The sequence below is a fragment of the Holdemania sp. 1001095H_141210_F2 genome (assembly GCF_015558105.1).
GTDB lineage: Bacteria > Bacillota_I > Bacilli_A > Erysipelotrichales > Erysipelotrichaceae > Holdemania.
In genome coordinates, this window is sequence record NZ_JADNPO010000020.1 from 1 (window position 1) to 48,972 (window position 48,972).

Here is a 48,972-nt window from a genome sequence, read left to right on the forward strand (position 1 = left end):
ACAAAAGGCCCTTATAGGGCCAGAGGATACCACCCGTTTTACGGGTGGTTTTGATGGAGAAACACCGCTGCTAAAATCCGCTTTGCCAAACTGTCGGACATCGGAGAAAGAAGGAAGGCTGTACGCAAGGCGGATAGGATATACTGAGAATAGAAAATTCATTTCCTTCCGGAAAGCGGAATCGACGAATGAATTGAGGAGAATTGTGAATGAAGGATATCGGTGGGATCGATCCCCAGCTGAAAAGCATCGCGAAGAAGATTCCGTATAACCGGCTTATGATCAAGCTGGCGAAGCCATATCAAACGCTCGCGCTGAAAGGCACGAAGCTTTTGGAAGGCGTTGCTTGCCGCCGGATTTCGCTGAAGGAAAACGGTCGGAATTTACCGGTGGATATTTATGAGCCGGCTGCGGCGACAGAGCAGCTCCCATGTCTGTTGATGATCCACGGCGGCGCGTTCAGTTATAAGGCATCGGCTTATCATAAAAAGCTGGCCTGCCTTTATGCGGCGGAGGTTCGCTGCCGGGAAACATCGTTATTGTCTGGTGATGGAGAAAACGGGCAGCTCTGTTGCAATCGAAGGTTTCTATCGGATTATGGAAGACTAGGAACATGCGTTAACGACATTCCGACAAAGCTTCTGCATAAGCATAATGACAAAATGAAGGATAAATGAGTATCATTGATTTTAAAATGAGGAATAAACAGAGAAGCGGCGGTCATGAAGCATTGGACCGCCGTTTTGATATAGACCGGAATTAGCGGGGGAAAGAATGAAAACGCTGAACCGATAGTCAGACTGCCGGTCATCAGTGGCAATGATCAGAACCCGGAAAATCTGTCGACGATCCGTGTAATGATTGAACCGCAAACCATCCATACTAACCCTGAAATGGGGTGATCGCGATGCCGAGCGCGCATAAGGGAGCGATATCGTTTGGTCTGGTGCATATTCCGATCCAGCTGCAGGTAGCGGTGCGGGAGCATGATCTGAGCTTTAATCAGCTGTGTAAGAAAACCGGCGAACGAATTCGCTATAAAAAGTTTTGTCCCTCCTGCAATAAGGAAATCAAACAGGATGAAATTGTCAAAGGCTATGAATATGAAAAAGATAAATATGTCATCATCAGCGGCGAGGATTTGGAAAAAATCCAGACAGAGAAGGATAAGACGATCCAGATTTTAAAATTTGTCAAAGAGGCGGAAGTGGATCCGATTTACTTTGAGAAAAACTATTATGCCCAGCCGGATAAGCAAGGGCAGAAGGCGTTTGATCTGTTGCGGGAAGCGATGCTGGCAAGTAAAAAAGCGGCGGTGGCCCGCACGGTATTGGGAACCAAGGAAGCGCTGCTGCTGATCCGGGCGGTCGAGGATGGGATGCGGGTGACCTCGCTGTATTTTGAGGATGAAATCGTCACGGCCCCGGCCAAAACCGCAAGCAAGCTGACCAAGGCTGAGGTCACGATGGCGAAGCAGCTGATCGATCAGCTCAGCGGCCCGTTTGACATTGGGGATTATCACGACGAGTATCAGGAACGACTGCGCAATTTGATCGAACGGAAAATCCATGGTCAGGAAATTGTGAAGGTGAAGGAAAAACAGAGTGTTCAGGCTGTGGATCTGATGGAAGCTCTGAGCCAGAGCCTGAAGCAGACCACCAAGGCCAGGACGGCGCGGAAACGGACCGGGAAAAGCTTATCATGAGCGATCTGTTTGATCAGCATGGCTATGCTCCGATGTTGATCGGCCGCAGCGAGGAAGCGTTTGACAGCGAGGACTATCTCTACGAAATCAAGTGGGACGGCACCCGCTGTCTGGCGTATTGCTCGGATCATACGGAATTGATCAACAAGCGCGATAAACTGCTCAACGATCAATTCCCCGAACTGCTGAATCTGCATCGCTGTCTGCCAAAAACTGCGGTCCTGGATGGGGAGATCGTCGTCTTCCATGACGGCAAGCCGGACTTCTACGCGCTGCAGCGCAGGGAAATGCTGCGCAGCGCCTTCCGCATTCGATTGGCGCAGGAAAGCGATCTGGCGACGTTTATCGTGTTTGATATTCTCGAATATAACGGAAAAGACCTGACCGGACTGCCGTTAGTCAAACGCAGGGAGAAACTGAAAAGTTTTAAGGAAAGTGAAACAGCCGTTTGTTCGCGGGTCTATCTGTATGAAGGGGAAAAGCTGTACGCCTGGACGCAGCGGCAGAATCTGGAAGGGATCGTCGCCAAAGAAAAAACCAGTTTGTATCAATGCGGCAAGCGGACAAGCTCCTGGATCAAGATTAAAAATCTGAAGGATGAGGATTTCGCAGTCTGCGGCTACATCCGAAAAGAGCGCAATGTGCTGAGTCTGGTGCTGGGGCAATATCAGGGAAAAACGCTCGTATATAAAGGGCATGTCACGCTGGGGGTAAGTGAAGCCCTGCTGGAAAAGAAACTGCCGGTAACGCCGGACTGTCCGTTTCCGGAAACGCCGAAAAATCATGAACACGCCGTCTGGCTGAAACCGAAGCTGGTCTGTACCGTCAAATATATGGATAAAACGTCGGCCGGCTCGCTGCGCCAGCCGGTGCTGAAAGGCTTCCGGGAGGATAAAACGGCGAAAGAATGCAAAACTGACGAAGCAAAGTAGAATTTCCTTTCTTTAAATAAGAAAAAGAAGTACAATAAGATCAGGAAGGAGGCGGATAAGTATGAACGTCTTTCAGGTATTTGATTCCGCAAATCTTGACCGCTGCCGCTTTTATATCGGCATGTCAGCATTTCTGATCTTTTTCTTCTTTGTAGTCACGCTGGTTTCACAAAATAATGATTGGTTGATTTTAGCGGGGATTTCAATTCTGGGCTGGCTGATCGCGATGGCTTTCTGGGCCGGGCAGCGCCGTAAGATCCGGGAGTTCCTGCGAGCCCATCCGCTTCATGAACCCTATCGCTGCATCGACACGACGTTTTTCAGCGAACAGGAAATTCTGTCGGCCAGTCTGGACAAGCTGACGTATTGCCGCTATGACGAGGTGCTTCAAGCCTATCACAACGATAATCCATGGGAAAAGACGCGGCCTGGCTACAAAGGAATACATACCGTAAGTGTTTCGACAAAGCAGGGAGCGATTCTGATTCGCGTCAGCGATGGACAGCGGGCGGAACTGCTGGTCCGTTGGATCAACGGGAAGAAAGCGGGCAATGGGACAGTGCAGCTGGAGGAGCTGGATAACTGGTCGATCAAAACGCGCTTTTAACGGCTTCTGTCATTCCGTGAATTCAAGAATGGAAAAGAAATCGGGAATTGGAAAAAATGAAAACAGAGATCTGAAAGCACAGGGTGAATCGCCTGTGCTTTTTTAAGCTTCAGCAGCGAAGAGAGCAGGGCTGAGGGAGATTTGCCTGCGTTTTACAGCCGGTAAAGACAGATTTCCTCCCACTTCCGGCGGGAATTTGCCGGTTTTCTCAGAAGATCAAAATTCAATAACCAGCGGTGTGAAATTTGCGAAGCAATGGAATCAAGCTGGTGCGACGGAGCAGTAAAAAAGCCGAAGTCTGACTTCGGCCTCAATTCAAAGTTTGCGGTCGGAAAGCAGCTCGGCCCGCTCGATCATCTTGCTGAATTTATTAAAATTGCTCTTCATGATATTCAGATACAGCGCGTCGATCAGATACAGCTGGGAACAGCGCATCGTCGTGACGTTCAGCCGGGTTTCCGTTTCAAAAGAAACCGTCTTTAAGATCAGATCCGCGTAGCTGTGCAGCGTATTCTTCGCCATCCGCGTCATCGCGATGATCGGCATGTCATGTTCCTTGGCGATCGAAGCGGCCTTGATGACCTCGCGCGTTTCGCCGGATTCCGAGATCAGAAACAGCACGGTATCCTTTTTCGACTGATCAATCAGTGAGTAGATTGTGTGCGGCGTCTGACTTGTCACGCATAACAATCCCATCTTGACCAGCTGGTTGGCGAGATATTCGCAGAACAAATTGGAACTGCCGATACCGAACAGAATAATTTTTTTCGCACTCGTCAGCATTTCGCAGGCTTGCTGGATCGTTTCTTCTTTGTTGTTCTCAAACGTCACTTCGACGATATCGTGATACTGCGCGATAATTTTGCGGTTGGTATCGGTCATTGATTCGTTGACCTGAATTTCCTCGCGGACCAGATCCTGCCGCGGGATCGCTGACAGATCTGCCAGAAGCTCCCGGAAGCTGTTGTAGCCAAGCTTCTGGGAGAAACGGATGATCGTGGACTGACCGATGTGCGTATTGACGGCTAGCTGATGTGAAGTAATCGTCCGGATTTCATCAATATGTTCAAGAATGTAATCGGCGACGAGTTTTTCGGATTGCGTTAAATCCTGATACACAGCTTTTAATTTTGCTTTGAACATGGGCGGTTCCCCCTCTTGTCTTATTGACTTAATTATACAGAATTAAAACAATAACTACAAATAAGTTAATCAAAAAACAACTGGGAACGCTTGACAGATTCCGCGGAATGCAGTAATCTATGGGTAAATAATCCAAACTAAAAGGCGAAATGTTTGGATAAAATACCCAAGGAGGAAGAAAAATGGAGAACAAGGTTTACGATGTCGTCGAGGGTCTTATTCAGAAACTGAAAGCCACGCAGGAAGAAAATGTGGAAAAAACAGCCCGGCTGTTTGCGGATGCGCTGAAAAACGGCGGCATGCTGCAGGCATTCGGTTCCGGACATTCTCAAGCGGGGGCCAGCGAGCTGTGCTTCCGCGCCGGCGGATTCATCCCGACCAAGCAGATTAAAGAACCAGCCAGCGGCGCATATGAAGGAATCGAAGGTGTCGGCACGGCCTTTATGAAGAAGGTGGACGTTCGTCCGAATGACGTTGTCGTTCTGATCTCCAACTCCGGCCGCAATCCGCTGCCGGTGGAAATCGCGCTGGCCGCGCATGAAAAGGGCGCGAAGGTCGTTGCGATCACTTCGCTGGAAGCCTCGAAAAATCTGACGCCGAAGCATTCCTGCGGCAAGAACCTGTGGCAGCTGGCAGATGTTGTAATCGACAACTGCGTCATGGATGGCGATGCTTCGATTGACGTCGAAGGTCTGGATACCCGGATCTGCGGTATGTCCGCGATCACCACGGCGATCCTTGTGCAGGCCTGCGTTTACCGCACGGCGCAGATGCTTTTGGAAGAAGGCATCGTTCCGCCGGTTTTCAAATCGCAGAATATCGACGGCGGGGCGGAATACAACGACAAGCTGCTGGCGCAGTATTTCGACCGGATGTATCACATTTAATTTCATAGTAAACCGAACAAACTAAAAGGGAATTCATGTGCAGAATTCCCTTTTTCATATTATAATAAAAATATGGATGTTCCCTGCCGTTGAAGGCGGGAAGTTAGAAAGGGAAACAAATGAAAAATAAGAGATTTTCACTAAGCCGTCTGATGCTTGCGCTGCTGGCTGTTTTCAGCTTATTGCTCAGCGGCTGCGGAGCACCGTCGGCGCCGTCTGCGTCACCGACACCGTTGGCCGAAGCGGTATCCGTCGAGCATCAGCCGCATCCGTTTGGCGACATGGAGTATGTCCGGCCGGATCTGGACAGTCTGGATCAGAAGATTGCCGACTGTCAGGCGATGGCGGCGGAAGCGGACAAGGAAAGTGAACTGCTGGCCTTGTATGATGAGATTCTGGAGGATATCCGGCATCTGGATACGATGGATTCCCTGGCTACGATTCACTACAACCTTGATACGACCGATGCCTTCTATGAAGAAGAAATGACGACGTTGGATAACTATTACACGCGCTTAGACAACAAAATGAACGAGCTGACCGGCACGATTCTGGAATCCAGCTATCAGGATGCCGCAAAAGCAGCCTGGGGCGAGGAATTTATCGAGCGATATGAGATCAATTCCAAGCTGAATTCGCCGGAAATTGAAGAACTGAGCGAACAGGAAAATGATCTGGTTACGCAGTACACGAAGCTGCTGGCCTCCGAATACACGACCGAACTGAACGGACAGACAGTCACAGTGAACGATCTGGATTTGACCACCGACGAGGGAATTCAGGCGTACAATGAGATTTATGAAAAGAAGAATGCGGAGCTGGGCGGCATTTATCTGCAGCTGCGCGATCTGCGTATTCAGATTGCTGAAAAGCTGGGTTACGACAATTATACGGAGTATGCCTACGATGTCTTAGGCCGCGATTATACACCGGAAGACGCGCACAATTTCAGTGAGAAAATCAGAACGGAAATGCTGCCGGCATTCGGTCAGATGATCAGCAAGCATTATGACGAGCTGGTCAATGCGATCGAGGGCATGCAGGCGGGCGAGGGCGATCTGGAAGCGGCGCTGCCGATCCTGAAAACGGCGCTGCAGAAGGAATTCCCGGGCAAGATGAGCGAAGCTCTGGATTATATGCAGAATAACAAATTGTATGATTTCAGCGCGGAACCGAATAAAATGCACGCAGGCTATACGACGATTCTTAACGAATATTCTGCGCCGTTTATGTTTATCAATTCTTCTGACTACCGTCAGCCGGACACGGTTATCCATGAATTTGGACATTACTACAACTTCTATCTGATGCCGGAATTGAAGTGGAATGATAACAACAATCTGGATGCTGCGGAAATTCATTCGCAGGCGCTGGAGCTGTTAATGCAGCCGTATTATGACCAGTTCTTCGGCGCCGATCAGGCGGAAGGGCAGAAGGTTTTTTCAATTTACAACATGATCAGCTCGATTCTGCAGGGATGCGCAGAAGATGAATTCCAGCAGGCGGTTTTTGCCAATCCGGATCTGACGCTGGAGGAAGTCAACGAGCTGCATTCTGAGATTTTCTATCAGTTTACCGGCAGCGAGCTGTATTATGAATGGGTTGAAATTCATCACCACTTTGAAACACCGTTCTATTATATCAGCTATGCAACCTCGGCGATTTCCGCCTTGGAAATCTGGGCGCAGAGTCTGGATGATCGGAATCAGGCGTTGTCCACCTACAACCAGATCACCCAGTTCACGACGAATTTCAAATACCGCGATGCTCTGACCAGCAGCGGCTTGAAGGATCCGTTCACGTCGGATTGTGTCAGCGAGATTGCCGCAAAGGTCAAAGGTTTGTAAAATAAGAACAGGCGAAGCAGGGGAAACTCTGCTTCATTTTTAGGTCAGGAAGCAGTGAAGGTTTAAAATAGGACTGGAAAAGCGAAAGGGACTCCGCTATAATAAGACATGCATTAACGTGAACGATTTGAAGTCGTTTAACGTTGCAGGCCATGTCCTGTTTCCGTAGCTCAGCTGGATAGAGCACCGCCCTCCTAAGGCGGGTGTCGGGCGTTCGAATCGCCTCGGGAACACCAATCAAGAACGACCGGAAGTCTTGTCAGGATTTCCGGTTTTTTATATGCAATATATTCTAAAGTTGCCTGAAGCTTATTGAAAACAGCCCTCGTCAGGTGAAGCTGAAAAGCGCTGGGGCGCAGAAGAGACAACAAAAAAGAACTCAAAAAAAACCGACGGCAATCGTCTTGACACCAATGGAATTCTTCATGAGGTCTCACCCGGGAACGTCGTTTTTATCTTTCAATAATCCAATTTGTAATTCCAAGCCGCGGGGAAGCGTTGCCGCCCTGAAATGGGTAGCGTCGTTTGGTACCCATTTTTCAAGCTGTGAATGCTAAGATAAAGCCAACAAAAGGAGGCTCAAGCAGCGAATGAAAAAGGAATTTCCAAACGGTTTTTTATGGGGCGGCGCAACGTCCGCAGCCCAGCTGGAGGGCGGTTTTGACGAAGGCGGCAGAGGCCCGTCCCATCTTGATTATCTCAAGCATATTCCATTAGCGGAAAGAAACGGACGCAGTCTGATGCAAATCACGGAAGAAGAATATCTGGAAAATAAAGCACAGGCTTGCCAGAGGAATCTGGCCTTCCGCCGCGGCAACGATTTTTATCATCATTTCAAGGAAGATATCCGTTTGTTCGGTGAGATGGGGTTTAAGACATTCCGGATGTCGATAGCCTGGTCGCGCCTGTTTCCAACGGGAACGGAAAAAGAACCGTTGAAGGAAGGCGTTGAATTCTACCATCAGGTTTTCAGAGAATGCCATAAATATCACATTGAACCGCTGGTCACGATGATCCATTACGACATGCCAGCCACGCTGACTGAAACGGTCAACGGCTGGGAAGATCCGGTTGTGATCGACTATTTTTTAACCTATACAAAGTTTTTGATTGACGAATATAAGCAGGAAGTCAAATACTGGCTGACGTTCAACGAGATCAATATGATCTGCTGGAGTCCGTATTTGGGCGGCGGCATGTTTGTTGAGAAAAGTAAGCGGGATCGGTTATCCTGTATTCATCAGGCGCTGCATCATCAGTTCATCGCCAGCGCTTTAACCGTGAAATACGCGCATGACACAGCGCCGGGCATTTTGATCGGCAACATGACGCAGCGCTCGCAAACCTATCCGCTGACCTGCAAGCCGGAAGACGTATTCTTAACTCAGAAAAGCGACCAGTTCAATCTGTTTTTTAACGACGTGATGGTTTTTGGCGAGTATCCGTATTTCATAAAAAAATATTATGAAGAACAAAATATTAAAATTGATCCTGTCGATAATTATGAAGCCATCTTGAAAGAAGGCACTGTCGATTTCATCTCGTTCAGTTATTATTTCACCAATGTTGTGACCAGTGAACCGGGCAAGACGGAACCGTTCGAGAATTTTGTCAAGCAGCAGAAAAATCCATATTTGCAGGCATCGGACTGGGGATGGACAATCGACCCGATGGGCCTGAGGATTGCTTTAAATGAATTGTATGACCGGTATCATTTGCCATGCTTTGTTACGGAGAATGGTCTGGGCGCGTTTGATCAGCTGAAGGAGGACGGCGCAGTCCATGACGACTACCGGATCAATTATCTGCGCGAACATATCGAAGCGATGAAGGCGGCAATCGACGATGGCGTCGAGCTGATGGGCTATACGACCTGGGGCTGCATCGACCTTGTCAGCATGAGCGACATTCAGATGTCAAAGCGATATGGATTCATCTATGTCGATGCGGACGATTTTGGTCAGGGTACTTATCAGCGTTATAAGAAAGATTCCTTTGCCTGGTATAAAAAGGTAATCGCGACCAACGGCCGCGATTTAGCATAAGCTATAATTTCCATTCGTCAAACAGCCGTCATGCGATCAGACGGCTGTTTGACGAATTTATTCCGCAACGATTCCATAGTTACGATAATAAACGCTGTAAAGACTATCGAAGAAATAACTGACGCCATACTTGGCATACGCCGTTTTGATGTGATGGCAATCCATAGAGCTGATCAGGATGACTTGATCATAAGGCGTCTGGATTTCCGGCTGATGCGAGGCGGTGATTAAAATTTTTTTGCTGGACAGCGGCTGGATAAAATCATGATAAGCTTCAGCGAATTTTCCCATTGCGGAAACGACGAGTATGAGATCATCAGCCGAGGCTTTTTTCAATCGGTCATGATCGTCCGGCGAAGCGACGACGCGGACCAGCTTGCCGCATAGAATCATCGGACGCTGAAAATCCTTCAGCGCGGAAATGGAAGAATAGGAAGCCAGAAGATAGACGGTGCGGGCGTCGTGAATCTGCGATGCCAGACGGCTTAACAACGGTTCGCTGATCCTGCCCTTCATATCGCGCACCATCTGAATCATCTCTTCGCACAGATGATCGCGGAAATCACTTTTTTCAGAAAGGGCGGTGAAATACTGATAGGAATCTTGTTCATGGCGGCAGGAAAGCTTGAGTTCGCTGAAATTCGCGTAACCCAGCTTGCCGCAGAAACGATGGATACTGCTGCGGGGAACATGGCAATCTTCAGCGAACTGATAAATATTCAATGTCCCCAGCGTATTATAATGCTTTAAAAGATATTCGGCCAGCACAACCTCGACCGAGGCGGACGGACTGTCGTTAACGATCGAACACAAGCGGCTGGCTAAACGTAAGCCAAACGAATTGGCTTTTTTCTGCGTGGTCATTTCACCTGTTCGGGATCTTTGTTTTCTTCAATTAAAAGCCGTTCGCTGATGTAGGAAACCAGGATCTCGATAAAGATATGAAAGATGGCCTGTTCATCCAGAAAGACACCCTTGACCTTGATGTTGGGCAGCAGGATGAAATGGGTCGCGTATTTTTTATAGATCGTGTTGGGATTCATCGTGACCACCACGACCGTTTTCTTTGTGTCATGACAGGTCTGGATATACGTGTTCAGCGGAGTGGAGCTGACGCCTCGGACCGTGAAGAAAAAGAAGATTTCATTCTCGGCGGAGGAGGAAGCCAGCGAGTGGAGCATCAGCGTATCGGTGATGACCTCGGATTCGATGTCGATGTTGATCAGCCGGTATTTAAACTGCATTGCCGTAAAACCGGAACGGTTATAGCCGCACAGCCGGATTTTCCTGGCGCTGAGTATTTTTTTTGCCAGGGTGATAAAATCTTTTTCTTTCAGATACTGGCGGATATTTTGAATCGCCAGCGTATAGGAGTCCAGGATGTAATCAAATTTACTTTCATGGACTTCCTCAGGCACGCTGCTGTGACCGACGAGCGAAAAGTCATATTTGAATTCAGAATAGCCGGAATAACCTAATTTCTTGGCGAAACGCAAAATGGCCGATTTGGAGACATGACATTTCTCCGCTAAATCGACGATGGTGGAAGCTTCGCGGATGATAATCCAGTAGTCTTCCTTGATACAGTTGTAAATCAGTTCATCACTTTTAGTGAAATTCGGCTTTGCCGCTTCAATGCGATCAATGATATTCATATTTCATATTATAGCATAAAGGATGAGGAAGAAACTGGGAAAAAAACAGTTTTAAGAAATTTTTCATTTTATTATTGATAAATTTCTCAAATCATGTAAGAATGAAGATGTGGAAAATATTTGCAAATAGATGACACATGAGCTCGGTTCCTGTTATGAAAGGAGGATGTAGATTTACTCTACACATGGTATTATGCAGAAAATAATGGGGATTTTGGAAAAGCCACTGGGTAAATTCTCTGCGTTCATTCAAAACAATAATTTTACATCTGCGATTGTCCGGGGCATTACGATTTCCATTCCGGTCACGATTGTCGGCGGACTGGCGACTTTAATTACGGCAGCTCCGGATCCGGCAATTCTTGGGGAAGGGAATTTCTTCTACGGCGTGCTTGCTTTGTGGCAAAGTCTGGCGCAGGGAAGTTTGGGAACATTTGCGGCACTGGTCAACAATGTGACAATGAATATGCTTTCCGTCTACTGTCTGCTTGCGATCACTTACAATCTGGCCGATTCTTACAAGCTGGATAAAATGACTTCGTGCATGACGTCGGCCGTCTTGTTCTTCATGATCGGCTGCACCTTCGACGGCGGTATTTCAATGGGCTTCTTAGGCGGACGGGGATTGTTCTTCGCGATGTTTGTGTTCTGCCTGTCGGTCTTTATCACGCATGTCCTGTTTGAGAAAAATATCAAAATCACGCTGCCGGATTCGGTACCTCCGAATGTCTCGGCGCCGTTTGAACAGCTGATACCGCTGGTCATCAACGTCATCGTCTTCTATTTGCTTAACGTTTTGTGCCAGAAAGCGACCGGCGTGATCATTCCGGATTTCATCCTGAACGTCTTCAAGCCGTTATTGAGCGCCTCCGACACGCTGCCGGCGATGTTGATCTATGTCTTTTTGCTTAATGCCCTGTGGGTCATCGGCGTTAACGGCGGCAATATCGTCAATTCCGTCATGAGTTCCGTGCTGTTAATGAATCTGGCTGAGAATGCCGAGGCGTATGCGGCCGGCCAGTCGATGACGCATATCTTCTGTTATTCACCGAACAACGCGATCATGAACACCGGCGGCAGCGGCGCTGCCCTGGCCCTGGTGATCGCCGCGCTGATCGTCGCCAAATCCGATCATTTAAAAGCGATTACGCGCTTGGGCGGCGCAGGAACGATTTTCAATATCAGCGAACCGATCGTTTACGGCTATCCGATCGTACTGAACAGCTATCTGTTTATTCCGTTTATCTTTGTTCCGATGATCAACACGACGATTTTCTATTTCTTAATGAGCACGAATATCATCGGGAAGATGTTCATCAACGTACCGTGGGTTCTTCCGTCTCCGATTCAGCTGGCATTGGCGACGCTGGACTGGAAAGCTGCGGTCGTCTGGATCTTACTGATCGTCCTCGACGTGCTTCTGTATCTGCCGTTTGTTAAGCTGTACGACAAGCAGCTGCTGAAGGAACAGGGAACACTGGAAACAAAAAATTAAAGTGCGGAAAAGGCGCGGAATAAAAGCGCCTTTCCAGTTTGGCAGGGACGCCTGAAAATGGGAGGAAAACGATGAAACATATTTTGCTGGTCTGCGCAAGCGGAATGTCTACAAGTCTGATGGTCAAACGCATGAAAACCGCCGCACAGGAACAAGGCTTTGAATGCACGATCGAAGCGGTCGGCAACGCCTATGTGCGGGAAAAACGGGGCAGTATTGATATCTTGATGGTCGGACCGCAGCTGCGATTCAGCTATGATGCCCTGGTTAAAGAGTTCCCGGAAATTCCGGTCGTGCTGATTGATATGCTTGCCTATGGCAAAATCGACGGCAAGAAAGTGCTGGAAGACGCGAAGAAAGCGATGGGGGTCGCATGAATCAGGAACAATTTGAAGAAATCTGCTTTCAGATCATCACGTTTGCCGGGGAAGCCCGCTCTTCCTTTGTCGAAGCCTTGAGGCACGCGAAGGACGCGGATAAGTCGAAAGCGCGGGAGCTGTTGGCGGAAGGCAATCGACATCTGATTCAGGCAGAGAAAGTCCACATGCAGCTGATCCAGCAGGAAGCCGCAGGCGAAACCGTGCAGGTCAAGATGATTTTAACGCATGCCGAGGATCTCATGATGTCCGCCGATACGATTCATGTGCTGTGTGAAGAACTGATCTCGCTGCTTTAGTGAGAAAGGAGAAAACGAAGATGAGTGAAATGCAATTCGGCAAGGATTTCCTGTGGGGCGGCGGATTTGCGGCGAATCAGATGGAGGGGGCGGCGTTTGAGGATGGAAAAGGTCTGTGCGTCGCAGATATTAACGAATATCAAAAAGACATTCCATTGGAGAAACGCAGCAACGCTGAAATCACGACCGCAGTCATTCAGAACGCGGTCCATGCGGAAGGACGGAATTTCCCGAAACGCCGCGGAATCGACTTTTATCATACTTACAAAGAAGACCTGAAACTTCTGGGAAAGGACGGACTGGGACTGACGTCGTTTCGGACGTCGATCAACTGGGCGCGGATTTTTCCGCAGGGCGATGACGCGGAGCCGAATGAAAAAGGGCTGGAGTTTTACGACCGTCTGATTGACGAAATTCTGGCGAATGGGATGGAGCCGATGATCACGATGTCGCATTACGAGATGCCGCTGGCTCTGACGCTGAACTACCGCGGCTGGTATTCAAAAGAGACGATCGGCTTTTTCGAGAAATACGGGAAAGTGCTGCTCGACCGGTATCATGATAAGGTCAAAAAATGGATTCTGGTGAATCAGATCAATCTGATTACGCACGAATCGTTTAATCATCTCGGCATTGCCAGCGATCAGGTGGACAATCTGGCGGAAGCGAAAATGCAGGGCGTCGTCAACGAGATGATCGCCTGTGCGGGGATTACCGAATATGCCCATAAGCATTATCCGGATAACGAAATCGGGATGATGTTGTGCGGTGGTCCGGCCTACCCGGCAACGTGCCGGCCAGAGGATGTGCTGGCGACGGTGCGGCATAACCAGATGGAATACTTCTACGGCGACGTACTGCTGCGCGGAAAAATTCCCGGCTATGCGCTGCGCTATTTTAAAGACAATGGCTGGAAGATTCGTATCTCGCCAGCGGAAGAGGAGAAATTGCGTCATCACTGCGACTTTTTCAGCTTTTCCTATTATTACACCCGGTTGTGCGATCAGGCCCATTTTGAACAGGGCAACGAAGTGTTCCGCAATCCGGAGCTTCCCGCTAACCCATGGGGCTGGTCAGTGGATCCGCTGGGCCTGCGCACGTTTCTGAATTTGTTTTACGACCGCTATCAATGTCCGATTTATATCACGGAAAACGGGATTGGATTGTTCGATCAAATAACGGAGGAAGGCCATATTCATGACGACTATCGGCCTGCGTTTTACCGTGAGCACATCCGGCAGATGAAGGAAGCGCTGGCGGACGGCGTGGATCTGCGGGGGTATTATTTCTGGGCTCCGCTGGACATCGTCAGCTGCTCGTCCAGCGAGATGAGTAAGCGGTATGGTTTTATTTACACGGATATCGACGACGAGGGAAAGGGAAGCGGCCGGCGGATTCCGAAGGATTCCTATACCTGGCTGAAAAAAGTGCTCGCTTCCCGGGGCGAAGATTTAGATTGATTCTTCAATCAAGCCCGGTACAGGAAAGGACACTATGGAAAAAAGAAAAAATTGTTTGTTTTTTATTGCGGACCAGCTGCGGGCGGACAGTCTGAGCTGTCTGGGCAATACCGAGCTGACGACGCCGAATTACGACGCGCTGGCCAAGGAAGGGATTCTGTTCGAAAATGCGTTTTGTCAGTCGCCGATCTGCGTTCCCAGCCGCTGCAGCTTTAATACCGGCTGGTATCCGCACACCAACGGTCATCGGACGATTCATTACTTTCTGGAGAAGGACGACCCGAGTCTTTTAAAATCCTTGAAAAAGAAGGCTTAATAGTGATAAGGAACTAATTTACTTATCAACTGTTGGCTGACGGTTTCCGGGGTGCATACGGACAAATCCCGTCTGATTTCTAACAAGAGTCAGACGGGAGTTTCATTTTATAATGCGAATTATGGAGGATATATCACGAGTACCTTATTATCTTGCACCTACAATATGGACAACTGCTGTGTGGAACTGAAATTCAGCGATGGAAGTATGATTGCGATTGACACGATTACCGTTGAGAACGAAGTTGCAGACAATATGTATGAACGGTCAGAACCGGACTATCTGATCTATAATGACCCGATTGGGTATGCAGACCTTATCTTGAACGGCGATCCGGAAAATTATTTGAAAACTGTAACTGAGTATAAGCCTTTAAATAGTTGATTAACGTACCGTCCGTGGGGAAAATTCTACGGACGGTTTTTATTAAAATTTCTATGCTGATTAAAGGCAGCAGTACATACTATGTAAAAGTGGCTTGGCATAGCTAAAAAGCTGTGTCAGGCCACTTTCCTTTTATAAATTACTTTTTACCGACAATTCCATCAATCAGTGTAGAAATGGAGTCGAGCTGGGCATCGTTCAGCATTTTCAATTTTTGTATCAGGTTGTCCAGCTTTTCAGGATTTGAGGTGTCTGTATCAAAAAAGGCACTTGGTGTAATGTTCAGATACTCACATATATAAAAGAAGGTTCCCATAGATGGGAGCGCTTTGCCGCTCTCTATATTATTGATGTAACCAGCATTTTGACCAAGGGATAGGCTCATATCACGGGCAGACACACCCTTTTTAGCTCTAAGCTGTGCCAGTCTTAGAGGAAAATCAGAATCGTACATAGGATCACCGCCTTTTTGTTATATTGTATCCATTAAGCACGAAATTCTGTTGGAATCAATCCGTGATTTGCGTTGCAATAACGGAACAGTTCAGCTATAATAAAAAGGTATATCGGATTAAAGGCGATATGCGTTAGAAATGTGCTTTTCCTGCTGTGTCTTGCGGCAAATTTGTTTGAAGATTGGGTACAATATGGATGCAGAACAAATTTGATTGTAAATCTCAGGAGGAAACCAAAATGAAAGAAAGAAAAATTACAAATACCCAAATGGAGTCTTATCATCAATATTTGATCCGGGAAGAAAAAAGCACGGCAACCGTGGAGAAGTATCTCCGGGATGCGCGTGCTTTTGTCGTTTATGTTGGTGGTGGAATTGTAACCAAGGAGGTGGTGATGGCTTACAAGAAGGAATTGCAGATCAAAGAATATGCGGTACGTTCCATCAATTCCATGTTGGCAAGTCTGAATAGTTTTCTGGACTTTCTCGGTTGGTCTGACTGCAAGGTGAAAGCCATGAAGCAGCAGAAGCAGGTCTACTGTACCGAGGAAAAGGAACTGTCCAAGGCAGAGTACCTACGCCTGTTGGAAGCGGCGAAGAGTAAGCCCCAACTGCAACTGGTGATGCAGACGATCTGCGGCACCGGTATTCGTGTTTCAGAGCTGAAGTTCTTCACGGTTGAAGATGTGAAACGGGGCGAAGTCATTGTGAATTGCAAGGGCAAGAGCAGAACGATTCTGATTCCCGGCAAGCTGAGAAAGCTGCTGCTGGACTATGCTAAAAAAGAAAAAATCCGTTCCGGCGTGATCTTTCTCACCCGAAACGGAAAACCTTTGAATCGAAGCTGTATCTGGGCGCAGATGAAAGCGTTGTGTGAGGAAGCAGGGGTAAATCCCAGCAAGGTATTTCCACACAATCTGCGTAAGCTCTTTGCCCGCACTTTTTATGGGATTGAAAAGGACATTGCGAAGCTGGCTGACATTTTAGGTCACAGCAGCATTGATACGACCCGCATTTATATTATGACCACTGGCACCGAGCACCGCAGAAAAATTGAGCGGCTTGGACTGGTCATATAGGGAATAAAAAAGCCCTAACATAATTCATATAATGTCAGGCCCTTCTACTAATGAACCCTGACAAAATTCATATAATGTCGTGCTTATTGACTGTTATTCAGTTGTCAAAAATGGCTTTACCTATTTTTGAGCGCACAAAAGCACACCCTCCCAACGGTTTTTTTGAAAAATCGACTATGAGGGTGTTTTTGTGTTGCCCGTCGATAAGGCAGAAAACTATTTTGAGTTTGTTTGAAAGTGAAATGTACTTTTTCCATGTTCTATCTTGATTTTTCAAGCTATGTATGCTATACTTGCGTTGATTGAAAATTGGATAATTATGTTTGCAGATACTGTGGTCCCTGACATAATATGAATTATGTGCGGCAGAGCTAAAGCAGATGGTCTGCGGCAAGCCAGCGCTGCAAGTCATGATCGTGGCCGTGCTTATAGAAAAATTAGGCGGCGGTCAGCAGATCGTCGCTTTTCCTGTTTTCAAGATCAACGAGAGAAGCCCTTCTCTCAGAAAAGAAAGAAGGTCATATATAGAAGTCATGAGTAAAACTGTAAAAAGAATATGGAACTGGTTCACAACTGTCCTTGTGGCAGTCGTTGTGATTCTTGCGCTGCTTCTGGTGGGTGCAAGGCTGATCGGCTTGCAGGTGTTCACCGTCCTTTCGGGAAGCATGGAGCCTACCTATCATGTTGGCTCCCTGATCTATGTAAAGAATGTTGACCCCTTCGAACTGGAAAGCGGCGATGTGATTACCTTTATGCTGGACGAAGATACTGTTGCCACTCACCGCATTGTGGAGGTTGTTCCCGATGAGACTGACTCCACCGTTGTACGCTTTAAGACCAAAGGCGATGCAAATGAAGCGGAAGATGGCTCCCTTGTACATTATAAAAATGTAATTGGCTCTCCGGTGTTCACCATTCCGCAGCTGGGCTATGTAGCCAATTATATCCAGAACCCGCCCGGCACATACATTGCAATTTCTGCCGGGGCAATTCTGCTTCTGCTGGTGTTCCTGCCTGATCTGTTCGGCGGCGAAGACGACAAGGAAAAGAACCCGAAGCGGAAGAAAAAGCAGGGCAAGTTTGAACAGCCCCGCAACTCTTAACGAGGGCAATGCCGAAAGGCTCCCTATATACATTTTAATAAGGAGGAAACCAAGATGAAAAGCAAACACAAGGCATTGCTCCTGTCGATGTGTGCGGTACTTTTAGTAGCCGTATCCATCTTCGGCACGCTTGCCTACCTGACCGACAAAGATACTGTCACGAATACATTCACAGTCGGCTCCGTGGGTCTGTCTTTGGATGAAGCTGACGTGAAAACGGATGGTTCCTATGAAACCACTCACGATTCCCGTGTGCAGGCTAATGAGTATCACCTGCTCCCTGGTCATACCTACTACAAAGATCCTACTGTGACTGTGGATGCCGGCAGTGAAGCTGCGTATGTCCGCATGATTGTAACTGTCGAAAACATCGACCAGTTGAAGCTGGCTCTGCCTAACGATGGTGCAACTGCCCAGTATTACGGTACGGATGGCACTTTCCTGCTCCAGATGCTCTGTGTAGATGAAAACGGCACCTGCACTTGGGATGCAAACACCTGGAAGATGCAGGAATATACACAGTCTACTGACGGTAAGAACGGCGTTTATGAATTCCGCTATAAGGAAATCGTAGCCAAGTCTGAGAACGATACTGTTCTGCCTGATCTGTTCACTCACATTACTGTTCCTGGGGAGATCGACAACACCCATCTTGCATACCTGAAAGATGTCAAGATCATTGTGAACGCTCATGCTATTCAGGCAGATGGCTTCGAAGATGACGAAACAGGCGCATGGACTGCTTTCGGCACACAGAACCCTTAACTCTTTGTTTTCACCGGATGTGAACTCGTGTTCCTCCATCTGTTGAAATAACCCAAAGTAAAAAATCGAAGAAAGGAGGAACACGACATGAGCAAAGGCAGATACGAACACAAGGGTCGTCGTCGCCGCAGAACTTTTGGCAGCAAGTCTCTGGCTCTGGTTCTGGCCTGCGTCCTGCTGGTTGGCGGTGTGATCGGCGGTACTCTGGCTTGGCTGACTGCTGATGGTGGTTCTGTGACGAATACCTTCACGGAATCCGACATCGACATTAAATTGGAAGAGACGAAGCCTGTAGATAAGACAGCGCCTATGGTTCCCGGCTGGACGATTGAGAAAGACCCAAAAGTGACTGTTGAGGATGGCAGTGAGGATTGCTGGCTGTTTGTCAAAATCACTGAGTCCACTACGCCTGGTCTGGATGCCTATATCAGCTATGCAATTGCTGCTGGTTGGGAGATTGTAGAACCCACTAATACAAGCGGTACGCTTGCAACTATCAGTACATTGGCTGATGAAATCGTCATTGGTCGAAAGGTCTACAAGGATGACACCATTAAAGAGTTCAGTATTCTCGGTGCAGGTTCTTATACCGACCCTATGGGCGATGAAGATGACTTCACAATCACCTGGGGTGAAAATCAGGTTTGCGTAAAGCCTTCTGTTACCGAACAGATGATGGAAGCAATCACCGGTACAGGCAAGACACAACCTACCCTGAGCTTCCAGGCTTATGCAGTACAGCTCTTTAAGACTAACAGCGACGGCGACAAGGCAAAAACAGCTGATGAGTTTACCGCAGCCGAAGCATGGGCAAGAGCAGCTGACATGAACACCACTCCTTAACCCCATTTTGATGCAAAAGGCAAAGCCTTTTACATAACAAGCAAAAATCCAATTTAAGAAAGGAAATTTAAAACTATGAAGAAGAAAATTCTTTCCCTCTGCCTAGTCGTAGCCCTGGCAGCAACTGCCGTTATCGGCGGCACTCTGGCTTATTTCTCCGATACTGATGCACAGAAGAATACCTTCACCACCGGCAAGGTAGCTATTGACCTGTGGGAAGACTTCGGTGATAACGATGCTCAGGGTATCGAAGAACTGATCCCTGCTACTGGCTCCGCCCAGGCAGGCACTCTGAAGAACGGCATCGAAAAGGAAGTTTATGTTGATAACATTGGCACCGAAGATGCTTACGTTCGTGTGCACATCGCTGTCCCCGCCATTTTGGATGACGGCGATCCTAGCTTCAACGCCGCTGCCAACACCCTGCACTGGAACTTCCAGAACTATGGCAACAAATCCTGGAACTGGACAGCCACCGCAAACGCTGCCGGCTACGATGCAAAAGACTGGAACTTCTACACCATCACCATCGATGATATCAAATACAACGTCTATGTTGCTACTTACGAGACCATCCTGAAGAATGGTGAGACCACTCCCAATGCTATCCATCAGGTCTATCTGGATTCCAAGACCACCAACGAAAACATCGAAGGTATTAAGAACGTTCTGGGCGACAACTGGTATATCTACGTAGCAGCAGAAGGTACTCAGGCAGCAGGCTTCAACAATGCTTATGAAGCTCTGAACACTGCATTCGGTGATCCTACTGATTCTGCTTACACCAGCAAGATCGATTGGAAGACTGTTTCTGGTAAGACCTGGGTTGATACCGAAGCAACTGTTAATCCTTAATTAAATTTCTTGGCTCCCTCCCTTCGGGGAGGGGCCATATGAGAGTACCCGAAGTTGAAAAATCGGCTTCGGATATTCTCATATGGTGCTTTAGCCATAAAAATCAACAAAAAGTCATCGTTTACGATGCAACAATAAGACCGAGAGGAGCACGGTATATGAAGAAGAAATTATTACTCCTGGCAACGGTGGCAATATGTGCGGCCATCCTTGCGTCAGGAACGCTCGCTTACTTCACATCCGAAGATCAGGTTCACAACGTGATCACAACCAACGCTGTGGACATCGAGATCGAAGAATGGCAGGACGAGATCGGAGATCCTTACCCGGATGACCCTATCGACGTTATGCCCGGTGTGACCGTAAGCAAAATTGCAACCATTAAAAATTTGGAGGCGGAAGCCTATATCCGTGCGAAGTTTGAGGTAGTCATTACCAGAGCTGATAAGACAGTAATGGAACTGTCCCCTGAAACTCTGGCAAGCATTATTACCCTGACCATGAATGGTGAGGACTGGCTTCGCAAGGACGGCGACGGTGAATGGTGGTATTACAATGCCCCCGTCAAGACCGGCGAATCGACGGAAGCCTTCTTTACGGAAGTCGTTTTTGACGGTCCGAATATGACCAATGAATATCAGAACTGCACCGTTGAGGTTATTGTGAAAGCTCAGGGCGTGCAGACGGCCAACAATGGGGCATCCGCAATCGAAGCTGCCGGTTGGCCTGCTGAATAAGGAAGGAGGAAAACTGAAATGAAATTGATGAAACGAGCAACTGCTTTGTTCCTCTGCTTCCTTATGCTGACAAACGGCCCGATCAGTGCATTTGCTACTGAGGGAACCGACGATGTTGTGGTAGAAACAACCACCACGACTGAAACAGTAGAAACTTGCGAGGAATGCGGCGGATCTGACGCACATACAGAAACCTGCTCATTTAATATTGTAGCTCCTTTAACTACGGAAGCTCCTGACGAAACCACGGAGCCTACCACGACTCCTACTGTGGTTACGGAACCTACCGTCACTACCGGCTCTGCCATCAGCACCGATCCGGTAGGCTGTACAGAATGCAACCAGACCGAGGGTCATCTGGATACCTGTTCTCAGTATGTTGCTCCTACAGAGGAAACTACGGAACCTACCGTTAGTGGTAACGATGTAGTAGGCTGCACCGAGTGCGGTGCAACCGAGGGACACCTGGAGACTTGTTCTCAGTATGAAGCTCCTGTTGAGGATATTGCTGAAACTGACGGCCCCCAGGTTGGCGATAAGATTTGGATCAGAAGCGGTTCTAAGGTTTATAAAAATCATAATGATGTAGATAAGAATTATTATGTCCTTAAAGGCAATTATCAAGTAGAAATCAAGAAAATTTTAACTAATGCGGATGGCATTGCTGAATGGTATGAGTTTCGATTTATTGATTTAGGAATTGGTGAAATTGCTCTGTCAATGGGTGGCTATAAATATGTTCACGTTGAGAACACCAGTGAAGAAAACCCCGATATATCAATTCCGGGAGAAATCGAATCTCCAGACGGTACGGTTGAAATCGCTGGTAATTTGCCTGACGGAGCTGCTGTTACCGTAGATGTTCCAGAAGACGAAATCATGTTCGAGATCATGGATGAGATTTTTCCTGATATGGGCGAATACTTCTCCTGGGTTGAGTTCTTTGATATATCCATTGAGTCCAACGGTGCAAAATGGCAGCCTGGAGAAAAGGTGACTGTTACTTTGGACACAACTGATATTCAGGATGACGAGGAAGTTAAAGTTTACCACATTCTTGATGATGAAGCTGCAATTCAGCGTGCTATTGAGAATGGTTCAGCAAAATCCTACACCGATGAAAACGAAAATACGGTTTATTATACTGTTTTGAGTTCCGAGGACGATGAAATAACCGTGAACGACGATGGTACCATTTCCTTTGAAACAGACAGTTTTTCAATTTTCATTGTTAATGGTTACAATGATTTGTCCCGAAAGGAATTACTTTCCCCGAATTCGACCATAACAATGAAACGTGGTGATGTTCAGTATTTCAAGTGGGAACCTACGGCAGGAACAACCAATACAGGCCGTGGTACTTGGACGGTAGAGGCTGGCGATGAATATGTGGACTTCGAGGTATATAACAGCAATCTTTCCGCAGACGGTTCAACTGGCGATACAACTAATTTTTATCAGTATTATTGGTTAAAATTAACAGCAAAAGAGCCTTCTGGTGCTGAGACAGCCACCATCCAGTTTGAGTATGCAACTACAGGTGATGATGGTGATGGTGATGGATATATTCGACAGCAGGAATATTTTTATGTTCAAGTCATTGAAACTGATGATGCCCTTTATGTTGATGATCAAGTAGCCGAAAATGGTTGTTTGGTTCCTACGTTCACTCAAAGTATTGATACAGAGGGATTGACATATGAGTGGACCAGAGATGACGGGGAAACAGTCAACCCGGTTGCTCTGGAAGCTCCATATGCTATCAGTGATGGTGCGGTCAATATCGCCATGGATCGTGGCGGCATTGATGCAGAAGATGCTAACACAGATTCTCCGATGAAGACCTACACAGTTACGGTCAAGAATGGGGACAATGTTATTGCAACAGCGGAATACACGGTTCCATATGGAAATGAGCTTTTGAACGGTGGTTTTGAGTATCCAAAGTCGGTTTATGTCACACATGACTATCCCAATGGTGCTCCTGGGCTTTACTGGAAAACTACCAGTGAGAGCGTTCGTGATAATGAAATTTGTCAGGACATTGAAATTCTGAACGTTAGCGTCGATACAAAAACAGCTATTGAAGGAACCTATGGTATCTCAAAGCTGATTCCTGGAATAACCTTTGATGGGACAAGAAAATTTACTTATGACGATGTTGAACCTGACTATAACTTCCCGGATGGGGTACAGTGTGCAGAAATTAACTGTGATGCTCCCGGTGCTTTATATCAGGATATCTTGACCTACCCAGGAACTTCAATGTATTGGTCCCTCAGTCACAGAGGCAGAAACTATGCGGGTTCTTCTGCGGCGGGTGGTGGTACATGGCTTCCTGATGGATTTAGCTATACTGTTAATGGAACAACTTTGACTGATCAGAAGGACTATATGTATGTTATAGCAGCTCCTACGGATCAGGTCGAACATATCAAAACGCAGGAACAGTTAAACGAGTTGATTCGTGCAGCTGGGTATCCTGTGGATGATTTCACTAATCAAAGACCTACAACTCAGTACAGCTTTGATGCCAATGGCAAAGAAGTAACTTATAACGGCATTTCGTACAAGATTTGGGAAGTAGCTACTGACCATACTGCATGGAAACAGTATGCAAGTTCCTCTGCCTACGAAGTTGGCGAAGGCGAATATCTGACTCGATTCTTCTTTGCAGCCGGTAGCACTTCGCATGATAGATATAGAAATGTTAAGGGTGAAGGCGTTAACTATTCAGGCGGTAACTTTATTGACAAGGTTTCTTTCTCTGACGAAATGCCTTGGCAGATTGAATACTACAAGGATGGTGTGCTGCAGAGTACGCTGACAGAAAGCGGACGTGTTGATCTCAACCGTGACACCATGAGATATCCTCTGAATAAGACTGCTTCTTATAACAACACAAACTGTACTGCATTGAATGGTACCACATTGGTGAAAACCGAGATCAATGGACGCCCTTACACTGGAACAACACTTAGTGAGGTGTATACAAATCATAATATCCTTAGACTGTATTTTGAATCCTACGGTGTAACAGTAACAAAGAAAGTCGAAATTTCCAATTATGAGGATCTGTCTGAAAACGATAAGGATTACCTCGCAACGATGCTCGAGAATTATACTGTAGAGTTTGGCTTATTTGAAGCAGATTCGACTACACCGGTGGCAACAGCTAAAGTTACGATTGATACACAGACATTCGTTGGTAGTGCGACTTTTGTAGATTCCAATAATCAGAAATTCCTGCCAGATAAGGATAAGTCGTATGTAATTAAAGAAACCAGTTTGCCAACAATTACCGATCTGGAGCTGACCTCTAAAGCACCGGACAGCGAAACTTTGTCAGGAAACTTGGTTTATGCCTACACTGCAACCAACATATATGAGTTGAATGTTTACGGAGATTTAACCATAACGAAGGAAGGAGCAGATCCCAAGGACGAAAATCAAAGTTTCTTGTTCCGAGTGACAGGACCAGATTCCTTTAGCATGGATATTGTTATTGTGGGCAACGGCTCCACTACAATCAAACATCTGCCAGTTGGTGACTATACCGTTCAGGAATTAACTGATTGGTCTTGGCGCTATGATGAAGTAACATCTGACCCTGCAAATGGGACGGTTTCTTTAACCTTTCAAAACAAGCAAGGAACCGTTACGTTTACGAATACTCGTACAGATCGGTTCTGGCTCTCCGGTGATAGCTATTGCGAAAACTGGTGGGGCAACAACGGAAATGTCATCCGCAAGGATGAAGACGAGTAAGAAAGGAGGCCGTGAAAATGTATCAAAGAAAACATCATAGAAGATCTCACAGAAGATCCGGAAAATCTGCGGCATTGCTGGTCTCCCTTCTTCTGCTTCTGACCGTAACTGTTGGCGGCACCATCGCTTTCCTTATGGACAGCGATGGCCCGCTGAGCAACCTGTTCAATCCTTCCAAGGTAACGACTTATGTTGACGAAACCTTAGATGGTGAGACAAAGAAAGATGTCAAAATTAAGAACACCGGCGATACCGAAGCATGGATTCGTGCTGCTGTGGTCGTAACATGGCAGGATAAGGATGGCAATGTCTATGGTCAGGCTCCTGTAGCTGGTACGAACTATACTGCATGGACTCCTGGCACAGACTGGCTGACGGGTGATGATGGCTTCTACTATTACAAATACCCAGTAGCAGCCGGTGCAACTACTTCAAATGCGTTGATTACTCAGATTTCTCCGATAGACGATTCTCCTGCAGAGGGGTATTACCTGACGGTTGAAATCATTGGTTCCGGTATTCAGAGTGTTCCCGAAACGGTATTCAATACCGAGTGGGCAAGCAGCGGTTTGCAGGTTCAGGGCAACAAACTCGCTGATGCAGAGTAAGGAGGTGCAGGAATGAAACGAACATTTAGAAACTTATCCTCTCTCCTCCTTGCATTGGTAATGCTTCTAAGCCTAAGCGTAACAGCTTTTGCAGCAGATTCTTCCATCACATTCAAAGGCGCACAGGAAGGCTTCGACTTCCAGCCCGGTAGCGAATACACAGCAACCGACCTCTTTGATAATTTCAAAGACGTTATGCCCGGCGACAAGCTGACCGAAACCATTCAGGTTAAGAACGAAGCCAGCGACTGTGATTACATCAAGCTGTACATGAGAGCCGTGGTTCACGATGAAAATGGCAATCCTCTGACTTACAGCGAACTTTTTGAGAACACCGACGGTAAGGATCAGGCAAATGTTGCCGGTCAGAGAGACGAAACCGTTGCAACCATGCAGGACTTTCTCTCTCAGCTGACCATGCGTATCTACAACGGCACAGAGCTGATCTATATCGCTTCTCCTGATGAAGCTGGCGCACTGGTGAACAATGTGCTGCTCGGTACTCTCAGCAAAGGTGAGAGCCTGAACCTGAAAGTGGAGCTGGATGTTCCTATCGAGCTTGGCAATGAATACGCCAACCGTGTGGGCGAAGTAGACTGGGTATTCCTGGCTGAGTGCTTTGAGTATGAAAAGCTGACGGTACATAAGATTTGGGATGACAACGGTTATCCCAACAGACCTGATAGCGTGACCGTCCACCTGCTCCGTGACGGTACGGAATACGAAGAAATCGAACTGAGCAAAGACAACCAGTGGACTTACACCTGGGATGATCTGGATGACCGCTATGACTGGTCTGTAAAGGAAGATGTTCCTGCCGGTTATGAAGCGACCTATAAGACCGAGGATAACAAGGTTTTCATTACCAACTACATGGATTATGAGCCTGTTGTTCCCGCAGAGCCGGTGGATCTGACTGTAAAAAAGGTCTGGTCTGACGAAAACGATAAGCATGGTATTCGTCCAAGCTCCGTGACTGTGACCCTCTACAACGGCGATAAAGCCGTGGATAAGGTGACATTGGGCGCATGGAATAACTGGAGATATACCTGGCATGATCTGGATGGAAACGGCGACTGGAGCGTTCTGGAAACCGGTATTCCGAAGGGATATACCCCGTCTTACCGCGCCAATGGTGATGTGGTATCAATTACAAATACAGCAACCCTGATTCAGACCGGTCAGCTGAACTGGCCTATTCTGGTGCTCGGCGGCTTGGGTATGCTGATGATCTTCTGCGGTGTCATTGTGATGCGCAAGAAGAAAGAGAATGGAAATGCCTAAAAAAGCTGGCATTATCTTCGTAACGATTGGAGTAGTGCTGATTTTCTCAGCACTACTCCTTTTCCTTTATAACGGATTGGAAGATCGTCGTGCCGGTCAGCAAGCCGAGTCGCTGATGGACGAGATTCACTCCGCTATGACAGAGGAAACAGACCCTACAACGAAACCAACTGAGATTGAAACTGAAATTGGAATAGAGATCACAGAACCAACAGAAACATTACCTGCTGAAATGCCAGTGGTAATGATCGATGGGTATGAGTATATCGGTTATCTCTCAATTCCTGCTTTGGAACTGGAACTGCCGGTTATGGCAGAGTGGGATTACAGCCGATTAAAGATTGCTCCATGCCGCCATTTTGGTTCCTCCAGAACAGATGATCTGGTGATTGCTGCCCATAACTATAAGACTCATTTCGGCTCCCTTTCTAAATTGGAAAGCGGTGCGGAAGTTATCTTCACGGACATGGACGGCATCGAAAACCACTATGTGCTGATGAAAGACCCCGAAACCCTGGCTCCAGATGCCGTAGATGAGGTTCAGAACAGTGGTTATGATCTGGTGCTATACACCTGTACTCCGGGCGGTGCGACCCGTGTAGTGGCGTTCTGTGACCGTGTAACGGAAGAAATAAATGGTGAAGAATATGAATAAACAGAAAAAGCCTTATAACAAACCGGGTATTGTTTTTGAGAACTTCCAGACGGGAGAACTCACCGGCACACCGGAAATGATTGAAAAGATTAGAGCATCTGTAGATAGTAATTCGGAGGATATTTTTGAAAAGTTAAAGAAAGCTCTTGGATGCGCTTACATATCCGATATGAGAACAGAACCATATTGTAGCAAAGCAAAAGCATTGCTCAAGGAAATGGAAATTGATAACTATTCTCTGAAAGAACTGAATGATATATCTTTCTACCTTTATGGGATGCAGTTTGCAAATAGAGAACAGGCTGTTTGTTTTCTGAAAAGCTGAACTATGGAAAGTAAAGAGAAAAGAATCAAAACGGTAAAAGAGGGACAGAAATACGGACGCTGGACTGTGTTGGATACGTTCATTCTGTCACCAAGGAATGAACGCAAGTGGCTTTGTCGCTGCGACTGCGGAACTGAGCGATATGTCTTAGAACGCAGTCTGCTATACGGCGGTTCGGTCAGCTGCGGCTGTCTCAGAAGAGAGCGTGCGCTGGAATCAAATTCTCCTATTCTGACAGGTAAGCAGTTCGGTGAGCTTACCGTGATCCGAAAGGTAGAAAACACAAAGCACAACTCAACACAGTGGCTTTGCAAATGCTCCTGCGGTTCTGATTATGTGGTACAAGGCTCTCTCCTTGTGACAGGTAGAAGAACGCACTGTGGCTGCAAAACAGTCCGAGGTCGTCCTGCGGATATTACAGGAAAGAAATTCAATCGACTGACAGCGCTGTACATAGCGAAACGTAACGACCCAAAAGATGGTGTGATTTGGCGCTGTCGTTGTGACTGCGGCAACGAGGTCGATGTTTCTTATAACAGCCTTGTCTACTGCAACATGAAAAGCTGCGGATGTCAAAAGAAGGAGCATGACAAGAGCCTGCAATCATTCCTGACCCACGTTGCAGGAACTTCTGTGGACGCAATCAAAAGTAAGAAAGTGCCGACGGATAATACCACTGGATATAAGGGCGTGTATCTGATCCGGGGGAAGTATGTCGCCAAGATCGTATTTCAGAAAAAGCAGTATTTCCTCGGTACATACGACAATATCGAGGATGCCGCCCAAGCCCGCAGGGAAGCCGAGGAAGTGCTGTTCGATGGTGTTGCGGAGCATTACCGGAAATGGAAAGAAATCGCTGATACTGACCCTGAATGGGCGGAACAGAATCCGGTTCAAGTCATAGTAAATAAAGCCGGTCAAGGTTTGGATGTAATGCTGTTTCCTGAACTTTGACAGTGTGGCTGGTAGAAAGACAAGTAAAATTTAGATGTAAACCTATCTTCCATATACAAGCAAATCGCTGCAATCTTCATTCTCATGTGGAATGAAGATTGCAGCGATTTTGTCATTTTATCAGTACCACCATGGCAGTTCCAACCACGCATTGTCCAGAGCGAGTGCTTCCGTGGATTTTGCTCTACTCTCAGACAGGTGGAAGTGCTTCGCTGTTTCGTTCAGCGGATGGTATGTATCATCCTCAAAACCGAAGCGATACCAGAGGTATGCCCGTTCACGGCGGTCAATCCGTAGGAGCGCTGTGTGGATTTCTTCGTGGGTTTCTTTTTCAATATAAATCTGCTCCGGATTTTTCGCTCTGGAGTCAGAGACAAATTCGTGTCGTCCTTTATTCTCGTCTTTTACAACTTCATCCAGCCGGATGATACTTCCCAGATTTTTCGCTTCAAAAGTAGGATTCCATCTGCGGATGTAGTCCACCATAGCGTTGCGGATCGCCGGTGCTGCATAGGTCAGGAATTTGTTGCCCATGTCCGGTCTGTAACCGGCAATGCAGTCCAGTAAGCCCAAAGACCCTTCCTGCACCAGATCATTGATCTCAATACCAAGGGCAGCGTTCAGCTCCCGTTGTGCGCTCCACATTTCATAGGCAGTTCTTTTTATAAAGCGAAGATTGTTTTCTACAAGAGCATTTCTCGCTTCCGTACTACCGTCCAGAGCGGCAATACAGAGCTGCTCATTACTCATCTGGCTTGTCATTTGGTACCACCATGGTCTGCATCAGCCCGACCAATGCCTGATTAAAAGTGTCCAATGCCTCCTGATTTACACCGTCAACATTGGCGATCGTTCCGGTAATGGCATCGGCAATCTCTTCCGGTGTGACTGTGGAAACCGGTGCGTCCTGCCCTTTGATGAGTGTTGTAAACATTTCCGCAGTGATTTCCTTGCTGAGCGCTTTCTGTGCTTCCAGTTCACTGCCGACCTCTTTCTTTACCTCCCGTACCGCAGTCATAAAGGTATTCTGGATATTCGTAAGGTCAGCCTGATAAACCGGAACTTTGTATGAATTAGCTTCTCTGGCGGCCATCACCGCAGCAGAAGTCTTATTTTGTCCCAAAAGCATGGAAGTGACCGTGGCGATCATTTGATTGTGTGCCGCATAGCCGCCTGCCGTTGTATCGTCAAGGTATCTTGCGATCATATATGTAACCGTTGCGAAACGTGGATTCTCCAACAGACGATTGACTATATCAGCCTTGACCTTTCCTGTGTACAGATTCCTGGCAGCTTCTACGGATAAGCCAAGTTCTGAAATATCATAGTTCTTTTTGTCGGGGATCTCCGTTGTTCCAAGGATAAAATCTGTGGAAACATTGAAAGTTTTGGCGATACGGATCACGCTTTCTTCGCTCAGTTTTTCGGTTGTTCCATTGAGAAAGCGACTTAGGGTGCTTTCGTGTACACCGATAGACAGAGCCAGTTTCTTTTGTGAAAACTTGTGTTCTTTCATCAAATCTATAATTCGAGTACGAACATCAGCTGGTAAATAGGTACTGGACATTAGCTGCCCTCCTCTCTGTTGGTATGGTGTTTGATATATTTTCCGCTTTTAATGCGGGCATCTGTGGGCTTGGGCGCATCTTCGGGTATGATCCAGCGGCTTCCTGCCCGCTGTGCGCCCGGTATGCGGTTTTCGTTACAGAGGATACCAACCCGCCGGGGAGATATGCCCCATTTCTCTGCAACTTCAAAAGTGGACAGGTATCTCATATCTGCATTACCCTCCTGTAAACATAGTAATCACATTATATTCTATTTGCGGAATAATATCAATATATCCCAAGAACTTCGCCGCCCCAGAAATTGCATTTTTGCAATTTTCAGGGGCGGCTTTTTTTCTTTCTTGCACGAGTGCCTGATTTTTCGGCTGAAAGTGATTTTTTGCGTATATTCGGGTGAGACGAATAAAAAAACGTCGAAAAAATCAAGGAGGTATGCAAAAATGACAATCTATGAAACCATTAAGGCGGCAGTCAGCGTAAAGCAAGCCGCCGAACACTACGGGCTGAAAGTCAACCGCAACGGTATGGCTTGCTGCCCGTTCCACAATGACAGGCATCCGAGCCTGAAGCTGAATGAAGACTATTTCTTCTGCTTCGGCTGCGGAGCCAAGGGGGATGTGATCGACCTTGTAGCAAAGCTGTTCGATCTGACGAGCTTGCAAGCGGCGCAAAAGCTGGCTTCGGACTTCGGGCTTGACCCGAAACCACCTACTGCCGCAGCAATGGTCAAACCGAAGCATCCCTATATCCGTCAGTTCCGGGAGGATGAAATGCTGTGTTTCCGGGTGCTGACGGATTATCTGCATCTTCTGGAGGATTGGAAAGTGCGGTACGCACCCAAAACGCCGGACGAGCCTTATGATGACCGTTTTGTGGAAGCTTGCCAGATGCACCGCCATATCGAATATATGGCGGATGTGCTGACCGTGGGCGATCTGGAAGAACGGGTGGCATTGGTGGACAAGCTGATGCAGGACGGCAGGATTGCTTTTCTGCAAGAGTACACCGCACGAAAGAAAAAGGAGGTGGCACACCATGGCGAAGAACCGGAAAACGCCTGATAGGAACTTGCCCATGTGGTTTGATGGGCAGAACATCAACGAAGCTTTGTTTTGTGAAGAATTTCTGCAGGAGCGCAGAATCATCTTCGCAAGCGGAGCTTTTTTCACGCCCGACGGTCGGGTGACAGATGATCTCCCTCTACGTGGTGAGATTTACGACAAACTGAAATTCTGTGCCGTGAACAACATTCCCCGGAAGATCACCAACATTCTGGAAGTGCTGAAACTGGAAGCCCATGTGCCTGACTTCCCGCCGGAGCAGGATCGCATCCATGTCACTAATGGTACGCTGCTGTTGGATAGTTCTTTCACCGAGGGCAGACCGGCTATCGTGAGAAGTCGTCTGTCGGTTGCTTACAATCCCAACGCTCCTGCACCGGTGATCTGGCTGAACTTTCTGGATGGACTGCTCTATGCAGAGGACATCCCCACCTTACAGGAGTTCATCGGCTACTGTCTGATTCCCTCCAACAAAGGACAGTGCATGATGGTGATTAAGGGCAACGGCGGTGAGGGCAAATCCCAAATCGGTGCGGTGCTGTCCACCATCTTCGGCACGAATATGAAAGACGGCAGCATCGGGAAGATTTCTGAAAACCGTTTTGCCCGTGCCGATCTGGAACACATCCTGCTGTGCGTGGATGACGATATGCGGATGGAAGCTCTGCGCCAGACCAACTATGTAAAATCCATCGTGACGGCACAAGGCAAGATGGACTTGGAACGCAAAGGTAAGCAGAGTTATCAGGGCTGGATGTTTGCCCGTCTGCTTGCGTTCAGCAACGGTGATCTGCAAGCCCTGTATGACCACAGTGACGGATTTTACCGCAGACAGCTTGTGCTGACCACCAAGGAAAAGCCTGCGGATAGAGCTGATGATCCTGACCTTGCGGAGAAAATGAAAGCCGAAGCCGAGGGCATCTTCCTGTGGGCATTGGAGGGATTGCAGCGGCTTGTTGCCAACAATTTCAAAGTCACAGAGAGTGACCGTATCCGGGAAAATCGGGAAGCGGTCAAGCGTGACAACAACAATATCTTTGATTTCATGGAATCAGAGGGATATATCCGGCGCAAAGCGGATGCGTCCATCAGCTCCAAGGATTTCTATGAAATCTACCGGATGTGGTGCGAGGAAAACTCCCTTGCACCGCTGAAAGCCCGCAGCTTCAGCGACGCCATGATTGCCAATGCCGGGAGATTCAATCTGGAACATTGCAACAACATCACCAACTCTGCCGGACGGCGGGTGTGGGGATTCATGGGTGTGGAAGCTGTGGCAAGACCTCATATAAATGGGTTTTACGATGTTTCGCCGTGTACGTACCGGAGGACTGGCGAGATTGATTTTGCCAGTCATGCTCTGTACGTATGTACGCAGCATTTACCCCTGTTTTCTTCCGTTATAGGAAACAGCAGCTTTCAAAGCTGACCTGTTTTCGGGCATTAAAAATCAATGGTAATGGAAACAGCAAAGTTTTTGACCGCAGGACGAAACTATTTCACGAAATCGTGCTTCTCTGAACCGTGTACCCTGTTCACGGAACAATGGGCGTTTTCACTGTTCCAGACCAAACCACACAAAACGGCAAAGTGGGATATGGTCATATATGGACAGGACATCACAAGCGAAATTCTGAACGGATTTCGGAGATTGCAGATTTTTCACTGTTCGGTGCATCCACTCCACCTTGGAGCGCAGAGGTTGCACCGACACATGAACTGAATTATGGAGGATTTTATCAATATGAATATACGCAACGAAATAAAGGCACAGATCATCCGTGCCGGGATGACCATGCAGGAAGTTGTTGACCTGCTCTCGGACGAGTACGGATGGAGCGACAGCGTTTCCAACCTGTCCGCAAAATTACAGCGGGAAAGTATACGATACAAGGAAGTATTGGAGCTTGCCGCTGTGCTTGGTTACGACATCGTATGGCAGAAAAGACGGGAGAAGTGATGCCCCGGCAACAGCCCTTCGCATCTCCCGTCCCCATAGGCGCACCGCAGTGCTGCCCATGGACAGGCAGTGAAAGATACGGTTTTCGCTGCCATCGTCTGCAAGAAATGTTCCGCAGAACAGCTTCATGCAGACGGGCTGACCAAGGGAAAAGGCGCAGACATTTTGCCTTGGTCAGCAGAGGTCGCCGCAGCGACCGCATACCCTATGGGGTCCCCAGAAAGTCGTAGACTTTTTGGGGTGAGGAGGAGCAACGGAATGAGTGAGCCCTGCCGCTTGCGGTGGGGCGAGGGATATGGAGTCTGCGACGACGAAGAGCCCTCGGAGAGCCCACGGCACTTTGCAGCCAGTATGGATGAAAGTGTAATAGTGGGTTATTACACTTTGAAAAAGTGCCTCTCCGTAGCTCCCCGCTGTCTGCAAATCCCAAAGAAAGGAAGAAAATCTATGGCAAGAAATGATGGAATAGACCGTACCGTAGCCAGAAATCAAGACTTGGAAACCCCGGCAGATGTGGCAAAGGTACAGGAACACAATGAGCGTGAAAAGGACAGCTACAGCAATCAAGACATCGTGCCGGAACGCACTTCTCTGAACGTCCATTTCAAAGCCCCCACGGACGATTATGTAAAAATGTTTGAGCAGATGGAACAGGATGGCATGATCTCCACCAGAGGTCTGAAACCGGATGCCATCAAATACGGTGAGTTGGTATTCGATGTGAACTCCGCTTACTTCTACAATCACGGCGGCTATGAATTTGCAAAACAGTTTTATGCCGATGCCTATAGAGCCGCCGTGAAGATCGTGGGCGGTGAGCAGTATATCCTCTCCGCTGTGATGCACGCCGATGAGCGCAACCGGGCAATGTCCGAAGCGTTGGGCAAGGATGTGTACCACTACCACCTTCACGTGGTTTATATCCCGGTGGTGGAAAAACAGATCCTCTGGTCGAAGCGGTGTAAGGATGAAGCCCTCCGTGGAACCGTAAAGGAAACGATCACACAGGTCAGCCGAAGTAAGAAATGGGACTGTAAGCCAGTACTTGATGAGAACGGCAATCCCATGATCAACGCAAAGGGAAAAAAGATTTTGAAGTCGTCCTACAGTGTATTGCAGGATGACTTTTTTAATTTCATGCGGGCTGCCGGATATGACGATGTGGAGCGTGGAGAGCGTGGCAGCACCGAAGAACATCTGACGGTGACACAGTTCAAGGTACAGGCTGAACAGCAGAGGTTGGAAGCTGTGACCGGACAGGTGGCACAGGCTGAGCAGAGTTTGGAGGATGCCAAGGCTGCCGCAGAGAAGCAGAAAAAGAAACTGGAAGCTCTGCAAAAGGAAACCAAGGTGACAAAAACCATTGCACTGACGGTGCAGGATATTGAAGCGATGGGCAAGAAAAGCTCCATTACCGGAAATGTTTCTCTGACACAGGATCAGTGCGATACGCTCAAACGCTATGCGGTCAACGGCATTATCGCCAATGCTGACAACAAGCGTCTAAAAGAAAAACTGGCTTCCGCAGAAAAGACGGTTTCGATCTGGAAGCAGCGGTACGATGCGCTGCACGAAAAATATCAAGAGCTAAAGAAGAAAGCCCAGCCCTATCTGGATGCACTGGAAATCGCATCCGAAAGGGTTCGGGCTTTTATTTCTGCCGTACTCGCCAGAGGAAAGGAAACAAGGGAACTTAAAACACCTGCCCGCAAGCATGGACAGGATATGGAACTCTAAAAGAAAGGAACATTTTGCCTATGAATGAAAACAAGATTTATACCGTAGATCAGCTTAACCAAATGATGCTGCGTGATGACCTCACGGACTGGGAACTGGTTGATGCCTGTTCCTTTATTGACATCAACTACCATGAGCCGGTTTGTGAGCCGCCCATTGACTTTCTGGAAGAATGCCGTAAGCGTTGGGAAGCTCTGACTTCTCCGTTCCGCACTACCATTGAGCGTAAGATCGGGAACACATGGTATGTCATTGAAACTGAATGTGCAGGAAGTGAGCCGCTTGCCGATAAGGTAAAACGGCTCATTTTTTCTGACAAGGGGGTGATTTGTTAATGACTGCGACACAAAAGCATGGTATAATTTCAGTATGCACACCGATTCTGTCAGCTGACCAACAACCGAAGGAGGATATTATGTTGGATCAGCAGAAAATTACCATCATCTATTGCCGTCTGTCCGTAGAGGACATCAAGGAAGATTCCAAGGGCGGCAAGGCTGATGAATCAAATTCGATACAGAATCAAAAAGAATACCTGACTCGATACGCAAAAGACCACGGGTACACCAATCTGAAAATCTTGGTGGATGACGGTTATACCGGGACGAACTTCAATCGTCCCGGCGTACAGGAAGGCTTTGAGCTTGTCAAACAGGGGCTTGTGGGCTGCTGGCTGGTCAAAGACCTCAGTCGCTTTGGGCGTGACTATCTGACCGTTGGACAATATACGGATATAATCTTTCCGAGCTACGATGTCCGCTTTATCGCTATAAACGATGGCGTGGACAGTAACCGGGGAGACAGCGAGGGCTTCGCCGCAATCCGCAATCTGTTCAACGAGTGGTATCCCCGTGATACCAGTAAGAAAGTCCGTGTCAGCCTGCGACAGAGAGGAACCAGCGGGAAGCACATGGGCAAGCCGCCCTATGGCTATTGCTGTGACCCAGAGGACAAGGATCACTGGATTCTGGATGAAGAAGCGGCTCCGGTAGTCAAACTTATCTTTGACCTTTGCATTGATGGCAAAGGCCCGGAGCAGATCGCAAGGATTCTGGAAGAAAAGCAGATTCTGACCGCAAAGGCACTCTATGCCAAGCGGAAGAAAAAGCCGATGCCGGAAAGGCCGTACCACTGGGGAGATCAGACAGTTGTAGCCATACTGGAAAGGCAAGAATACACAGGTTGTACCTGTAACTTCAAGACCTATTCCAAGTCCTACAAACTGAAAAAGCGGATACCCAACGAACCGGAGAATATGTTCTATCTGCCGGACACACAGGAAGCGATTGTATCTCAGGCACAGTTTGACCGGGTACAGGAACTGAGGAAAAACAAACGCCGCCCCGCAAAAGCGGAACGGCAAGGATTGTTCTCCGGGCTTCTGTTCTGTGCCGATTGCGGCGGCAAGCTCCACTTTGCCACAAGCAAGAGCTTTGAGGGCAAGCAGGATCATTATGTATGCTGCCATTACAAAAGCAATCGTGGCACTTGTACTGCCCACTATATCCGGGAGGATGTGCTTCGTGAAATCGTTATGGGACGCATCCGGGCGGTCAATGAGTATATCCGAAGTGATGTGGACGGTTTTCAGGAAGAATGGCTGCAATGCCGCAGGACTGACCAGGAGCGTAGTATCCGGGATGACAAAAAGAAAGTGGAACAGGCAAAAAAACGCCTTGCCGATCTGGATGTCATTATCTCCCGGTTGTATGAGGACTATGTTCTTGGAAATCTCAGTCAGGACAGATACAGAAAGATGGCTGCGGACTATGAAGCGGAGCAGGAACGGTTAAAGCTCGAAATTGAAGTTACCGAAGAATGGGTGGAACAGCGGGAAGAAATGAACGACGGTCTGGATGCCTTTATCGCCCTGACACAGAAATATGTGGATGTGGAGGAACTGACGCAGACCATTGTAAACGAGTATATCAAGAAGATCATCGTCTATGCCCCGGACAAGTCCAGCGGCAAGCGCAAGCAAAAAGTGAAGATTTACTTCAACTTCGTGGACGATGTGGATATTCCCGTTATTTCCGAGCCTATTGTCACACAAACAACCTATGAACGCAGAAAAACGGCGTGACCTTCGGGTCACACCGTTCTCTGCGACAAAATAGTTACTTGTCACTATTAAGCCAATGGTTATCATGTGTATTTGATGGGGAAATCGCATTATTTCAACCGTCAGGACGAAGCGGAAATGCGGGCGACCTGCGATCTTGAATATATCGGTTATGAAATGAGCACGAATGCGATTCATCGCATCGGCCAGACTGTTTCGCCTGCCGAGATTGCGGAGAATCCGCATTATTATTCCTTTTATTTCGGCGAGATGACACAGGCGGCAGCGGCGAAAACGCAGGATGATCTGGTAATCGAGCGGACGCTGGAGATGATCCGGAACAAGGAGCTGAAAGAGCCGTTCTGCCTGTATGTTTCGCTGAATCTGCCGCATCCGCCCTATGAAGTGGAACAGCCGTGGTTTTCGCAGGTTGACCGTGGTCAAATCCAACGTAAAACACGGAATATTGAAGAGCTGAAGGATAAGCCGAGCCTGCTTTACCGGATCCGGAAGAATCAGAATCTGACGTCTTTGACTGACGCGGATTTCCGGGAAATCCGGGCAACATACTACGGAATGGTCGCGAAGCTGGATCATCAGCTCGGCCGCGTGATCGGCGCGCTGAAAGCGGAAGGCTATTACGATGATACGCATGTGATCGCGTTTGCGGATCATGGCGATTTCACGGGGGATTATGGGCTGGTGGAGAAAACTCAGAATACGTTTGAGGATTGTCTTGTGCATATTCCATGCATGATCCGTCCCGCCAAGGGTACCCCGTATCAGGCACGGACTTGTTCTGCGATGGTGGAGTTGAACGATATGCCGCAGACGGTTGCGGAGCTGATGGGCTATGAGCTGGACTATACGCAGTTTGGAAAATCGCTGACCTCTTTGTTTCAGGGGGATGTTGAGCTGCATGAATACGTCTTAAGTGAAGGTGGCCGAATCAAAGGTGAAAAACAGGCGATGGAGGGCTACACCGGCCGGGAGTCAATTTACTGGCCGCGTCTGGAAGTGCAGACCCGAATGCCGGAGCACACAAAGGCGTTCATGGTTCGCGGCCCGCGCTATAAATATGTCTATCGGCTGTTTGAAAAAGATGAATTCTATGATTTAAGTCAGGATCCGTTTGAGGAAAAGAACGTCGTCGACGACAAGCGTTACAGCGCGGAAATCGCAAAGATGAAGGATTGGCTGTTGAAAAAGCTGATTGAAACAACCGATAACGTACCGATGAAAACGATGCTTCCCGGCCGGACCTATGGCGAGGAATAACAAGCGTAAGCATGAGGGCGTGGTTTTTCGCTAACGCAACCGTAGCTCAGCGGGATCGAGCATCATTCTCTCAAGGTCTTATGCTACAAGACTAGAATGTAGCTTATATTTTTAATGAAACCACCTGATACACTGAGTTTTCAGTAATGATCATGGTGGCTTTTTCATGCTTAAAAGGATTGATATACTTTTGAACATCAGGAAAAATGAGTGAAAAAAGAGCGAAAAGAATCAAAATAAATAAAAAGAAAATGCAAAGAAAAAGCTGAAAGAGACTTTAAAGGCTCTTACTCGGAAATGGGTAATCAACACATCTAAGGTAAGCGTCAAATCCAACCCATACACAAAAACGTATCTCTAGGATGACAACACACGAAGATCACCTGTGCCGTTTTTCAATGAAAATAAATTTATTTTAAAACGAAAAAGTAAAGAATATTCTAAAGTTTTTACGGTTTTACGGTAAAAACTATTTACTAAATCGAAGTTTTTTGGTTATACTATTCGTGATAAACAGGGGAGCAATATGATGATTATAAGATCGCAGTATATGGAACTGCTGAAAACCTACCGTGATGTACCGCTTGTAAAAATACTGGCCGGCATCCGACGCTGCGGAAAATCCACTATTTTAGAAATGCTGCGGGATGACCTGCAGAACAACGGCGTTGCCGCAGATCACATTATCAGCATGTGTTATACCCCGGAGGATTTTGACGACGGTATGACGGATAAAAATATTTATGAAGGCATCAAGGCGCAGATGAATAGCGGCGGACGATATTACCTTCTTCTTGATGAAGTGCAGGAAATCGACGGTTGGGAAAAAGCGGTGAACAGTCTGCTTGAAAATACCGATACCGATATTTATGTAACCGGTTCCAATTCGAAATTGATGTCCAGCGAAATTTCAACTTATCTGACAGGGCGATATATTTCTATTCCGGTTTATACCTTGTCTTTTGCAGAGTATTTGGAGTTTAAAAAACAAAGCGGTCTTTCAACGAGAGAACTTTTGAATGAATATATCCGGTTGGGTGGTTTCCCCATTGTTGCACTCGGCAGCTTTGACGAGCGTGCTGCTTATCAGATCGTAGAGGGCATTTACAACTCTGTCATAACAAGCGATATTACAAAACGGCACAATATAGCGAATTTTGATTTGTTCAACCGTGTTGTTCGCTATATTGTTGAAAATGTAGGAAAAACCTTTTCTGCGAATGCAATCGTGAAGTTTCTGAAAAGCAAGGGGCGTTCCCTGTCTGTTGAAGCGGTTTACAACTATCTGAATTGGCTGGAAAAGGCTTTTGTAATTTATCGCTGCCAGAGATACGATTTACAGGGAAAATCTGTACTGAAAACGCAGGAGAAATTTTATCTTGCCGATTCTTCTCTCAAATACTGCATAATGGGCTTTAACCCTAAGTCTATTGCAGCCATGCTCGAAAACATCGTTTACTTTGAACTACGGCGAAAAGGCTATGATGTTTATATTGGCAAAAATGAAACAAGAGAGATCGATTTCGTAGCGGTGCGTCGTGATGAACGGATTTACGTTCAGGTGTGCCGCAGACTGCCGGAGGAATCTGATCGGGAGGTTGCCAATCTCCTTGAAATTAAAGACCACTACCCAAAATATGTGGTAACGCTGGACGAACTGGCTGCCGGAAATATCAACGGTGTTAAAATTGTGCATTTGGCGGATTTTTTACTTGAGGATGAATATTAAAAATTAAAAAGGATGTGACAAGACTGACAGAAAACAAGTATCACTTTCAACAATGAACATTAACAGACAGTATTGCTTTGAAAGCCGAGAGTGTAAATCCTTGATGAAATTGAATTCTTATTCCCAATTTTCGGTTAAGAGAAAGTCACGAATATTCTGGTGCTTGATGCTGTTCCTGCTCAAATTCAATTCATCCATAGAAACTATGTATTTTGAATAGTGATCACGGATCAAATCATAGACGCTGAATTCACGTTGGATTGTTTCCTCAGAAGCCAAACGATATGTAACTTGAATATACAATCTTGAACCTTTTTTATCACAGATAAAATCGACTTCTTTTTCTGCGGCTCGGCCTACGGTCACAGTATAACCCGGCGCAGCAATTCCATACAAACAATATTCTCCAGAATTAAATTGATATCTTTAAGATTTCCGTCATAGATTGCTTCGCGAATTCCATAATCGGCAATGAAATATTTTTAAATTATACCCTGAAATATCTAAGGGGTGTATTATTTTATCAGTTCTATCTGATAAAAAATGAAGTGAATTATTTCTTTTATAACTGATAATTTACGAATTGTCCTTCGATATTCTTTTCTATAATCTGTTTAGAATGAAGCTCTATTATAAAGTGATCTAATTGACGATAATTAAATCGAAGAGAATGATTTTATCCAATGTATAGTCCAGCCGGTTGACCTGTGATCTGCTGCCCGGCTATTTTCGTAATGGGAATCATGTAAAAGTACTTATGAACCGATTGGCGGGCGCCGAGGATTCATCACTTCGATGATTTAGCGGCAGTATCCCTGATGGATTCATCCGGCCGGTTGGTTTCCATGTGATAGAAAAGCCCAGGTCCCAACTGAGTCGTCAGCTGGACTTTTTTGGTAATGACAAAACCTGCCCTTTCATAACAAGCCACAGCCCGCTGATTCCACGTCCTGACTTCCAGATACAAAGGCTTGTGCGGCCAGCGTTGTTTGGCAATCGCAATCGCTTCGCGGGTGATCGCCGTGCCGACGCCGCGGGAACAAGCCTGCGGATGAACGCCGATACCGAAAAAAACCTCCGTTTCTTCCTCCAATAAATTAACAAAGCCGATCAGCTGATCCTGTTCAAAGAAGCTGATGAAATGCTCGCGCTGACTGGCGGGAATTTCTGAGAACCGGGGTTCATCATAGATTGCGTATTCGCCAGGATAACGCCACTGTTCGATCAGCCGGGCGTCGGCTTCGCTCATTTTCCGATAATTCATAACCCACCTCTTTCATAATCATTCTGTTGGCAAGAAGAATTCGGGAAGATCTCGTCGATCAGCTGATCGGCGTGCGTCCCGTTTAAATACACAAAATTAAACTCCCGCTGTTCGCTCAAGCCTTCCAGCGAGAAGGTCGTCAGCTCGGGATGACCTGCGGCAACGGCGGAATAGGCGAAGGAAACGCCGAGGTTTTCACTCACCATCCGCACGATCAGGGCAAAATTGTTGACGCAGATGATCCGTCCGATTTTATCCAGTGAATACCCGCTCTCCTGCAATGATTTCTCAAAGATCGCGCGCGTTCCGGAGCCCGCTTCGCGCAGGATGACGCTTTGATCGGCCAGGGCTTCACCGGTGACTTTTCTGCTCGCAAAGGGATGATCGCGATGACACAGCCCGACAAACGGAGCGGATTGAAAGCGCCGGTAGCCGTAACGGCTTTTATCGAAGCTGCCCTCCACCAACGCGAAGTCCAGCTCCTCCTGATCCAGACGGTGAAGCAGTTCGCGTGTGTTTTCCACCACGATTTCAAGAGTGCGGTCAGGCCGTTTGAGAAAGCGGCAGAGATCCTCGCCGATGATGAATTCGCCGATCGTTTTGGTTGCGCCGAGGCGGAGGGTCAGAATTTTGGGAGCGGACAGTTCCTGGCGCATCCGTTGGTCGTTATACACGGCGGCGCGGGCATACTGCGCCAGCTTTTCCGCTTCCGGGGTGCGGTACAGACGGCTTCCGTCATAAGTGAACAGCCGGCAGCCATATTCCCCTTCCAGCGCATGAATCTGCTGAGTGACGGCAGGCTGGCTGAGTTTGAGCTGCTCGGCGGTGCGGCGGTAATTCATCAGTTCATAAAGCGCTAAAAAGGTTGGGATCCGATAATCAATCATGGGTTCACCTCATAAGAAAAACGAATCAACAGATAAGTATTAACAATTTTCTTTTATTATAGCCCCTGTGCTATAATTTTACAACGTGAGAGACTGTTCAATGATTGTACAAAATCACAGTCTGATAAGGAGGAGCTGGGTATGAAAGTATTAGTGATCGGCGGCGTTGCGGCAGGGACCAAGGCGGCGGCCAAGATCAAACGCCAAAACCGCGGCGCGGAAGTAAAAATTCTGACGCAGAGCGCGGATATTTCCTACGCTGGATGCGGTCTTCCGTATTATGTCGGAGGGATGATTGAAAGCCGGGAGGAATTGATCGTCAATACCCCGGAAAAATATACGGGACTGACGGGCGTGGAGGTCGTGACCCGCTGCGAAGTGACAAGCGTCAATTTCCAGGCGAAAACCGTCACGGCGCTGTGCCAGGGACAGACCTGGCTGGAGAGCTATGATAAGCTGGTCATCGCGACCGGCGCGACGCCGTTTGTTCCGCAGGTGGAAGGCATCCGGCTGCCGGGCGTCTTTACGATGCGGACTCCGGATGACGCGATCGCTTTGCGGGCTTACGTTCAGGACCGGCATTGCCGCAGCGCCGTCGTGATGGGCGCGGGCTTCATCGGCTTGGAAATTGCGGAGAATTTACAGGCTCAGGGTCTGGCTGTCACCGTGATCGATGCGGCGGATCAGATTCTGCCGAAGATTTTCGATCCGGAAATGGCGGGATATGCCCGCCGGCGTCTGCGCCAGAATGGCATCCGGGTTTTGACCGGAACACCATTAAGCGAGATCACCGGTACGGAACGGGCGGACGGCGTACTGGCCGGCGGCAGCCGGATCGGCGCGGATCTGGTCGTGCTGGCGATCGGCATCCGGCCGGCGACCACGTTCCTGAACGGCAGCGGTCTGGCCATGGAAAAGGGCGCGATTGTCGTGGATGAAATGATGCGCACCAACATTCCTGACGTCTATGCCGCCGGCGACTGCGCGCTGGTGAGAAACCAACAGACCCATCAGCCTCAGTGGTCGGCGATGGGATCGACGGCCAACATTACCGCGCGGGCTTTAGCCTGTACGATGACTGGAACGGAAACGCCATACGGCGGCTGTCTGGGCACCGGCGTCGTGCGCTTGGGCGAAGGCTTTAACGCCGGCCGCACCGGTCTGACGGAAGCGCAGGCCCGGGAAGCCGGCTATGAACCGGTCACGGTGGTCTGCGCCAGCGATGATAAAGCACACTATTATCCAGGCTCTTCCTTCTTTATGACAAAATTAATCGCCGATCGTTCGACGCATCAGCTTCTGGGCATCCAGGTGCTGGGCAGCGCCGTCGATAAAATGGTCGACATCGCCGTAACGGGCATTGCCGCGGGCATGACGCTGGAAGCGTTCAACAGTCTGGACTATTCCTACGCACCGCCGTTCTCCACCGCGATACATCCGTTTGTCCAGGCTTGCCTGGTCTTGGAAAATAAGCTGTCCGGTGCGATGATGTCGATGACGCCGGCGGACTATGCCAATGGAGCCGCAAAGGACTATCAGGTTGTCGACGTGCTGCCGAAGCCGACGATCGCCGGCGCAAAATGGGTGGATCTGGCTCAGGTCAACGGCCCGATCGAAGGTCTTGATCTTGATGCCAAACTGTTGTTGGTCTGCAACCGCGGCCGCCGCGCGTATCTGCTTCAGAACCGGCTGCGTCACTTCGGCTATACCCAGACGGTCGTCCTGGAAGGCGGCGTCACGATGAATGAAGTGAAGGTGCAGTTTGCCGGGGCGGCGATTCCGCCGGATGAAATCAAACGCGTCAAGGGCTTGGGCTGTTTACAGGATAAACGTTATCCGGATCGCTTCAACGTCCGCGTGATCACCCGCAACGGCAAGATCACCAGCGAGGAACAGCGCAAGATCGCCGAAGCGGCTGAGCTGTTTGGAACCGGCGAAGTCACGATGACGACGCGTCTGACGTTAGAAGTCCAGGGTGTTCCTTACGCGAATCTGGACGCGCTGATGACGTTCTTAAACGACGCCGGGCTGGAAACCGGCGGTACGGGATCGAAGGTTCGTCCGGTTGTTTCCTGCAAGGGCACAACCTGCCAATATGGTCTGATCGACACGTTCCAGTTAAGTCAGAAATTACACGATCTGTTTTATATCGGCTATCATGACGTCGTGCTGCCGCATAAGTTTAAGCTGGCGGTCGGCGGCTGCCCGAACAACTGCGTCAAGCCGAATCTGAACGATTTAGGCATCGTCGGCCAGCGGATCCCGGAGATCAACATGGCGAAGTGCCGCGGCTGTCAGGTCTGTCAGATTGAAAAAACCTGTCCGATTGGGGCTGCGAAGATGGTCGACGGCAAGCTTCAGATCGACGCCGACCTGTGCAATCATTGCGGACGATGCGTATCCAAGTGTCCGTTCAAGGCGATTGAAGAAAGCACCTACGGTTATAAAGTTTACATCGGCGGCCGCTGGGGCAAGAAGGTCGCGGAAGGCAAACCGCTGTCGCGGATCTTCACGAGCGAGGAAGAAGTGCTGGCGTTAGTTGAACGGGCGATCCTGTTCTATCGCGATGAAGGGATTACCGGCGAACGCTTTGCCGATACGATCGCGCGCTTAGGCTTCGATTATGTGGAAGACAAGCTGCTTAACGGTTCGATCGACAAGGACAGCATCCTGAAGAAGACGGTTGTCGGCGGAGCGAAGTGCTAGTTTGATCATGCTTGACGGTTGGGTAAGCGCGGCGTTTGGAACCGCCGATCCGCAGCGTTTTGAGCGCTGCTTCGCCGCTGTGCATCAGGCCGCGGTTCAGCAATTTCCCCGGCTTCCTAACGCGTTGGCACTGACCAGTCCGCGGATTCAGGCGCATCTGGCAGCACAGGGAAAACTGCTGCCGTTAGTCGGCGAGGCGCTGAGCCAGCTTGCAGAACAAGGCTGCCGGCGCGTGGCAGTGAACAGTCTGTTGTTAGCGGAAGGCGCAGAGTGGGATAAGCTGCGAAGCCAGGTGGAACAACGGCGGGCTGATTTTGATCAGCTGATTCTGATTCCCCCGCTGCTCTGTTCAAGAAGTCAGGCTTGCGCTCAGACGCTGGACGCGCTGTTTCCCGCCGAGCCAGGGCTGACCCGGGTTTTGTTGGGACATGGCTGTGCGCAGGGAGCGAATTCGGCTTATGCCGCGCTGCAGACACAGCTGAAATCAGCGGGCCGCGATGATCTGTCGATCGCGCTGCTGCATGGCGGACCAAGCTTAAGCGAGCTGCTGGAAAAATGGAATCAAAGCGGAGCCCGGCGGGTTGAATTGAATTTTCTGATGTTGTGTGCGGGTCATCACGCTCAGGAAGTCCGGCAGGAAAGCCGGAGCTGGACGGCGGCTTATCCCGCGCTGTCCGTGACGATCTCCGATCTGGAACTGGGCAGCTGTCCAGCTTTTCAGGAATTGTTTCTTTCATTCACGGAAGAAACGGGATTCAACGGATAGACAATAAAATACTAAAAGACGAGCGGCAACGCTCGTTTCGCTTACGAATTGAGATTTGCCATACCGCAATGTCGGGCGAGGGCTTTAAAATAATCTTCGTGAGTCAGCTGACGTTCAATCTTGACGATCGAATGTTAGCGTGATCGTTGCGTTTCAACGATCAGGCAGGCTTCCCGGATTTGAAAAGGATCCGAGGGAGCGGACTGCCGCAGTCCGCAGGGACTGCGTTTTTCCGGCTGCGATACGCCGGAGAAATGATGAAATCAGGAGGATTGAAGATGAGCAGAAAACCGGACATTTTTTTGTCTGAATTTAAAGTGAAAAACAAAGCGGCCAAGGTTCTGGCTGCGCTGATGATCCTGGCGGCGATGGCCGGCTGTCAAACGACGCCGGCGGCGACACCGCAGCCGGAAGAAAACGCGGCGGCCGCAAGCTATCCGCTGACCTTTACCGACGCGCTGGATCGGGAAATCACGTTGTCCCAGGCCCCGCAACGGCCGGCGGTGTTGTTTTCCTCGTATGCCGAGCTGTGGCAGCTGGCGGGCGGGGACGTCGCGGTAACGGTCGGCGACAGCGTGAAGCGCGGATTTGTCAACGCCGAGACGCCGCTGGTGGATGATGGCGCCGGGTTAAAGATCGACGCGGAGCAGCTGATTGCCCAGCAGCCGGACTTCGTGATCGCTTCGGCGGATATGGGCGCGCAGGCTGAGCTGTGCGGTCAGTTAAGCGGCTATGGGATTCCATGCGCGGCCTTGAAAGAGGAAAGCTTTGCGGATTATCTTTCCTTATTAAAATTATTCACGCAGATCACCGGGAATACTGAGGCCTATAAGACCTACGGACTCAACGTTCAGCAGGAAATCGAGACGCTGCTGGCGGAAGTGACGCAGGCCCGCTGGGGCCAGGAACCGGTCTCGGTCTTATTTATCCGGGCGGGCTCAGGCTATTCCGCGACAAAGGCGAAAACGGCGAAGGATCACTTCGTCGGCGGCATGCTGGAGGAACTGGGCGCGGTCAACATCGCGGATGAAGCCGGCGCATTGTCGGAGGGACTGGCGTTGGAAAGCATTCTGCTGAATCAGCCGGATGTGATCCTGATCGTTCCCCAGGGCAATGAAGAAGCGGCCCGGGCTTATATGGACAGCCTGCTTCAGGAAAGTGGCTGGCGTGATCTGGAAGCGGTGAAAAACGGCCGCTGCACCTATTTGTCCAAAGACTTGTTTCATTATAAGCCCAATGCCCGCTGGGCTGAAGCCTACCGCGTATTAGCCGGCCTGTTGTATCCGGAGAGCTTTTCATGAAGATCAAGAAGAAACGGGTTCTGATACCGTTTCTCTTTCTGCTGTTAGCGGTGCTGGGACTGAGCGGACTGGCGCTGGGCAGCGCCCGGTTTCCGCTGGATGAGGTGATCGCCGTCTTTACGGACGGCGGCGATCCGACGGTGCGGCTGATCGTGCTGCAGCTGCGGCTGCCGCGGGTTGCCGGGGCTGTGCTGGCCGGCGTGGGGCTGGCGGTCTCCGGTCTTCTGCTTCAAAGCGCAACGGGTAACTATCTGTGTTCGCCGAATATCATCGGCGTGAATTCCGGCGCGGGCTTTGCGGTCATGGTTCTGCTTTGCCTGTTCCCGATGGCGTTTGCGGTTCTGCCGCTGGCGGCGTTTGCGGGCGCGTTGTTCACGACATTTCTGGTGTTGGGAATTTCGGTGAGCGCGGGCGGACATCAGTCCAAGTCGACGGTGCTGCTGGCCGGGGTCGCAGTCAGCTCGCTGCTCAGCGCCGGGATCTCTTTTCTTTCACAGCTGGTTCCCGATGCCCTGGCGTCGTATTCGGCGTTTTCGATCGGCGGATTTTCCGGCGTTCAGGGGGCGGATCTGGTTTTCCCCGCAATCATGATCGGGGTGGGAACGGGTCTTGCCTGGGGATTAGCACCGCAGTTGAATCTGTTGTGTCTGGGTGATGAGCTGGCCGCTACGTTAGGCGTAAAGGTCAAAGCGCTGCGGGTGATCTGTCTGATTCTGGCCAGCGCGCTGTGCGCGGCAGTAGTTACGTATGCCGGGCTGCTGGGGTTTGTCGGCTTGATCGTGCCGCATCTGGCGCGGAAGCTGGCGGGTCATGACCTGCGGATTCTGGTGCCGGTGACCGCGCTGTTGGGCGCGAATTTAGTCGTGCTGTCGGACTTAGCGGGACGGACGCTCTTTTCCCCGGCGGAATTGCCGGCGGGGATTCTGATGGCGCTGTTGGGCGCGCCGTTCTTCCTGTTTATCCTGTTCCAGCGACGGGGGCGTTATGCTTAGGGCCCAGCAGATCAGCCTGCGGCTGGGATCTAAAACCATTCTCAAGCAGGTTGATTTTCAAGCGGAAGCGGGTCAGATCACGGTGCTGCTGGGGCGCAACGGCAGCGGTAAGACGTCGCTCTTGCGATGCCTGGCGATGACGCAGACCCGCTGGCGCGGTCAGGTGACGCTGGACGGCTGTTCGCTGCGCTCTCTGACCCCGCAGGAACGATCCCGCCGGATCGCACTGCTGCCGCAAATACTGCCGCGGCCGCCGATCACCGTGCGCACGTTGACGGGTTACGGCCGTCAGCCTTATCTGGGATGGGGCGGACAGTTAAGCGCTGCGGATGAACAGAAAGTGCAGCGGGCTATGGAACAGGCCGAGATTGCGGCGCATGCGGAGGATTTAGTCTGTCACTGTTCCGGCGGCGAACGCCAGCTGGCTTACTTTGCAATGCTGTTGGCGCAGGATACGCCGGTGGTGCTGTTGGACGAACCCACGGCCAGTTTGGACATGGAATACCGCCGTGTTGTCTATGCGCTTTTGCGCCGGATGAAGGCGGAAGGCAAAACGGTGGTTTTGATTCTGCATGAGCTGGCGGATGCCGTTGAACTGGCCGATCAGGTCTGTGTACTGGATCAGGGGAATCGGGTGTTCACGGGCACGCCGGAGGATTTTCTGATCAGCGGTCTGCCGCAGTCTGTTTTCGGGCTGTGTCCAAAACAGGTCAAGGATGAAACAGGAAATGAGTTTATACTGTTCCGGCCGCTGAATCAAGGCGGGGAATAGCTTGAACTTAAGATAAAAAGGAAAAACCAGACAGATTCGGAAAACGCCTCGGCGAAATTACGGATTTGTCTGGTTTTTAGCTTTAGATAATAGATTATATGAAAAAAATATAACTTAAAAACGCTGTAGATTTTAATAAATGAAAAGAATAAAAGATATAAAGAGGAAATTGAAAATAAAACGGTACTGAGTTATAATAAGCTCAGAAAGATTAATTCAAAAAAGTATTTTTACAAATTTCAATTCTTTTAAGGGGCTTTTCCTGATTTTCCGCAATATTAATATTAGGAGGCTCCTGAATATGAAA

Annotated in this window: 48 protein-coding genes and 1 tRNA gene; 39 read left to right on the forward strand and 10 right to left on the reverse strand. The window is 48.7% G+C overall.

Annotated elements, in window-relative coordinates; genetic code table 11:
- Positions 1 to 209: 209 nt before the first annotated feature.
- The 4 genes from I2G61_RS11490 (at position 210) to I2G61_RS11505 (ending at position 3,244) form a co-directional block, all read left to right on the forward strand.
- Positions 210 to 677: a hypothetical protein gene (locus I2G61_RS11490; protein ID WP_195548301.1), complete on the forward strand. Its 468-nt coding sequence runs from the start codon at positions 210 to 212 to the stop codon at positions 675 to 677.
- A 230-nt stretch (positions 678 to 907) separates the two neighbouring features.
- Positions 908 to 1,705 (forward strand): Ku protein, encoded by a 798-nt coding sequence (locus tag I2G61_RS11495; RefSeq protein ID WP_072683756.1) that lies wholly within the window; start codon positions 908 to 910, stop codon positions 1,703 to 1,705.
- Positions 1,702 to 2,637 carry a non-homologous end-joining DNA ligase gene (ligD, locus tag I2G61_RS11500; protein ID WP_072683755.1) on the forward strand — a complete coding sequence of 312 codons (936 nt, stop codon included), beginning with the start codon at positions 1,702 to 1,704 and terminating at the stop codon, positions 2,635 to 2,637. The genes I2G61_RS11495 and ligD overlap by 4 nt, the downstream gene beginning before the upstream one ends.
- A 61-nt stretch (positions 2,638 to 2,698) precedes the next feature.
- Complete coding sequence (locus tag I2G61_RS11505) at positions 2,699 to 3,244, forward strand: hypothetical protein (protein ID WP_072683754.1); 546 nt, start codon at positions 2,699 to 2,701, stop codon at positions 3,242 to 3,244.
- A gap of 315 nt (positions 3,245 to 3,559) precedes the next feature.
- Here the strand turns inward: I2G61_RS11505 and I2G61_RS11510 are convergent, their stop codons facing one another.
- Complete coding sequence (locus tag I2G61_RS11510) at positions 3,560 to 4,387, reverse strand: MurR/RpiR family transcriptional regulator (protein WP_072683753.1); 828 nt, start codon at positions 4,385 to 4,387, stop codon at positions 3,560 to 3,562.
- A 182-nt stretch (positions 4,388 to 4,569) separates the two neighbouring features.
- Here I2G61_RS11510 and I2G61_RS11515 point away from each other — a divergent pair, with 182 nt between their 5' ends.
- The 4 genes from I2G61_RS11515 (at position 4,570) to I2G61_RS11530 (ending at position 9,166) form a co-directional block, all read left to right on the forward strand.
- On the forward strand, positions 4,570 to 5,274 hold the full coding sequence (locus I2G61_RS11515) for a sugar isomerase domain-containing protein (RefSeq protein ID WP_072683752.1): 705 nt from the start codon (positions 4,570 to 4,572) through the stop codon (positions 5,272 to 5,274).
- A gap of 119 nt (positions 5,275 to 5,393) precedes the next feature.
- Entirely contained in the window at positions 5,394 to 7,121 is a 1,728-nt protein-coding gene (locus I2G61_RS11520) for a peptidase M3 (protein WP_072683751.1), read from the forward strand.
- 159 nt (positions 7,122 to 7,280) lie between these two features.
- Positions 7,281 to 7,357, forward strand: a tRNA-Arg gene (locus tag I2G61_RS11525).
- A gap of 354 nt (positions 7,358 to 7,711) precedes the next feature.
- Positions 7,712 to 9,166, forward strand: coding sequence for a glycoside hydrolase family 1 protein (locus tag I2G61_RS11530; RefSeq protein WP_072683750.1), 1,455 nt, complete (start codon positions 7,712 to 7,714; stop codon positions 9,164 to 9,166).
- Between the two features lie 57 nt (positions 9,167 to 9,223).
- Here the strand turns inward: I2G61_RS11530 and I2G61_RS11535 are convergent, their stop codons facing one another.
- Together I2G61_RS11535 and I2G61_RS11540 are read right to left on the reverse strand one after the other, a co-directional pair.
- A complete protein-coding gene (locus I2G61_RS11535) occupies positions 9,224 to 10,030 on the reverse strand; it encodes a MurR/RpiR family transcriptional regulator (RefSeq protein ID WP_072683749.1) in 807 nt (268 codons plus the stop codon).
- Complete coding sequence (locus tag I2G61_RS11540; RefSeq protein ID WP_072683748.1) at positions 10,027 to 10,821, reverse strand: MurR/RpiR family transcriptional regulator; 795 nt, start codon at positions 10,819 to 10,821, stop codon at positions 10,027 to 10,029. The genes I2G61_RS11535 and I2G61_RS11540 overlap by 4 nt, the downstream gene beginning before the upstream one ends.
- Positions 10,822 to 11,026: 205 nt before the next feature.
- On the opposite strand from I2G61_RS11540, the gene I2G61_RS11545 reads away from it, so the two are divergent.
- The 6 genes from I2G61_RS11545 (at position 11,027) to I2G61_RS16510 (ending at position 15,152) form a co-directional block, all read left to right on the forward strand.
- On the forward strand, positions 11,027 to 12,316 hold the full coding sequence (locus I2G61_RS11545) for a PTS sugar transporter subunit IIC (RefSeq protein WP_195548302.1): 1,290 nt from the start codon (positions 11,027 to 11,029) through the stop codon (positions 12,314 to 12,316).
- Between the two features lie 71 nt (positions 12,317 to 12,387).
- The gene (locus tag I2G61_RS11550) at positions 12,388 to 12,693 is read left to right on the forward strand and encodes a PTS sugar transporter subunit IIB (protein WP_072683746.1); all 306 of its coding nucleotides are present in this window, start codon (positions 12,388 to 12,390) and stop codon (positions 12,691 to 12,693) included.
- Entirely contained in the window at positions 12,690 to 12,992 is a 303-nt protein-coding gene (locus I2G61_RS11555) for a PTS lactose/cellobiose transporter subunit IIA (RefSeq protein WP_072683745.1), read from the forward strand. Before I2G61_RS11550 ends, I2G61_RS11555 begins: the two co-directional genes overlap by 4 nt.
- A gap of 20 nt (positions 12,993 to 13,012) precedes the next feature.
- The gene (locus tag I2G61_RS11560; protein WP_072683744.1) at positions 13,013 to 14,452 is read left to right on the forward strand and encodes a glycoside hydrolase family 1 protein; all 1,440 of its coding nucleotides are present in this window, start codon (positions 13,013 to 13,015) and stop codon (positions 14,450 to 14,452) included.
- A 34-nt stretch (positions 14,453 to 14,486) separates the two neighbouring features.
- Entirely contained in the window at positions 14,487 to 14,768 is a 282-nt protein-coding gene (locus I2G61_RS11565) for a sulfatase-like hydrolase/transferase (protein ID WP_072683743.1), read from the forward strand.
- A gap of 132 nt (positions 14,769 to 14,900) precedes the next feature.
- Positions 14,901 to 15,152, forward strand: coding sequence for a DUF6061 family protein (locus I2G61_RS16510; protein ID WP_369802546.1), 252 nt, complete (start codon positions 14,901 to 14,903; stop codon positions 15,150 to 15,152).
- A 139-nt stretch (positions 15,153 to 15,291) separates the two neighbouring features.
- On the opposite strand, the gene I2G61_RS11570 is transcribed toward I2G61_RS16510, so the two are convergent.
- On the reverse strand, positions 15,292 to 15,606 hold the full coding sequence (locus I2G61_RS11570) for a helix-turn-helix domain-containing protein (RefSeq protein WP_072683741.1): 315 nt from the start codon (positions 15,604 to 15,606) through the stop codon (positions 15,292 to 15,294).
- Positions 15,607 to 15,845: 239 nt separating this feature from the next.
- Here I2G61_RS11570 and I2G61_RS11575 point away from each other — a divergent pair, with 239 nt between their 5' ends.
- The 12 genes from I2G61_RS11575 to I2G61_RS11630 all read left to right on the forward strand — a co-directional run bounded on the left by I2G61_RS11575 (position 15,846) and on the right by I2G61_RS11630 (position 28,582).
- The gene (locus I2G61_RS11575) at positions 15,846 to 16,685 is read left to right on the forward strand and encodes a tyrosine-type recombinase/integrase (protein WP_072683740.1); all 840 of its coding nucleotides are present in this window, start codon (positions 15,846 to 15,848) and stop codon (positions 16,683 to 16,685) included.
- Between the two features lie 380 nt (positions 16,686 to 17,065).
- Positions 17,066 to 17,788: a signal peptidase I gene (locus I2G61_RS11580; protein WP_083538444.1), complete on the forward strand. Its 723-nt coding sequence runs from the start codon at positions 17,066 to 17,068 to the stop codon at positions 17,786 to 17,788.
- Between the two features lie 54 nt (positions 17,789 to 17,842).
- Positions 17,843 to 18,553 carry a SipW-dependent-type signal peptide-containing protein gene (locus I2G61_RS11585; RefSeq protein WP_072683739.1) on the forward strand — a complete coding sequence of 237 codons (711 nt, stop codon included), beginning with the start codon at positions 17,843 to 17,845 and terminating at the stop codon, positions 18,551 to 18,553.
- Between the two features lie 87 nt (positions 18,554 to 18,640).
- Complete coding sequence (locus I2G61_RS11590; RefSeq protein ID WP_072683738.1) at positions 18,641 to 19,396, forward strand: hypothetical protein; 756 nt, start codon at positions 18,641 to 18,643, stop codon at positions 19,394 to 19,396.
- 75 nt (positions 19,397 to 19,471) lie between these two features.
- Positions 19,472 to 20,251 (forward strand): TasA family protein, encoded by a 780-nt coding sequence (locus I2G61_RS11595; RefSeq protein WP_072683737.1) that lies wholly within the window; start codon positions 19,472 to 19,474, stop codon positions 20,249 to 20,251.
- A 158-nt stretch (positions 20,252 to 20,409) separates the two neighbouring features.
- Entirely contained in the window at positions 20,410 to 20,988 is a 579-nt protein-coding gene (locus I2G61_RS11600) for a SipW-dependent-type signal peptide-containing protein (RefSeq protein WP_159432755.1), read from the forward strand.
- A gap of 18 nt (positions 20,989 to 21,006) precedes the next feature.
- Positions 21,007 to 24,756 (forward strand): hypothetical protein, encoded by a 3,750-nt coding sequence (locus I2G61_RS11605; RefSeq protein WP_072683735.1) that lies wholly within the window; start codon positions 21,007 to 21,009, stop codon positions 24,754 to 24,756.
- 17 nt (positions 24,757 to 24,773) lie between these two features.
- Entirely contained in the window at positions 24,774 to 25,364 is a 591-nt protein-coding gene (locus I2G61_RS11610) for a hypothetical protein (protein ID WP_072683734.1), read from the forward strand.
- A gap of 12 nt (positions 25,365 to 25,376) precedes the next feature.
- A complete protein-coding gene (locus I2G61_RS11615; protein ID WP_072683733.1) occupies positions 25,377 to 26,648 on the forward strand; it encodes a Cna B-type domain-containing protein in 1,272 nt (423 codons plus the stop codon).
- Positions 26,635 to 27,303 carry a sortase gene (locus I2G61_RS11620; protein WP_072683732.1) on the forward strand — a complete coding sequence of 223 codons (669 nt, stop codon included), beginning with the start codon at positions 26,635 to 26,637 and terminating at the stop codon, positions 27,301 to 27,303. Before I2G61_RS11615 ends, I2G61_RS11620 begins: the two co-directional genes overlap by 14 nt.
- Positions 27,296 to 27,628 (forward strand): hypothetical protein, encoded by a 333-nt coding sequence (locus tag I2G61_RS11625; protein WP_139248568.1) that lies wholly within the window; start codon positions 27,296 to 27,298, stop codon positions 27,626 to 27,628. The genes I2G61_RS11620 and I2G61_RS11625 overlap by 8 nt, the downstream gene beginning before the upstream one ends.
- Before the next feature lie 3 nt (positions 27,629 to 27,631).
- Positions 27,632 to 28,582, forward strand: coding sequence for a hypothetical protein (locus I2G61_RS11630; RefSeq protein WP_072683730.1), 951 nt, complete (start codon positions 27,632 to 27,634; stop codon positions 28,580 to 28,582).
- A 120-nt stretch (positions 28,583 to 28,702) separates the two neighbouring features.
- Here the strand turns inward: I2G61_RS11630 and I2G61_RS11635 are convergent, their stop codons facing one another.
- The 3 genes from I2G61_RS11635 to I2G61_RS11645 are packed head-to-tail and all read right to left on the reverse strand — an operon-like array spanning position 28,703 to position 30,358.
- Complete coding sequence (locus I2G61_RS11635) at positions 28,703 to 29,344, reverse strand: sigma-70 family RNA polymerase sigma factor (RefSeq protein ID WP_083538443.1); 642 nt, start codon at positions 29,342 to 29,344, stop codon at positions 28,703 to 28,705.
- The gene (locus tag I2G61_RS11640; RefSeq protein ID WP_072683729.1) at positions 29,325 to 30,149 is read right to left on the reverse strand and encodes a helix-turn-helix transcriptional regulator; all 825 of its coding nucleotides are present in this window, start codon (positions 30,147 to 30,149) and stop codon (positions 29,325 to 29,327) included. Before I2G61_RS11640 ends, I2G61_RS11635 begins: the two co-directional genes overlap by 20 nt.
- Positions 30,149 to 30,358 (reverse strand): helix-turn-helix domain-containing protein, encoded by a 210-nt coding sequence (locus tag I2G61_RS11645; protein ID WP_072683728.1) that lies wholly within the window; start codon positions 30,356 to 30,358, stop codon positions 30,149 to 30,151. Before I2G61_RS11645 ends, I2G61_RS11640 begins: the two co-directional genes overlap by 1 nt.
- 232 nt (positions 30,359 to 30,590) lie before the next feature.
- Between I2G61_RS11645 and I2G61_RS11650 the strand changes: the two genes are divergently transcribed.
- The 8 genes from I2G61_RS11650 to I2G61_RS11685 all read left to right on the forward strand — a co-directional run bounded on the left by I2G61_RS11650 (position 30,591) and on the right by I2G61_RS11685 (position 39,977).
- Entirely contained in the window at positions 30,591 to 31,211 is a 621-nt protein-coding gene (locus tag I2G61_RS11650; RefSeq protein WP_072683727.1) for a CHC2 zinc finger domain-containing protein, read from the forward strand.
- Positions 31,186 to 32,640 (forward strand): phage/plasmid primase, P4 family, encoded by a 1,455-nt coding sequence (locus tag I2G61_RS11655; protein WP_200798765.1) that lies wholly within the window; start codon positions 31,186 to 31,188, stop codon positions 32,638 to 32,640. The genes I2G61_RS11650 and I2G61_RS11655 overlap by 26 nt, the downstream gene beginning before the upstream one ends.
- Positions 32,641 to 32,955: 315 nt before the next feature.
- Positions 32,956 to 33,171, forward strand: coding sequence for a hypothetical protein (locus tag I2G61_RS11660; protein WP_055228675.1), 216 nt, complete (start codon positions 32,956 to 32,958; stop codon positions 33,169 to 33,171).
- 447 nt (positions 33,172 to 33,618) lie between these two features.
- Positions 33,619 to 34,908: a plasmid recombination protein gene (locus tag I2G61_RS11665; RefSeq protein WP_072683962.1), complete on the forward strand. Its 1,290-nt coding sequence runs from the start codon at positions 33,619 to 33,621 to the stop codon at positions 34,906 to 34,908.
- A 20-nt stretch (positions 34,909 to 34,928) separates the two neighbouring features.
- Positions 34,929 to 35,243 carry a hypothetical protein gene (locus I2G61_RS11670; RefSeq protein WP_072683726.1) on the forward strand — a complete coding sequence of 105 codons (315 nt, stop codon included), beginning with the start codon at positions 34,929 to 34,931 and terminating at the stop codon, positions 35,241 to 35,243.
- Between the two features lie 80 nt (positions 35,244 to 35,323).
- Positions 35,324 to 36,991 carry a recombinase family protein gene (locus tag I2G61_RS11675; protein ID WP_200798764.1) on the forward strand — a complete coding sequence of 556 codons (1,668 nt, stop codon included), beginning with the start codon at positions 35,324 to 35,326 and terminating at the stop codon, positions 36,989 to 36,991.
- 66 nt (positions 36,992 to 37,057) lie between these two features.
- Entirely contained in the window at positions 37,058 to 38,248 is a 1,191-nt protein-coding gene (locus tag I2G61_RS11680; protein WP_370544670.1) for a sulfatase-like hydrolase/transferase, read from the forward strand.
- Between the two features lie 550 nt (positions 38,249 to 38,798).
- Positions 38,799 to 39,977 (forward strand): ATP-binding protein, encoded by a 1,179-nt coding sequence (locus I2G61_RS11685; protein WP_229100750.1) that lies wholly within the window; start codon positions 38,799 to 38,801, stop codon positions 39,975 to 39,977.
- A 117-nt stretch (positions 39,978 to 40,094) separates the two neighbouring features.
- Here I2G61_RS11685 and I2G61_RS11690 read toward each other — a convergent pair whose 3' ends face one another.
- From I2G61_RS11690 to I2G61_RS11700, 3 genes are all read right to left on the reverse strand, one after another.
- Positions 40,095 to 40,373, reverse strand: a complete 279-nt coding sequence (locus I2G61_RS11690; RefSeq protein ID WP_072683723.1) for an ATP-binding protein — start codon at positions 40,371 to 40,373, stop codon at positions 40,095 to 40,097.
- Positions 40,374 to 40,764: 391 nt separating this feature from the next.
- A complete protein-coding gene (locus tag I2G61_RS11695) occupies positions 40,765 to 41,241 on the reverse strand; it encodes a GNAT family N-acetyltransferase (RefSeq protein WP_072683722.1) in 477 nt (158 codons plus the stop codon).
- Positions 41,238 to 42,128, reverse strand: coding sequence for a LysR family transcriptional regulator (locus I2G61_RS11700; protein WP_072683721.1), 891 nt, complete (start codon positions 42,126 to 42,128; stop codon positions 41,238 to 41,240). Before I2G61_RS11700 ends, I2G61_RS11695 begins: the two co-directional genes overlap by 4 nt.
- Before the next feature lie 141 nt (positions 42,129 to 42,269).
- Between I2G61_RS11700 and I2G61_RS11705 the strand changes: the two genes are divergently transcribed.
- The 5 genes from I2G61_RS11705 (at position 42,270) to I2G61_RS11725 (ending at position 48,665) form a co-directional block, all read left to right on the forward strand.
- Positions 42,270 to 44,834 carry an FAD-dependent oxidoreductase gene (locus I2G61_RS11705; protein WP_195548304.1) on the forward strand — a complete coding sequence of 855 codons (2,565 nt, stop codon included), beginning with the start codon at positions 42,270 to 42,272 and terminating at the stop codon, positions 44,832 to 44,834.
- 7 nt (positions 44,835 to 44,841) lie between these two features.
- Positions 44,842 to 45,600 carry a sirohydrochlorin cobaltochelatase gene (locus I2G61_RS11710; RefSeq protein ID WP_072683719.1) on the forward strand — a complete coding sequence of 253 codons (759 nt, stop codon included), beginning with the start codon at positions 44,842 to 44,844 and terminating at the stop codon, positions 45,598 to 45,600.
- A gap of 278 nt (positions 45,601 to 45,878) precedes the next feature.
- On the forward strand, positions 45,879 to 46,901 hold the full coding sequence (locus I2G61_RS11715) for an ABC transporter substrate-binding protein (RefSeq protein ID WP_159432754.1): 1,023 nt from the start codon (positions 45,879 to 45,881) through the stop codon (positions 46,899 to 46,901).
- Positions 46,898 to 47,893 carry an iron ABC transporter permease gene (locus I2G61_RS11720; protein ID WP_072683718.1) on the forward strand — a complete coding sequence of 332 codons (996 nt, stop codon included), beginning with the start codon at positions 46,898 to 46,900 and terminating at the stop codon, positions 47,891 to 47,893. Before I2G61_RS11715 ends, I2G61_RS11720 begins: the two co-directional genes overlap by 4 nt.
- Positions 47,886 to 48,665 carry an ABC transporter ATP-binding protein gene (locus I2G61_RS11725; protein WP_072683717.1) on the forward strand — a complete coding sequence of 260 codons (780 nt, stop codon included), beginning with the start codon at positions 47,886 to 47,888 and terminating at the stop codon, positions 48,663 to 48,665. The genes I2G61_RS11720 and I2G61_RS11725 overlap by 8 nt, the downstream gene beginning before the upstream one ends.
- The last annotated feature ends 307 nt before the right edge of the window (positions 48,666 to 48,972 follow it).

Excerpts from the sequence above, each read along its gene's own strand:
- I2G61_RS11510 (WP_072683753.1), bottom strand. The coding sequence starts at position 4,387 with ATGTTCAAAGCAAAATTAAAAGCTGTGTATCAGGATTTAACGCAATCC.
- I2G61_RS11560 (WP_072683744.1), top strand. The coding sequence starts at position 13,013 with ATGAGTGAAATGCAATTCGGCAAGGATTTCCTGTGGGGCGGCGGATTT.
- I2G61_RS11710 (WP_072683719.1), top strand. The coding sequence starts at position 44,842 with ATGCTTGACGGTTGGGTAAGCGCGGCGTTTGGAACCGCCGATCCGCAG.
- I2G61_RS11580 (WP_083538444.1), top strand. The coding sequence starts at position 17,066 with ATGGTCTGCGGCAAGCCAGCGCTGCAAGTCATGATCGTGGCCGTGCTT.
- I2G61_RS11720 (WP_072683718.1), top strand. The coding sequence starts at position 46,898 with ATGAAGATCAAGAAGAAACGGGTTCTGATACCGTTTCTCTTTCTGCTG.
- I2G61_RS11555 (WP_072683745.1), top strand. The coding sequence starts at position 12,690 with ATGAATCAGGAACAATTTGAAGAAATCTGCTTTCAGATCATCACGTTT.
- I2G61_RS11715 (WP_159432754.1), top strand. The coding sequence starts at position 45,879 with ATGAGCAGAAAACCGGACATTTTTTTGTCTGAATTTAAAGTGAAAAAC.
- I2G61_RS11705 (WP_195548304.1), top strand. The coding sequence starts at position 42,270 with ATGAAAGTATTAGTGATCGGCGGCGTTGCGGCAGGGACCAAGGCGGCG.
- I2G61_RS11570 (WP_072683741.1), bottom strand. The coding sequence starts at position 15,606 with ATGTACGATTCTGATTTTCCTCTAAGACTGGCACAGCTTAGAGCTAAA.
- I2G61_RS11605 (WP_072683735.1), top strand. The coding sequence starts at position 21,007 with ATGAAATTGATGAAACGAGCAACTGCTTTGTTCCTCTGCTTCCTTATG.
- I2G61_RS11725 (WP_072683717.1), top strand. The coding sequence starts at position 47,886 with ATGCTTAGGGCCCAGCAGATCAGCCTGCGGCTGGGATCTAAAACCATT.
- I2G61_RS11520 (WP_072683751.1), top strand. The coding sequence starts at position 5,394 with ATGAAAAATAAGAGATTTTCACTAAGCCGTCTGATGCTTGCGCTGCTG.
- I2G61_RS11540 (WP_072683748.1), bottom strand. The coding sequence starts at position 10,821 with ATGAATATCATTGATCGCATTGAAGCGGCAAAGCCGAATTTCACTAAA.
- I2G61_RS11600 (WP_159432755.1), top strand. The coding sequence starts at position 20,410 with ATGAAGAAGAAATTATTACTCCTGGCAACGGTGGCAATATGTGCGGCC.
- I2G61_RS11495 (WP_072683756.1), top strand. The coding sequence starts at position 908 with ATGCCGAGCGCGCATAAGGGAGCGATATCGTTTGGTCTGGTGCATATT.
- I2G61_RS11700 (WP_072683721.1), bottom strand. The coding sequence starts at position 42,128 with ATGATTGATTATCGGATCCCAACCTTTTTAGCGCTTTATGAACTGATG.
- I2G61_RS11665 (WP_072683962.1), top strand. The coding sequence starts at position 33,619 with ATGGCAAGAAATGATGGAATAGACCGTACCGTAGCCAGAAATCAAGAC.
- I2G61_RS11530 (WP_072683750.1), top strand. The coding sequence starts at position 7,712 with ATGAAAAAGGAATTTCCAAACGGTTTTTTATGGGGCGGCGCAACGTCC.
- I2G61_RS11695 (WP_072683722.1), bottom strand. The coding sequence starts at position 41,241 with ATGAATTATCGGAAAATGAGCGAAGCCGACGCCCGGCTGATCGAACAG.
- I2G61_RS11585 (WP_072683739.1), top strand. The coding sequence starts at position 17,843 with ATGAAAAGCAAACACAAGGCATTGCTCCTGTCGATGTGTGCGGTACTT.
- I2G61_RS11535 (WP_072683749.1), bottom strand. The coding sequence starts at position 10,030 with ATGACCACGCAGAAAAAAGCCAATTCGTTTGGCTTACGTTTAGCCAGC.
- I2G61_RS11550 (WP_072683746.1), top strand. The coding sequence starts at position 12,388 with ATGAAACATATTTTGCTGGTCTGCGCAAGCGGAATGTCTACAAGTCTG.
- ligD (WP_072683755.1), top strand. The coding sequence starts at position 1,702 with ATGAGCGATCTGTTTGATCAGCATGGCTATGCTCCGATGTTGATCGGC.
- I2G61_RS11615 (WP_072683733.1), top strand. The coding sequence starts at position 25,377 with ATGAAACGAACATTTAGAAACTTATCCTCTCTCCTCCTTGCATTGGTA.
- I2G61_RS11640 (WP_072683729.1), bottom strand. The coding sequence starts at position 30,149 with ATGTCCAGTACCTATTTACCAGCTGATGTTCGTACTCGAATTATAGAT.
- I2G61_RS11630 (WP_072683730.1), top strand. The coding sequence starts at position 27,632 with ATGGAAAGTAAAGAGAAAAGAATCAAAACGGTAAAAGAGGGACAGAAA.
- I2G61_RS11685 (WP_229100750.1), top strand. The coding sequence starts at position 38,799 with ATGGAACTGCTGAAAACCTACCGTGATGTACCGCTTGTAAAAATACTG.
- I2G61_RS11490 (WP_195548301.1), top strand. The coding sequence starts at position 210 with ATGAAGGATATCGGTGGGATCGATCCCCAGCTGAAAAGCATCGCGAAG.
- I2G61_RS11670 (WP_072683726.1), top strand. The coding sequence starts at position 34,929 with ATGAATGAAAACAAGATTTATACCGTAGATCAGCTTAACCAAATGATG.
- I2G61_RS11650 (WP_072683727.1), top strand. The coding sequence starts at position 30,591 with ATGACAATCTATGAAACCATTAAGGCGGCAGTCAGCGTAAAGCAAGCC.
- I2G61_RS11655 (WP_200798765.1), top strand. The coding sequence starts at position 31,186 with ATGGCGAAGAACCGGAAAACGCCTGATAGGAACTTGCCCATGTGGTTT.
- I2G61_RS11515 (WP_072683752.1), top strand. The coding sequence starts at position 4,570 with ATGGAGAACAAGGTTTACGATGTCGTCGAGGGTCTTATTCAGAAACTG.
- I2G61_RS11590 (WP_072683738.1), top strand. The coding sequence starts at position 18,641 with ATGAGCAAAGGCAGATACGAACACAAGGGTCGTCGTCGCCGCAGAACT.
- I2G61_RS11610 (WP_072683734.1), top strand. The coding sequence starts at position 24,774 with ATGTATCAAAGAAAACATCATAGAAGATCTCACAGAAGATCCGGAAAA.
- I2G61_RS11675 (WP_200798764.1), top strand. The coding sequence starts at position 35,324 with ATGTTGGATCAGCAGAAAATTACCATCATCTATTGCCGTCTGTCCGTA.
- I2G61_RS11565 (WP_072683743.1), top strand. The coding sequence starts at position 14,487 with ATGGAAAAAAGAAAAAATTGTTTGTTTTTTATTGCGGACCAGCTGCGG.
- I2G61_RS11505 (WP_072683754.1), top strand. The coding sequence starts at position 2,699 with ATGAACGTCTTTCAGGTATTTGATTCCGCAAATCTTGACCGCTGCCGC.
- I2G61_RS11635 (WP_083538443.1), bottom strand. The coding sequence starts at position 29,344 with ATGACAAGCCAGATGAGTAATGAGCAGCTCTGTATTGCCGCTCTGGAC.
- I2G61_RS11625 (WP_139248568.1), top strand. The coding sequence starts at position 27,296 with ATGAATAAACAGAAAAAGCCTTATAACAAACCGGGTATTGTTTTTGAG.
- I2G61_RS11545 (WP_195548302.1), top strand. The coding sequence starts at position 11,027 with ATGGGGATTTTGGAAAAGCCACTGGGTAAATTCTCTGCGTTCATTCAA.
- I2G61_RS11660 (WP_055228675.1), top strand. The coding sequence starts at position 32,956 with ATGAATATACGCAACGAAATAAAGGCACAGATCATCCGTGCCGGGATG.
- I2G61_RS11620 (WP_072683732.1), top strand. The coding sequence starts at position 26,635 with ATGGAAATGCCTAAAAAAGCTGGCATTATCTTCGTAACGATTGGAGTA.
- I2G61_RS11575 (WP_072683740.1), top strand. The coding sequence starts at position 15,846 with ATGAAAGAAAGAAAAATTACAAATACCCAAATGGAGTCTTATCATCAA.
- I2G61_RS11645 (WP_072683728.1), bottom strand. The coding sequence starts at position 30,358 with ATGAGATACCTGTCCACTTTTGAAGTTGCAGAGAAATGGGGCATATCT.
- I2G61_RS11595 (WP_072683737.1), top strand. The coding sequence starts at position 19,472 with ATGAAGAAGAAAATTCTTTCCCTCTGCCTAGTCGTAGCCCTGGCAGCA.